The following is a 57,518-nucleotide window of genomic DNA, read 5'->3' on the forward strand; positions in this document are numbered from 1 at the left end:
CCAAAGCCCTGACATTGTGCGTCTGACCGAAGCTTTTGGCAAAACCGGTGCCTATACGGTGGCTGTGACCAATGATGTGACCTCTCCGTTGGCAGTCGCAACAAATGCGACTCTCGACATTCATGCGGGACCGGAGCTCTCGGTTGCTGCGACCAAGACATTTGTGACGTCCATGGTGGCGGGCCTTTGGTTGCTGGCGGAGATGAAAGGCGATGCGGATTTGCTTGGGGCGATCCATGCATTGCCGGAGCATTTGGCGAAAGCGACTCAATGCGACTGGTCTTCGGTGGTGGATGCGGTGGACGGCCGGTCCCTGTTTGCGCTGGGGCGAGGGCCGAGTTGGGCTGTGTCAAATGAGGCCGCTCTGAAGTTCAAGGAAACCTGCCAGATCCATGCCGAGAGCTATTCGACAGCCGAAGTGTTGCACGGGCCGGTTTCGATTGTGGAAAGCGGATTTCCGGTGATTGCCTTCGCTGCGGGCGACGCCGCAGAAGACAGTGTTGCCGAGGTCGCGGATGCCTTGGTTGCCAAAGGCGCCAATGTGTTTGCCACCACCAACAAGGTCAAGCAGGCGGCCACGCTGCCGCATGTGCGCACGGATCATTGGATCACCGATCCGATTGCCGTCATCGTATCGTTTTACGGCATGGTGGAGCAGGTCGCAGCAGCTCGTGGCATCAACCCGGATGCACCGCGCCACCTTAAGAAAGTGACGGAAACCGTATGACATCTGGCATGACGACATTCCGCGGCGGTCCGATCTTTGACGGGGAAGCCTTGCATCAAGGTTGGGCCGCGCAATTTGATGCCGGCCGGCTTGTGGCTATGGGGCCAGAGGCAAGCGTCACTGGCGGTCATGTCGTGGATCTGGCGGGGGATATTCTGTCGCCGGGGTATGTGGATGTGCAGGTCAACGGCGGCGACGGGCTTATGTTGAATGATGCGCCCACAGTGGCAACGTTGGCGCGCATGGCCAAAGCACACCGCAGTCTTGGCTGCCAAACGATCCTGCCGACCCTTATTACCGACACTCCGGAAAAAACGCGCGCCACAATTGCGGCGGCCGTTTCGGCGATCGAACAGGGCGTTGCAGGCATCGGAGGGCTTCACCTTGAGGGGCCACATTTGTCAGTTGCCCGCAAGGGCGCGCATGATGCGGCCTTGATCCGCAAGATGGAAGACGCCGACCTTGCCGAGTTGCTGAGCGCGGCGGACAAGCTGCCGGCGCTGATGGTGACTGTGGCGCCGGAGACGGTGTCTGTTGCTCAGGTTCAGGCTTTGCATGAAGCGGGCATTGTGGTGTCCCTTGGGCACACGGATGCGCCGTTTGACACCTGCATGGATTATTTTGCCGCCGGTGCCACCTGTGCCACCCACCTTTTTAACGCCATGAGCCAGATGGGCAATCGCGAGCCCGGACTGGTGGGCGCGGTTCTTGCGTCGGGATCGGTGTCGGCCGGCCTGATTGCGGATGGGGTGCATGTGCACCCGCAATCGGTGCGCGCGGCATGGGATGCCAAACGCGGCCCGGGGCGGATTTTTCTTGTGAGTGATGCGATGGCCGTTGCCGGCACCGATTTGACGGGCTTTGAGCTTGAGGGGCGGCACATCGCACGGCGCGACGGGCAATTGACGCTTGAGGACGGCACGCTCGCGGGCGCGGATCTGGATCTGACAACTGCGATTCGGGTCATGGTGCGCGATGTCGGCGTGTCCCTTGAGGCCGCATTGCATGCCGCAACAGCTGGCCCAGCATGCGTTGTCGGGCTTGATTCTGTCGGGCGACTCAGAGAGGGCGTGCTTATCTCAGATGTGATCAGACTGGGGGCGGATCTGGAAACAGTTCGCAGCGCCACAGCTTAAGACGTATTTTCTCATCGGCAAAATTTTGCCGGAAAAGTACGGTAAGTTGTTGATAAATAGTTAATTTTTGAGGATTTTGGAGGTTGGTCGCTCTATTTTCGAGGGCGGCGCTTGATGCAGGTCAATGTCGATCCAAGCTATGCCCAATAATTGAGCAGGATACCGTCGAAAGGACGATGTCTTGCACCGCGCCGCTAAGCGTCAATCAAACATTCTCGGATCCCTCGTGGGGTGTCTTGTCTTGCTGCTCTTTGTGGCAAAGCTGGTCATGCCTCAGATGGGTCACGCGGGTGTGGTGGGCGCAATGGCCGATGATTTGATCGTGATCTGTGGCACAGACGGCGCCAAGCTGGTGCGCATTTTGCCGAACGGCGACGCAGAAGAGGTTACCTCGGAGCGCGGTCCAAGCGAGCCGTGCCCGAAGTGTCTGACGTGCGACTGGTGTGTGAGTGTAACCGGCGGCGAAACTCTTGCTGCCGTGGACATGGCGTTCCCGAAACCTGAAATCGGCAATCAGCTCTGGCGCATCCTTGAAGATACGAGCCAAGCGCATTTGCAGCTGATTGTTCCACAAGTCCGTGGCCCCCCATCGCATAAGCCTTTCTCCATCTGGGCATCCCTGTCCCAGACGAAAACCGCTTTGGGCCACACCAAAATTGAGGCCCCGGCATGAGACAAAAAATCTCCATTTTTCAAGCGCTGAGTCGCATGATTGTCTCTTTGATAGTTGCCATCGGCTTTTTGGCCGGATCCGGCGCCAAAGCAGACAGCCTTTCCAGCTTTTTGACCGACCTGACACCTTCGGATTTGTATCCCGAGGCCCAGTCGTTTGGCCCCGTACGGCAGGGCGTTCCGGTAGCGCCTGTTCTGAAGGACGGGGAAACGGTTGCCTGGGCGTTTCTCACATCTGATTTTGTTGGCACCACAGGATATTCGGGCAAGCCGATCCATGTGGTGGCCGCGATTGACAACGACGCCGTGTTGAGCGGTGTGAAGCTGGTCAAACACTCAGAACCAATTGTCCTGATCGGCATTCCCAACGCGCGGATGGTTGAGTTGACCGAAGGCTATGCGGGGCTTGATCTGAAGGCCGAAGCCGCATCGGGCGGTGAGTCCCATGATCTCGACATTATTTCAGGCGCGACGGTCACGATCATGGTGATTGACGACAGCCTTGTGCGGGGTGGCATCAAAGTGGCGCGGGCTCTTGGGCTTGGCGGGTTGTCTCCGGTGCAGACCGGACCCAAACGCGATCTGGATATGGCCGTAGACACGGTTGAAGATTGGGAGACGCTGGCCGGTGACGGCTCGGTGCGCCGATTGACGCTGGATGTGGGGCAGGTGAACACTGCCTTTGAACAAATGGACGACGAGCGCGCGGCCAAACGCCCCGAGAAGGGCGAGCCTGACGACACCTTTATCGACATGCACATGGCTTTGGTGAGTGTGCCGTCGATCGGTCGTACGCTGCTGGGCGACCACGAATATGAGAACCTGGTTGAATGGCTTGACGAGGGCGAGCACGCGATTTTGGTGCTGGGGCGCGGCAAATACTCTTTCAAAGGTTCAGGCTACGTACGTGGCGGGATTTTTGACCGTATCCAGCTTATTCAGGGCGACAACTCTGTGCGCTTCTTTGACAAGATGCACCGCCGCCTTGGCGCCTTGGCGACCGAGGATTCCCCGAGCTTCCGCGAGTTGGACATTTTCAAAATTCCGGCGGACTCAGAGTTTGATCCGACCCTTGGATTCCGGCTGCAATTGCTGGTGCAGCGTTCGGTCGGAGCGTTGGATCGTGTCTTTCTGACATGGGATCTTGGCTACAAGCTGCCGGAACGGTTCATGCTGCCGCTGCCAGTCGCCACAGTTGTGGATGATGCCTCTGACGAGGCGGCTGCCAAAGCGGCGCTGTGGCAACGTATCTGGAAGGATAAGGCGGTCGAGATCGCCGTTCTTTGTGCGATGCTACTGGTGCTGACCGCGACCTTCTTCTTTCAGTTTCAGGCCACATGGAAGCCGCGTCGGTTCTACTGGTTCCGCATCGGTTTTCTTACCATGACGCTATTCTTTATTGGCTGGTACGCCAACGCGCAGCTTTCGGTGGTGAACATCATGGCGCTGGCGGGCAGCCTGCGGGCGGGCTTCACTTGGGATGCCTTCCTGATGGATCCGCTTGTGTTCATCCAGTGGTTCGCCATCGCCGCAGCGCTGCTGTTCTGGGGTCGTGGGGCCTATTGTGGCTGGCTCTGCCCCTTTGGTGCGCTTCAGGAACTGACCAACCAGATCGCGCGCTACTTCAAAGTGCCGCAATGGACCCTGCCATGGGGCCTGCATGAGCGCCTCTGGCCGATCAAATATATGATCTTCCTCGGCCTGTTCGGCGTGTCGCTGGCCTCGATCCAGATGGCGGAGCAACTAGCCGAAGTTGAGCCGTTCAAAACCGCGATCATTCTCAAATTCGTACGGGACTGGCCTTTTGTGGTCTTCGCTCTGCTGCTCCTGCTTGCCGGTCTCTTTGTGGAGCGATTCTACTGTCGCTACCTCTGCCCTCTGGGCGGCGCACTGGCGATCCCGGCCCGCATGCGCATGTTCGACTGGCTGCGCCGCTACAAAGAATGCGGATCGCCGTGCCAGACCTGCGCCAACGAATGTCCCGTACAGGCGATCCACCCTACCGGTGAGATCAACCCAAACGAATGCGTGAACTGTCTTCACTGTCAGGTGCTCTACCAGAGTGAGGACAAATGCCCTGTTGTCATCCGCCAGCTCAAACGGCGGGCGTCAACCGGATCTTCGGAAATCAAAATCCCCAAGAAGGATGCGCCGAAGAACCACCCCAATGCAAAGACGACGTAATTCCAGATGGAGGAAAACATGTCTGAAGAAACCAAAAACAATCTGAATATCACCCGTCGGGGGATGCTGGGAGCGACCGCCACTGGCGCGGTTCTGGCAACCACTGGCGTAGGCGCCTCGTTGCTGGGCGCCAAGCCTGCAGCCGCTGCGACCGCCAGCTGGCACCTGCAGCCGGGTGATCTGGACGAATACTATGGCTTCTGGTCCTCGGGTCAGACCGGTGAATTGCGGATTTTGGGCGTTCCGTCCATGCGTGAATTTATGCGCGTTCCGGTTTTCAACCGTTGCTCGGCTACCGGCTGGGGCCAGACCAATGAATCACTGAAGATTTTGACCGAAGGTCTGACCGATAAAACCAAAGAGTTCCTCGCTGCCAATGGCAAGGAAACCTATGACAATGGCGACCTTCACCACCCGCATATGTCGTTCACCGACGGCACTTATGACGGTCGCTATATCTTTATGAACGACAAGGCCAACACCCGTGTTGCCCGTGTGCGTTGTGACATCATGAAATGCGACAAGATCACCGAGATCCCGAACGCGCATGACATCCACGGTCTGCGTCCGCAGAAATATCCGCGCACCGGTTATGTCTTTGCCAACGGCGAGCACGAAGCACCACTGGTGAACGACGGTAAGATCCTTGACGATCCAAGCCAGTACACCAACATCTACACCGCACTGGACGGTGATACGATGGAAGTGGCGTGGCAGGTGATGGTCACCGGCAACCTTGATAACACCGACTGTGACTATCAGGGCAAATATGCCTTCTCGACCTCGTACAACTCGGAAATGGGTATGAACCTTGCCGAGATGACCGAGAACGAGCTGGACCACGTTGTGGTGTTCAACCTGAAAGAAATCGAAGCGGGTATCGCCGCGGGTGACTATCAGGAACTGAACGGTGTGAAAGTGATCGATGGCCGTAAGGGCTCGAACAAGAAATACACCCGCTACATTCCGATCCCGAACTCGCCGCACGGCATCAATACCGCGCCGGATGGCAAGCACGTTTGTATCGCTGGTAAACTATCCCCGACTGTTTCGGTGATGGATGTGACCAAACTGGACGCGATTTTTGCTGACGAAGCAGAGCCGCGCTCCGCGATCGTTGCGGAACCGCAGCTGGGTCTTGGCCCACTTCACACTGCCTATGATGGCAAAGGCAACTGTTTCACCACCCTGTTCCTGGACAGCCAAGTTGTGAAATGGAACCTCGAAGCAGCCGTCAAACAGTACGCTGGCGAAGACGTGGATCCGATCCTCGAAAAAGTCGACGTGCACTACCAGCCGGGCCACAACTCGACTTCGATGGGTGAAACCAAAGAAGCCGACGGCAAATGGCTGATCTCGATGAACAAGTTCTCTAAGGACCGCTTCCTGAACGTGGGTCCGCTGAAGCCTGAGAACGAACAGTTGATCGATATCTCTGGTGGCGGCATGGATCTGGTCCACGACGGCCCGACCTTTGCTGAGCCGCACGACAGCATCATCGTTCGCCGTGACATTGTGAACCCGGTGAACGCCTATGACCGCAACGACCCGATGTGGGCAGACACCCGCAAGCAGGCCGAGGCAGACGGCGTTGATCTGGATGACTACCAAGAGGAAATCATCCGCGACGGCAACAAGGTCCGCGTTTACATGTCCAGCCAGGCACCGACCTTCTCGATGGAGAAGTTCACTGTCAAACAGGGCGACGAGGTGACGATTATCGTGACCAACCTTGATGACATTGACGATCTGACCCACGGTCTGTGTATGGCCAACTTTGGCGTTGCGATGGAAATCGGGCCGCAGGCGACTGCGTCTGTGACCTTTATTGCGGAACGTCCGGGCGTTCACTGGTACTATTGCCAGTGGTTCTGCCACGCGCTGCACATGGAAATGCGCGGCCGTATGTTCGTTGAACCACGGGACGCGTAAAATGAAACAATGGCCCCTTTCTCTGGCGCTGTGCCTTGCTTCGACCTGCCTCTGGGCGGCGGAGTGGGACGTCCCGCTCAGGGATGGGGCCATTGCTGAAACACTGGCTCAGGCGGCGGATGGTGACACCCTCCGCCTGAGTGCCGGCACTTACAACGAAGCGGTGGTTCTGGATCGCCCGATGACGCTGGACGGACAAGGACATGCGACGCTTGATGCAGGTGGCATCGGCAGCGTGATCACCGTGACCGGCGATGATGTGACCGTGCGCGGTGTGACCGTGATCGGCTCGGGCGACAGTCACGACACCATCGACAGCGGCATTCAGCTCAAGAAATCCGCCTATGCTCCCCAGATTTTGAACAATGTCTCGCTGGGCAACCTTTATGGCATCGACATTCATGGCGCGAAGGACGCGCTGGTCCAAGGCAACCAGATCGAAGGTCGTCTGGATAAACGCGTGAATGATCGTGGCAACGGCGTCTATGTCTGGAATGCCCCGGGCGCGGTGGTGGATGGCAACGACGTGCAATACGGCCGCGATGGCATCTTTGTGAATTCCAGCAAGAAGAACATCTTCAGCAACAACACCTTCCGCGATCTGCGCTTTGCGGTGCATTACATGTATGCAGACCGCTCCGAAGTGCGGGGCAATATCTCGATCAATAACGACCTCGGCTATGCGGTGATGTTCACCTCCAATGTCAAGGTGATGGACAACGTGTCGATCAACGACCGCGAACATGGCGTGATGCTGAACTACGCTAACCGTTCTGTGATCACTGGCAACTACGTGCGGGGTGCCAAGGAAAAATGCACCTTCCTTTATAACGCCAACAAGAACACCTTTGCCGACAACTGGTTCGAAGGCTGCGGGATCGGCATCCATTTCTCTGCAGGCAGCCAGGACAACAAGATTTATGGCAATGCTTTTGTCGGCAACCGCACACAGGTCAAACTGGTTAGCACCAAGTGGCATGAGTGGTCCGAAGACGGGCGCGGCAACTATTGGAGCGACAACGCGGCCTATGATGTGAATGGCGACGGTTTGGGAGATGCGCCGTATCGCCCCAACGACAGCATGGATCATATTCTGTGGCAGCAACCCTCTGCCAAACTTCTGCTTGGATCCCCAGCCGTGCAACTTGTGCGCTGGTCACAATCGGCGTTTCCGGCGCTGCTGCCAGGTGGTGTGATTGACAGTTTCCCTCTTATGAAGCCGGTAAAACCGGCCGCCGCTGGAAAGGTAGCGCATGATGGATGACATTCTGAACATTGAGGGCCTGAGCAAAGATCGTGGCAAGATCCGCGTTTTGCATGAAGTGTCTCTGTCCGTGAAGGCAGGAGAGCGCGTCGCGCTTCTTGGGCACAATGGCGCGGGCAAATCCACGATGATCAAAACGGTGCTGGGTCTTACGCCCGCCACCGGCGGAAGCATCAGCATCGCGGGCCACAAACCCGGCAGCGCAGCCGCGCGCGCCGCAACTGCGTTTCTGCCTGAAGCGGTGAGTTTTCACCCTGCGCTGACAGGGCGTGAACAGCTGGTGCTTTTCGCGCGTCTTTCCGGTGTGAAGCCCGATATCGAGGGCATCATGGCGCGCGTGGGTCTGGCCGATGCACTGGATCGCCGCATCGGGACGTATTCCAAAGGCATGCGCCAACGTCTTGGCCTTGCGCAGGTGCTGTTGGGTAAACCGAAACTGGCGCTTCTGGATGAGCCGACCAGCGGCCTTGACCCGATTTCGCGACAGGATCTTTATGCCATCATCGACGAACTCGCCCACGAAGGCTGCGCGGTCTTGATCGCCAGCCACGCCTTGACCGAAGTGGAAGCGCGCACGGACCGGATCGCGATCATGCGCAAAGGGCATTTGGTGGCCAACGATACACTCGCTGGACTGTCCACGCAGGCCGGGCTGCGCACCCGCTTGCGGATACGGGCGACCGACGGCATGGCGGATCAGATCGCGGCTCAAACCGGCGGGCAGCGCAAAAATGGCGCCTCGGTGGAGATGGAAATCGAAGCCCACGGCAAAATGGAAGCCCTGCGCAACATTGCCGAACTCGGCGACATTGTTGCCGATGTGGACATCACCCCGCCCAAGCTCGAAGACCTTTACCGCCACTTTGCTCAGGAGGGTGTGCAATGACCCGTTTTTTGGCGATCGCAAGCGCCGAGATGCGCATTTTGGCCCGCAATCGCTGGCTGTTTGTGGCGACCCTAATCATGCTTTTGTTCGCGCTGGCGCTGACCTTTGCCGGAAGCGCGCCGACCGGCACGTTGGGCGTGGACATGCTGACGATTTCCGTCACCTCTATGACGACCTTGTCAGTCTATCTTGCGCCGCTTCTGGCCTTGATGATCTCTTTTGATGCGGTGGCTGGCGAAGCCGAACGGGGCAGTTTGGGCCTCCTGCTCAGCTATCCGGCTGGCCGTGGCGAAGTGCTGCTTGGCAAATTCGCCGCCCATCTGGCGGCATTGGCGATTGCCATGATCATCGGTTTTGGGGCCGCAGGGGCCGTGGCCGCTTTCAATGGTGGCGCAAGTGCCGAGAGCGTTGTGGCACTGGTCCGTCTGATCTGCACGTCCATCGTGTTGGGCGGCGTTTTCCTGACGCTGGGCTATTTTGTGTCCTCCATCGCCCGCAGTTCCGCCGCCGCCGCCGGCATGGCCGCTGGAATGTGGCTGATCTTTGTTGTGCTTTATGATCTTGGCCTGCTGGGCGCAGTGGTCATGGATAGCGGCGGCTGGTTTACCCAGACTGTCTTTCCTTGGGTGATGGTCGCCAACCCCGCCGATGCTTTCCGTTTGTGGAACGTCGCCGCGGCCGATGGTGTGGCCATGGCCAGCGGTATGGTCGGCGCCACAAGCGCATTGCCGGTGTGGGCCGCACCTCTGTCCCTGCTTGTGTGGCCGCTGATCGGCTTTGCTTTGGCGCGGTTTGCCTTCCGGAAGGTTGAGCCATGAAACACCTGACACTTGCTTTGATGGCCGCACTTTCGTTGGCGGCTTGCAAGGAAGAGGAAGCCGCCGCCCCGCCGCCGCCAATTGCCCTGACTGAAGAGGCACTGAGCTTCTTTTGCCAGATGAATGTTTCGGAGCATGGCGGACCAAAGGGGCAGATCCATTTGGAAGGTTTTCCTGCGCCGCTGTTTTTTGCGCAGGTGCGGGATTTGGTAGCCTACCTAAAGAGCCCGGAGCGTGACGCCCGCATTGTGGGGGTCTATGTGAGCGATATGGGCACCGCCACGAGTTGGCAAGAACCAGGTGTTGAGAACTGGATCAACGCCGATCAGGCACATTTTGTGATTGATGCGCCGGTTGCCGGTGGCATGGGCGCGCCGGAAATAGTACCCTTTGCCGAACTCGACGACGCGGCGGAGTTTGCCGCGCGCTGGGGCGGTTCCGTTGTGGCTCTTGAAGCCATACCGGATGAGGCCGCGCTGGGCGCAGTCGACTTGAACGCACCATTGGAGACACCGTCATGAGTCATCTCAACCGCCGCCGTTTTCTTGCTGTGTCTGCCTGCGCGGCGGGCATCGCTGCTTCTCCTGTGGCGGCTGCCACCTTTGCCGAATGGCGCGGTGTGGCGCTTGGCGCTCAGGCCAGTATGAAGATTTCCGGCCTGAACCAAGCCGAAGCCGAAGGCATCTTTGCCGAAGTGCAGGCTGAACTGGAACGTCTGGAGTTGATCTTCTCGCTCTATCGCGAAAGCGAACTGACCCTTTTGAATCGCAACGGCATGCTCGCTACGCCCGCGCCGGAATTGCTACAGGTGCTGAGCCTGAGTGATCGGGTGAACAAGGCCAGTCTGGGGGCGTTTGACCCCACCGTACAGGCACTTTGGACTGCGCACGCCGAAGGTGGCGATCTGTCCGCGGCAAAGGCGATGATCGGCTGGTCCAAGGTTGGCTTCAACACCGAGGCCGTGACCCTCGCCAAACCCGGCATGGCGCTTACGCTGAACGGCATCGCACAGGGCACAGTGACGGACCGCATTTCCGCGCTGCTTAAGTCGCACGGCCTGACCAATGTGCTGCTTGATATGGGCGAGATTGCCGCGATGGGTGAACGCGAGGCTGGCCAGCCTTGGCGTGTTGGTGTGATCAACCCGCAGGGGGAAATGCTGCGCAAGCTGACCCTGACGGACCGCGCGATGGCAACCTCCGCAGTTGATGGCTTCCGCCTGCCGGATGGCGCTAGCCATATCCTGCACCCCTTTGGCAACGAGCCGACCCAATCTCTGGTCAGCATCGCAGCCCCCACGGCCGCTTTGGCCGACGCGCTCTCGACCGCTGCCTGCCTGATGCACACCGAAGCCGTGACCGCTATGGTCGCGCAATTTGACGGTGCAGAGGTCATCGCACTTACTTAAGGCCGCTGTCGCAAACAGGCCAGACGCCCCCCACACACACCGCCACGCTTGACAGAGGTGGGGTGAACAAGCTGCCCTGTTCCCAACGGGTTCCTGTGGAGGGCAGCATGAAGGATCGTACCAAAGTTGTGGTCATCGGCGGCGGCATCGCCGGCTGCTCGACGCTCTATCATCTCACGCAGGAGGGCTGGAGCGATGTCATGCTACTGGAGCGTGACGAGCTGACGTCGGGCACCACTTGGCATTCCGCCGCGCAAGTTACCAACTTTGGTATGACGCAGACGATGGTCGGGCTGAAAACCCATTCTATTAATCTCTACGAAGAACTCGCAAACGACCCCGATTATCCGATCAATTATCACCACGGGGATGGCGGTATCCGGCTCGCCAATACCGAAGCACAAATGGACGGCTATCGCCATTTTGCCAGCATGGCGCGCGGGATGGATGTGCATTTCGAAGTTCTCGACGCCGAAGAATGCGCCCGTCGGCATCCGTTGATCTCTACCGACAACCTGCTGGGTGGCCTTTGGGATCCGCTGGATGGGGACATCGACCCCGCGCAGCTCTGTCAGGCGCTGGCCCGCCGCGCGCGCAAGGCGGGTGCCGAGGTGCATCGTCACACACCGGTCACTGCGCTCAAACAGCTCAAAGACGACACATGGGAGGTGACAACGCCCAAAGGCGTCATTCACGCCGACATTGTGGTCAACGCCTGCGGGTATCGCGTGAACGAGGTCGGCGCGATGATGGGTGTGCATCATCCCGTCGCGTCGATGGAGCATCAGTATTTTTTGACCGAAGAAATTCCCGCGATCCGTGATGCAGGCCATCGCATGCCGCTCCTGCGCTGCCCGATCAGCGACTATTACTGCCGTCAGGAAAAGAATGGCCTTCTGCTCGGGTTCTACGAGCAAGATTGCAAGACGTGGGGCATGGACGGCATCGATCCGGGATTTGCGAATGCGCTTTGCCCCGATGATCTGGACCGCGTGACTGATGTGCTCGAAGGGGCCTTTGACCGCATGCCCGCGCTTATGGAGGCGGGCATTCACACGGTGATCAACGGGCCTATAACCTACACTATAGACGGCGCGCCGCTGGTGGGACCAATCCCGGGCAAACGAAACGCTTTCTGCATCATCGGCTTGCGTGCGGGGTTGGGTGAGGGCGGCGGGCACGGCTGGCTCTTGGCGCAGCAGATTGTGCACGGCGAGGCCTGTTACGACACATGGGTCATCGACCCGCGCCGTTTCACGGGACACGACAATGTCGAACTCACGGCGCTCAAGGCCATCGAGGACTATCAGAACGAATTCCGATTCCACTTCCCCCATGAACACCGCCCCGCGGGCCGCCCGATCAAGACCACGCCGCTGACACCGGTGCTGGCCGCCGAAGGCGCGGAGTTTGCCGTGGTAAACGGCTGGGAACGCATGGATTTCATCAAGCCATCGCCTGATTTCACGGAAACCCATGGTTTCGGGTTTACCGAGGTCTTTGACGTCGAAGCTGCCGAAGTCAAAGCTGTGCAATCCGGCGTAGGGCTCAGCGAAATCAATGGCTTCAACCGCTTTGAGATCACCGGCACTGACCGCCACACCTTTATGGATCGCATGATCTGTGGTCGCTTGCCACGCAAAGACGGACGTGTCGGGCTGGCCTATTTGCTCAACCAGCACGGCATGATCAAATCCGAGGCCACCTTGGCGAACCTGCCCGCCAGCGATCGTGGGCCGGACCGTCTTTGGTATGGCTCCGCCGCGGCCAGTGAAGGCCACGACATGGACTGGCTGACCGCGCATCTGCGCCCCGAGGAAGACGTCAGCATCCGCTCTCTGACCAATGAGCAAACCATTCTTCTGCTCGCTGGCCCCAAGGCGCGTGACGTGCTGTCGGCCGTATCAAGGGGCGATTGGTCGGCTAAGGCGTTCCCGTGGCTGTCGGTGCGGGAAGCCTTTGTCGGCATTGCGCCGGCCACCATCATGGCGGTCAGTTTCTCCGGCGAGCTTGCCTATGAAATCCACGTGCCCAACAACCAGCTCTACGGAGCCTACCTTGCTTTGCGAAAAGCGGGCGACGCATTTGGCATGACGCTCTTTGGCGCGCGGGCCATCGAATCTATGCGACTTGAGAAGGGCTACCTGCATTGGAAGGCAGAACTGCTGACGGAGTTTGACCCGTTTGAAACCGGTCTGACGCGGTTTGTGACTATGGAAAAGCCGGAGTTTGTCGGGAAATCCGCATTGGCACGGAGGCAGGCAGAGCCTCCTTCTCAAAAGCTTGTCACGCTTGCATTGGACACAGAAACCGCCCCAGCCCTTGGGGGGGCCTCTGTGATCGAAGCAGATCAAGTCGTCGGCACGGTAACATCCGGTGCTTGGGGGCACCGGACGGGACTCAATCTGGCGATGGCGTTTTTGCGGTCTGATTTGTGTGGTGTGGGAACCGGCGTCAATATTGATGTCTGTGGCGATATCGTTGCCGCAACAGTCATTGAGCCAAGTCCTTATGACGCGGGCCTGACCCATCCTCGGGGGTGAGTTGATCCCATGAGGTGCGCCAAATTAGGGCGGTTGCGGCTTTTGCGGCGGCTTGCTCTTGACTGTTGCCGGATTTCCCGTCCTTTTTGAGCGCAATGTTAGCGCCCAAACAGTTGGGCTGCGGACGAGACTTGGCACAGTCGCTTTGCCGTCGCGATACCGACGCAATACCGACATGATACCGACGGGTCAGGGAGGACCTCATGGCGAAAATCACCAAAGAGCAATTGCGTTCCCGCATGTGGTTCAATGATCCCGAAGATCAGGAAATGACGGCGCTCTATCTGGAACGATACCTGAACTATGGGCTGACCCGTGAGGAGCTTCAGAGCGGCAAACCCATCATCGGGATCGCCCAGACCGGAAGCGACCTAAGCCCTTGTAATCGCCACCACATAGAGTTGACCAAGCGCGTGCGCGACGGTGTGATTGCGGCGGGTGGCACGGTGATCGAAATTCCCGTGCATCCCATACAGGAGACCGGAAAACGGCCCACCGCGATGCTTGACCGCAACCTCGCGTATTTGTCTTTGGTGGAAACTTTGTTCGGCTATCCCATTGATGGCGTTGTATTAAACATCGGCTGCGACAAGACAACGCCCGCTCTTTTGATGGCCGCGGCAACGGTGAATATCCCTGCGATCGCCCTGTCGGTTGGTCCCATGTTGAACGGCTGGTTCCGTGGAGAGCGCACAGGGTCTGGAACAATCGTCTGGAAAGCCCGCGAATTGCACGCCGCCGGCGAAATTGACGACGAAGGGTTCATGGATGTTGTGGCGTCATCGGCCCCATCGGTGGGATACTGCAACACCATGGGAACCGCCACAACGATGAACTCTCTGGCCGAAGCTTTGGGTATGCAACTGCCAGGTTCCGCTGCGATTCCAGCGCCTTACAGAGAACGTGGGCAAATTTCCTATGAGACCGGAAAACGGATCGTCGAGATGGTTTGGGATGATTTACGCCCGTCTGACATCATGACGCGAGAGGCTTTCGAGAATGCGATTGCCATCAATTCGGCGATTGGCGGCTCGACCAACGCACCGATCCATTTGAACGGCATCGCTCGCCACCTCGGCGTGCCCTTGGACAACAACGACTGGCAGGAAATAGGCCACAAAGTTCCGCTGTTGGTGAACCTCCAGCCTGCGGGTGACTATCTTGGTGAGGATTATCATCGCGCGGGTGGTGTTCCGGCTGTGGTTTCGGAACTGATGAAGGCCGACCTGCTGCCGCACCCCGATGCGATCACGGCAAACGGCCTTAGCATGAGGGAAAACTGCGAGACCCGAGAAGTGATGAACACGGATGTCATCAAATCAGCGGATGCGCCTATCGTGGCCGAAGCCGGGTTTGTGAATTTGACCGGCAATCTCTTTGACAGCGCGATTATGAAGACCTCGGTCATATCGGATCAGTTCCGTGCCAAGTACCTGTCAAATCCCGATGATCCCAACGCCTTTGAAGGTCGCGCAGTGGTGTTTGACGGGCCGGAGGACTTTTACGCTCGTATTGATGATCCTGCGGAAAACATTGATGAAAACTGTGTTCTATTTATGCGCGGTGCCGGACCGAAAGGGTATCCCGGCGGGGCGGAAGTTGTGAACATGCGCGCGCCGTCCTACCTTTTGAAGCAGGGGGTCAATGAGTTGCCCTGCGTGGGCGATGGGCGGCAATCGGGCACCTCGGGATCGCCGTCGATATTGAACGCGTCGCCGGAGGCTGCGGATGGCGGCGGTTTGGCGCTTTTGCAGACCGGAGACCGCGTGCGATTTGACTTGAGTAAATGCACGGCCGACATGTTGGTGGATTTTGCCGAGCTGCAAAAACGGGCTGCGGATCTGGTTACTTCGGGGGGCTATGCGGTGCCTGAGAGCCAGTCGCCCTGGCAACAATATTTCCGTGAGATGGTGCAACCGTTTGATCAGGGAATGACCCTGCGCGATGCGCCCCAATACCGTGATATTGCCAGAAAACACAGGCCAAGAAACAACCACTAAGACCGAGCAACTGAAAAAGCATCATAGTTTAGTCGGTTCCTGAACCATTGCTTAACGATTGTGGGGCATTCTTGCTTCATTGAGCTCTGTGTTTCGGAGGCGTCAAATTGGTTTTGCGTGGATTTTTTTGGTGTTTCGCGGCGTTTTCCGCGTGTTTTTTGTTGGTTCCTTTGGCTGGCGCCGCCTCGGCCGAAGTGCGCGAGTTACCTGTAAATGCAGATCGATGCGCGATATTTTTCGCGCTGACCGGGCGTGTGGATGCGGGTTGCAAACAGCCAGATCCCGATGGGTATGGTGCTTTGCGGAAACTGTCGCCGGAGCCCGCGTTTTCCAAGCAGGCTGCGCCTTTGAGGACAATGGCCGAAGAGCAGGGGTATTTTGTCCGGTTCGCCTTCAATTCGGATCAGCTGACGGAAGAATATAGCGCGCATTTGGACCGCTTGGCGCAAGTGCTTGGCAGTGTTGCGCTGCAAAGCAGTTGTCTAAAGCTTGTGGGCCACACCGACAGCGTCGGCGGCTTGGCCTACAATCTAAAGCTGTCGGAGAAACGGGCGTCGCAGGTGGCGGCATATCTTGTCGCCAAGGGGGGGCTTTTGCCGGCGCGCCTTTCAACGGAGGCACGCGGAGAAACAGTCGGTCTTCCCGGGGTTCCGGGTGCACATCCTCTCAATCGGCGTGTCGAAATCCTCGCCAAGTCACAAACTGGCGACGGGTGTTGATATCGTGCGTTTCGCCTTTGGACTTCTCAGTTGGTTTTTGTTTTGCACAATGGGTGTGTCGCAAACCGCCCCAGTCGCACTTGTCATCGGCAATGGTGAGTATGCCCATGTTGCAGACCTAAAAAACGCAACGCGCGATGCGCAGGCGGTTGCCTTGTCTCTACAGCGTGCGGGGTACCAGACGACGCTGATTGCCAACGCGGATCGGGCGGAGATGCTGACGGCCTTGGCGAAGCTGCGGATTGCGGCAGGCGAGGCAAGCCAGATTGTTGTCTATTTTTCTGGCCATGGGGCACAACAGAACGGGCATGGCTATTTGCTGGGGCGGGATGTGCCGCCGCATGGTGTGGATCTGGCGCGCTATGCGGTTTCGCTACAGGTGGTTATGCGTGCAATTTCAGACAAGCCGCGTCAAAAAATCGTTTTTCTTGATGCCTGCCGCACACCGGTGTCGGGATCAATGGCGCCTTTGTCCGGGCCTGCTCTACACTTTCCGGCAGGTACGTTTGTTGCTTTTGCGGCGCAACCGGGGGCGCCTGCATTTGACGGAGTAGGGTCCCTAAGCCCGTTTGCCGACGCTTTGGTCTCGGAAATCGCGGGGCCTACGCAGACACTTGGTGCCGCCATGAGATCAATCCGCCGTCGCGTTGTCGCGTCGACGGGCGGGCAACAGGTGCCATGGAGTATTGACGTTCTTTTGCAAGAGGCGAAGATCGGCCGCGGGGCTGCAACTAGGAAAGCGGCTGAGGCAGGTCTTTCAGGGGGATGAACCGGACCTCGCCGACAAACGCGCTAGCGTGTGTGTTCGCTTGTGGGGTGCCTGACCAAGCATCAAGGGACTCGTCCGCAGCCCAGATGTTGGCAAAAAGGAAGCTCGGCAGAGAGGGCAAGTCGCTTTCTCCTTCGGTCACTTCAAAAACCAACCTGTCTTCGGCGTACCAACGGATGCGATCAGGCAACCATTCAAAAGCGTAGATTCGAGGCGCATCCGCAGCATCAAATCCCAGGTCGATGAACATGTTTTTCAACACGCCATCCACAAACCAGGCAATGTGTAGGCGAGTTGTGTCTTTGCCCAAAAATTCGATGTCAATTTCATCGTGTCGGGTGCCATAATACGCACCGGTATAGGTGAAAAAGCCAGTCACCACACCCTCACCGCGGGCCGGTTTCATCAGGACTTCGTACCGACCGTAGTGTGTGGTGTTTTCTCGCCGGATCGAGGCGCCTGTGAACCGATTGGTTTGGTTGGCTTGAGGCGACAAATTCAGATGCACCCCATTTTCAAAACGCAGTTGCCCTCGGGACCAGTCGGTGTCGAAATGTGGGTGAGAAAACGTGTAGTCTGCCACATGCCATCCAGTGACAGGATGGGATTGGAAGGTATCCGAGAACCCCTCTGCTGCAATTGCTGGCGTGCCAGTGCTCACAATCATCAGTCCCCAGAATGCTGCGAATGCCCGAAACAGCCTCGTCATGACGGCACCGTTTGTTAAGGTTAACGTTTATTAAGATTAATAATCTGTGTTGCTTGGCTCTCAAGGCGGGGCAAGAAAAATCGTCGGTTTTGGTTAATAGCTCGTGCGCCCTGTTTTTTTCCCAAATTCCGCTAAGACATGGGGAAAATTTGCCTTATTAAGACTTGAGCAATGTGGCCGCCCTAAAATCTCCATATAGATTTTGGGATTTTGTGATGCGGTACGAGTTTTCAGTGTGGCGTCGCGCGTTTGGCGCGCTGGCAATGCTATTGGCAGGTACGGCGTGTGTCGGCCCACACGCCACACTCGCCCCAGCGATCGCGCAACCCAATACAAGGCCTGCTCGCAACTTCACTTCGTTTTCCAACGCCTTGCATTGTATGGATCGATTACTGGCGCAGGCGGGCAAAGGATCTGTTTTGATTTCGTCTTCCGGATTTCCCGATGAAACCGACGACATCGACGTCGGCGCCGATGACATGTTGATCAACGCCATCAACCAGATGAATCGTTCCAACTCTCGCTATGTTTTTTTGGATCAGGCCAGAATCTCCGGTTTTGGCCAGTTGGAGATCGTCACCACGCGAAAGAAAGACGAGGTCAAACCGCAATTGTATGTTCGTGGCTCGATCAGCCAGATCGACGATGATCCGTCTGACAATGCCTTAACTTTGGGATACGACAAAGCCGCGGATAAAGGCATTTCCGAGGGATATATTCGAGGCTCTCGAAGTCTTTCGGTTGTGACTGTCGACATGCATCTGGTGGCGTTTCCAAGTCGCCGAATTCTGCCCGGTGCCTCGGTCGCAAATTCTATGGTGGTGACGCAAAAACGGTTTGAGGCGGGCGCCTTTGGCATCATTCAAACTGGAACACTCGGCGCGCCATTGCGGATCGAACGAATCGAAAGCCGTAGTCAGGCCGTGCGAAATCTGATTGAGGTTGGTGCAATTGAACTGCTTGGGCGTCACGCGGGCGTGCCCTACTGGACCTGTCTGGACGGTGCGCCGACAGACGCCAAGGGCAATGAGAAACAGGAACGCCAAACCCGACACCAGTCCGAAGCCGCGCAAATCGCCGAGGCGCAAGATCTCTTGTCGAAAATGGGATTTCTTCAGGCCCACGAAACGGGCGCACTTGATGCGGCCACACGCCGTGCGTTGAGCGCCTTTCAATCGAGAAACCATCTCTTGCCAAACGGCGTTGTGGACTTTGATACGTTGCGTGAACTGCGCCGGCAGACACCGGTGGCGGCCAAACTTCCGAACCCGGAATTGGCTATGCGTCCGGCGACGGAAGTGCAGGCCGCTACAACACGGAAGACACCGCCGAAAAGGGCCGCCGCGCCGTCTGTTGGCGTGGCGCCGGCGCGCGATCCGGAATGTGTGGAGGAAGGTGATTGTGAGGAAGTTTACAAGAACCTCTATCACTTCATCAAGACACTAGGAGACGGTGGATGAAGAAAAGGCCCGCCACAAGGCGGGCCTTTGCGCGTCTTACGAGAGAGAGACGCGATCCGGCACGGTCAGGGACAGTCCCGAGCCAGAATTTCCACACGACGGTTTTGGGAAGAGGCACCCGAAAATCCGGAAAGAGGGCGAGTTTCGCCTTCAGCCAAGACCTCTTTGATTCGAGAGCGATCTCGAAGACCTGAGCGCAGCGCTTCCGCGACAACAGCCGCCCGTTCTTGCGAAATCTGAAGATTGCGTGTCGCCGATCCGGAGGTGTCTGAATGGCCGACCAATCGCAGGCATGCGCCAGTCATAAGCGGCGTTTCGAGAACCTGAATCAGCACTGAAATCTGAAGTCGGGCGTCGTCGTCAAGCTGCGACCCGCCTTTGGGAAAAAATACCGCGCTTTCACGGATTTCGTCATCAAGTAGGCCCTCGGTGAGCTGTTGTGACCTGTCCTCTGCCGCGTCGCACTCCTCGGCGCGGACACCGTATTGTTGATACACGCGTTCGCAAAGCTCCTGGGCCGTCAGGGCCAGAGTGGACGTCGGAAGAAGGCAATAAAAAACAAGCGGTAAGCCCGCGGCGAAATGCGTCTTCATCGAAAATCTCCTTGCCACAAAGGTTAAGAAAAAGAAGCTAACGAAATGTGAACAGGGCGGGAACAAAAAAGGAAAATTATCCAAGTGCATTTACGAAATCTTTGGGGATTGGCGTAAGTCTGAAGCCATATTTTCGAGTTTTTTTGGTTTTGGTGATTTCATGGGCGTAGCTCCCGTTCTCCCTCAGAGGCATACCTGGATTGACGCGCTAAGATTGTTTGCCGGCTTATCTATGGTTGGCCTGCACGCAACCGCAGACCCAATGGGCCAGCCTTTCGCGGATGCGTCTCCACAGGAACGTTTGGGGCCTATGGTCTTGCGCGCGGTCCTATATACGGCGCGGACCGAGCTGTTCCTGATGATTTCGGTTCTGTTGCTTTTGATGGCGTTGGACCACCGCCCGCGCGGGTATGGGACTGTGCTTCAGCAACAGGCGCGCCGGCTGCTTGTCCCTTTTATTTTTTGGACAGCATTCTACGCCGCTTACGGGATATTGAAGGCGCAACAGTATGGCTATTCGGATGCAGAAATAGCGCGCGTTTTGTCCCCTGCTGAGTGGCTAGGTTTTCTTCTTCTGGGGGATGTGAAGTACCATATGCACTTCATTCCAACACTGTTTGCTTTGATATTGTTTTTCCCACTGTTTCGTTTGTCAGAACGGCAGCCGATCTGGGGTCTGCTCATTCTCATTCTTTTGTTGGTCAAACGAAATCTGGATGGCGTGGTTTACCAATACTTTTGGGATACGGACGTTCTGCCATACCTCGCGAGGCTCATAAAAGTAACCACGTATGTGGGCTATGGAATGGCGGCCGGCGCAATTTTGGGGCTTTGGCGCAAGTTTCCGGCCAAGGACCGGATAAGCTGGGTGCCTGTCCTTTTGCTCATCGCCGTTTTTTTGTTTTATTTCAAGGCAATATCGACCGCGCGCGTGGTTGAAACGGGGGCATGGGACTTTGCCTATGAACCTGGATATTGGGCGGATTTTTTGATGCCGGCGCTTGTACTTGCGCTGTGCATGTGTCTCGCCGAAAGGCAATGGCCAGCGTGGATTTCCAAAGTGTCGATGTATTCCTTTGGCATTTACCTGTGCCATCCGATTTTTCTGGATCTTGCCGAAATCACTATACGCGATCTGCCGCTGCCCCCCATGCAGCAAGTTCTGTCGAAGCTCGCCTGGACTTTGCCTGCGACCTGCGGGTTCGTTTTTGCGCTGTCCAAGATGCCGTCGTTGGCTTGGACAATTGGCCTTGGTTCTTTGCCGCGGCTTTTGACGCGCGGCCAAACCCACGCACATTTGGAATAGGAGAGAATGAATGCTGACGAATTGCGAAGATGTGGATCTCATTTCGATCGTAAAGGTTGCTTGTGGTCGCTTGACCGCGGCGGACCTTGTGCCCTTGCAGCAGGCCCTTGGCAGGGTGGTGGACCGCGGCCGCACGTCCGTTTTGATGGACCTTGGTGGGGTGCGTCGGGTTACGCGGTCTGGGTTGGCGGCATTGGTCGAATTGCAGAGTGAGCTAAAACAAGATGTCACCCTGAACTTTTTCGGTGCGCGTCCTCATGTGGCCGGCGAAATTGCGCGCTGCCCCTTGTCGTCTTTGTTAAGCTACCACGAAACTCGTGAGGGTGCCCTTTCGGCGCCAGCTGTCCAGGCAAAACGTCTTGCGGGAATGAAAGCGGTGATTCTTTGCGCCGGAACTGGCACGCGCATGCGGCCTTTGTCCGAGGATTTGCCGAAACCTATGTTGGATATCGCGGGTAAACCCGCGTTGAGCCGCATCATGGATCATTTGGGTCGGTTCGGCGTGCGGGATTTCATCTTGAACCCAGGCTACAAAGCTCCGGAAATTCACGAGGCATTTTCGACAACCGCCCGCCGGTCAATTCAATTTGCCAATGAAGGCGGTTTTGTCGGAGGCGTTTGGCACGCAGATCCTTTTGGGTCAGCCTCCACATTGAAGCGTTTGCAGGACCGTCAAAACGCGTTTGACGAAGATTTTCTTGTCTTTTGTGGTGATGCAATAACCGACATCGACGTTTGCAAGTTGGTCGAAACGCATCGCGCGTCCGGTGCGGAGGTCACAATTGCGGCCACGCATGTTCCGCGTAAGGAAATTTCCAAATATGGGGTTTTGGTGACAAATCCGGCCGGTCGCGTGCTGGAGTTCTGCGAGAAACCAGATCCAGAAGAGGCTCGCTCTACGTTGGTTAGCACCGGGATTTATGTGTTTAGCCCGCGTGCATTGAAAGGGATGGCGCAAAGATCCGGTGCCGATATCGGTGGCGATCTGCTTCCGCGCATTTTGGCGCGAGGGGGCAAGGTCCAGGTGTTTGAAGAACCTTTTGAATGGGCTGATTTGGGAAATACTCGGGACTATTTCCGCACCTTAGAGAAAGTGCTGCGCGGGGACCTTTCCGGAACGACGCCGACGGGCGCGTTGAACCGGGACGGCGTTTGGGTGTCCCCGTCAGCAAAAGTGTCTTCTCGCGCGGTTGTGGTCGGACCCTGTTATGTTGGCCCTGATGCTACCATTGAGGCGGGGGCCCATGTTGAGGGACCCGCCATTGTTGGCGAGGGTGCTGAGATTTGCGCCCGCACAGTTGTTAAGCGCGCGGTCGTGCAGCCGTGGACGCGTGTGAGTTCCGGCACATGGGTCACCGATATGATTGTCAGCAAGGACTGGGCGGTGAGCATTGATCAGCAAGTCGACTTTCCGTCCGATGAATCTCCTTTGGACGGCGTGATATCGGCGGAACGTGTGGAGCAGGAAACCGGTCCCCACCTGTCACAAAGAGGGATGGGATGAAGCGGCTCTGTAGGGGGGCGTTGACCGCGTTGGTCGTTTGCGCGGCGGGCGCGGTTCATTCGGATGAGGACCGTTTTTGGATATTGTGGGAAAAGGTCAAATTTATTGGTCAGCACTGCCCAGACGGGGCCCAATGTTTGGTGGAAAAGACTTACGCAAGCCGCCCACTTGCGACCGACAACACAGCGTTCATCTATCGTCTGTTTGGTGCGACAGAGGGCCGTTCAAACGACGCTTTCCACTTTGGCGAACACCCCGAAGCACCGGTTGTCTGTTCCGGAAATCAGGCCAAACTGACATTGGGCTTTGAACCGGAGGCTTTGCCGCGTTCCGAGAAAATCGAAGTCCTTCGCGGAATCAACGCGCTGCATGTCGACCTAACCGGGCTGAAACCGCCACCGGGTTTTGACGACAATTTTGGTGTGTCACTGCATCAGAGGTTTGTTCAAACGCTGGCGGCTGGCGGTGTGCGCGTCGTGGGCAAAGACGAAGTGGCGCGCATACCAGGACAGCCAATCCTGAACCTCTATTTTTCGTTCACAGATCGGGATCAAGATTGCGAATACGCCTATTCGGTCTTTGCCTCGCTCAGTCAGGACATCCTTTTGGCACGTGACCTTAGGATCAAAGTGCCAGCGGGTGTTTGGTCGTACTCAACAGGGTCCGCCGCGCAGGATCACATAGGCAACGAAGAAGACGCAATTTTACGTATTGGGGAGGCCTTTTTGCGTGATCATCGACAGGTCAATGGTCGCTGAATTCAAGGTCAATGCAAGTTGTAAGGGACAGTCTTTATGACATCATCCTATTTTCGACGGTTTGAAGGTCGCATGCCTCCGACATTTGAGCCTATGTCAAAAAGGCGCGAGCGCGCGTGGCATTTTTGGGCGGGCGCCACGGTGGCTGCCGGTTTGTGGTATTTGGTGTGGCGCTGGGGGGCATCCCTGAACCCGGATGCCATTTGGTTTTCAGTCTCGGTTGCCTTTGCCGAAACCCTGTTTTTTCTGGGCACTTTGCTCTTTTACTTCGACATCTGGCGGGAAAAAGACACGCCGCGGAGGTCGGCGCCTGCGCGACGGACGGATGCCGGTCTAGATGACTCTTCGGAGCCGATTGGGGTGGATGTGTTTGTCACAAGTTTTGATGAAAGCTGTGATGTGGTTGAGCCCTCTCTGGAAGCCGCGCGAGCACTTGATTTGCCCCCGAATGTGGCTTTGCGGATTTATTTGCTGGATGACGGGGATCGTCTGGAAATGGCGGCTTTGGCTCGCCGGCATGACGTGGGGTATCTGCGACGGGAGGATAATGTCGGGTTCAAAGCGGGCAATCTGCGCAACGCGCTGTTTCATTCCAGCGGGGATTTTGTTGTGATCTGCGATGCCGACACGCGTTTGCTGCCGACGTTTCTTATCCACACGTTGGGCTATTTTCACGATCCCAAAGTGGCGTGGGTGCAAACGCCTCATTGGTTTTATGACATTCCTGAGGGTGTCGATTGGGATGTGTGGGCCACACATCGCGGCGGCCTGTGGCGTCGGCTTGCGGCGCCCCTGTTTCGGTGGCTGTCCAGAGGGCATCGAACGGGTACGGATCCGTTTCTATCTGATCCGGCCGTCTTTTTTGACATCATCCAACGCCGCCGCAATCGCAATGGCGCCTCGTTTTGCTGCGGAGCGGGATCCATACACCGGCGAGACGCCATTTTTGATCAAGCCATGAAACGCAAGGCCAAGGAAATCCAAAAGATGACAGAGGGGGCCGCCAAGGCGCGCCTGTCCGCGTTGCCTTGTGTTCCTCTTGAGCCATACCGCTTTCATGTTTCGGAGGATATCTACACGTCCATTTTGCTGCACGGAGATGTGCAAGCGGGGTGGATTTCGGTGTTTCACCCGCAGGTCGAGGCGCGCATGCTGTCCCCTTGGTCCCTTCAGGCGTGGGCCACACAACGATTGAAATATGCGGGCGGCACCTTTGACATTTTGTTGCGCGAAAATCCCGTTTTCAAATCGGGCATGAGATGGCCGGTCAAGTTCCACTATGCCGCGACATTCTGGTCTTATCTGTCTGTGCTTTGGGCACCCATACTCTTGTTGGCGCCGGCAGTGTCTTTGATGTTTGGCATCACCCCTGTTGAGGCATATTCGATTGAATTTTTTGTACACTTTTTGCCAGCCGTCGCTTTTTCCGAAATTGCAATGATGGCGACGTGCAAGGGGTACAATTTGGGGGCGGGGAGAACACTTTCGATGTCTGCGCTGCCGATAAATCTGCGGGCGTTGTCTCTGGTCGCGCGAGGTAAGAGGCCACAGTTTCCAACCACGCCCAAAAAGCCCGGATTTGGGGGCACTTGGCCGGTTGTTTGGCCAAATATTGTCCTGATTGGTGTGATGATTTCGGCCGGCCTTGTGGGCGCCATCCGTACAAAATTAGGGTCCGAGGGTTACAGCGCCTCAATGCTGTGGACCAATTTGTTTTGGCTAATTTGGAATGTTGGACTTTTGACGCAATTGGTTCGGGCCGCTTTCTGGCATCCCGCGCTCGAACTTGCCCAGCCCAAGGTGGGGGCAGAATTGGAGGTTTCAGATGACTATGCAATCACGCCGGTTTAACAACCTAGGCAGCCTCGCCTTTGTCGGCGGGTTGGGCCTCGCAGCTGCCTTTGCTTTGTTTTCCGAAACAAACATGGCGATGATCAAGGCCAGAGATTTCCTTGAACCCATGCAAAGTGCGGGACTTGTGGCGCAACCGGCGCGGGGAATAACTGAAGAAGATCTGGCAGCCGCGCGGGTGGCATGGCGGTATTTTGAGGCGAATGTCCGTCCGGAAACCGGCTTGGTTGACTCTGTATCCGGATTTGCATCGACGACGCTTTGGGATCAGGGATCGCACCTTCTGGCGTTGGTGTCTGCGAATGGAATTGACCTCATTGACGATGCGCAATTTCACGAACGGGTTTCGGCGATGCTTTCTGCGCTGGAGGAGATCCCCCTGTTTGATGGGCGCCTGCCCAATAAGGTCTATGACACAACGACCTTACAGATGGTCACATACGACAACACGCCGTCGCCGGACGGCATCGGATGGTCCGCATTGGATCTCGGGCGGATGTTGATGGCGTTCAGGGTTCTTGAGATGAAGCACCCCGAAACAGGCCCGCGGGTGCGCGCATTGCTGGCGCGTTGGGATCTCGCTGCGATGGCGGATCAGGGCCGGTTGTATGGGGCCGCGCGGGAGGGTGAAGAAATACGGTATTTGCAGGAAGGTCGAATTGGATACGAGCAGTACGGCGCCCGCGCCGCAGCCCTGTGGGGGTTGGATGTTCTCGAAGCCAGCAGCGCGCGAACGATATTGAACTGGACTGAGGTATCTGACGTCGATGTGCCGGTGGATATTCGCCGCGCACAGGATTTCGGCGCGATCACACCAACCCTGAGCGAGCCGTATTTGTTGCAAGCTTTTGAGCTCGGCCTGAATTCTGAAAGCGCGCTTTTGGCAAGCCGAATTTATGAAGCCCAGGAGGCCCGATTTGAAAGGACTGGAGCGATAACGATGGTTTCGGAAGACCACATCGATCAGGCTCCGCACTTTCTTTATGGCTCGGTCTTTAGCAACGGACAGCCATGGGCCGTGGTGTCGGAAGCAGGAGAACAGTTTGATGAACTGCGGGCAGTGAGCCTGAAGGCCGCCTTTGGATGGGACGCCCTTTTTGGCACAGAGTATTCACAAGCGGCGCGGTCACATATGGCGGGATTGGAAGGCCCTGACGGGTGGGCCGCGGGCCGATATGAATCTGATGGCCGCGCCAACACAATTGTCACGCTTAACACCAACGCCGTGGTGTTAGAGGCGGTGCACTATATTGCAAAGGGTCCTCTTGCGGGCCATTGATTTCGTGAATTGAGGGTAAAAAACGCGACGCCTTGGCGTTGCGTTTTTTTGCGGGAGTTCCTTTTCCGTCCGTCCTAAAAATAGCTGCCCAAGCGATACCAAGCGGGCAAGATTGCCGAAGACAGAGTCGTATTCGAAAAGGTCGCTGTGATGGCCGATCGACCGGAGCTATTTTGCAGAAGGTCAGCGCCGTTGAGACCGCCGTTGGGTTCGGTGTCGGAAAGATCAAGCGCGATGTTGACTGTGGCGACCTGTTGACCGTTGGCCAAAACCAGTGATCTGGTCGTGCCCGTGACGTGAGCTGGTACAGAGGACACTGCGGGTGGCAATCCAGCCAGATGTACCAATATCTTGCGGTTTGGATCTACAAGAGCGACTTCATCAAGGGGGACAAACAACGTTGCCTCAAACACTTCGGGAGTCTCTGCCTCCAGTTGAACCAGAGTTGTCTCGGAGGAAAAAGCTTCGTGCAGCGGAAGATTGCGAACGCGTATGACCTTGCCTGAGTCAGGCGCGACCAGATAGGGCGCCTCTGCATAACTCTGTAAAGATTGGATTTTCCGGCGTAGTTGATGTGACTTGGCTTCGAGGTTGGCAACCTCGTTTTGGATCTGGCCTGCCTGGCGGGTGGCTTCGGCTGCCAAATCAAACTCAAGTCCCGCAATAGCTGCGTCCAGTTCACCACGTTCTATCGCGGCACGCAGCGAGAGCACGCGGCGCACCGACGGCGCAGTCAGGCGGGCACGTTCTAACGCTTCGCGATGAGCGAGCTGTGCCCGCAGGTGCAATGCGTTGCGGCCTTGCACAAGTTCTGACACGACAAGGGCATTTTCCTTGTGCCGCAACGCGCAGCGGTTCAGCACGGTCTTGGCGCGTAGTTTGAAATCGTCGTTGCCGGCAATTGCACTTGTGTCGCGATCGGCCGATGTAGAGCCTCGCATGAGACAATCGCGTTCAAGACGGTTGAGCGCAAATTCTTCCTGAAGAAATGTAATCCTGGCTTTCAGTTGTGCGCTGTCAAACAACGCAACACGCTGGCCTTGAACCACGTCTTCTCCTTCCCTCACGAGCACTGCCGCAAGAGGAACATCTGCGGGAACTGTCAGCGGTTGGCGCGTCACGGCCGGGTCAAAATAGCCTTGGTACCGGCGCACATCCGTAAACGTCAGCGCTTCCGAAAAAAGGGCACCGCTGAGAGCGAGCAAGCCAGATGCCGAGACCGCCCATCCCAGCCAAAGCAACCCTTTTGCATGAGGGCGCCGTGGTGCGCGTGGATCAACGGACTGTCGTGTCATCATAGCTCGCCTTGCGTTGCGTTTGTTTGCGAGGGTCGTAGGTCTTGATTGAAACGGTCACATGCCTTGAGGCGTCGGTATCTGCGACGTCCACATCCAGCGAATCACGGATAACTTTGGCCAAAGGCGAGAGACGCTCGCCTTCTACAGAAGTTTTGGCTGCCGCGCGGGCTTTTGCCATCGCGCCACTGGACAGAGCCAGGTGCGGATCCAGTAGGCGCAACTGACAGTGGCCTGCAAAGTGTTTGAACTCAAACGCGATCCGATCCGTTATGTTATCGCCCTCGGAAGTTACGGCGCAAGCAACCGACAGCAGCTCATTGGCAATCATGCAAACGGCACGTCGATTGCCCTCATCCCCGTCGCGGCGAAACTGCGCGCCGAGCCAGGCGTCAAGAGCCTCTTCGCTGTCGAGGTCGCGCTCGGTGACAAACTTGCTCCAGCCAGCGGATTGTCTGGCACGGACTTCGGAGCTGGCCGCGTATTCGATAAGCCGCCCGTTTTGCAGCATCAGAAGTTTGTCACAAGCGTCCAAAAGTTGGCGATTTTCGGTGGCAAACAGGCCAATTCCCCCCAATTTGGTGTCGGCAATGGCGCGATTGGCCAAAGCCCCCAACAGCTTTCCCGAAGCGCCGTCTTCGGGGCGGTCGAATAGATAAAGGCGGGGCCGCAAGGCGAAGGCCCGCGCAAATGCCATAGCCTTGCGTTCAGTGGCAGAGAGGTGCGCGACATCCCCCGCATCCGTGATACGCTCAACCACATCCGAGGTAAAAACCAGAGATTTCAGGATTTTTCGGGCACGTTCAAGGCGCGCGCTGCCTCCAAAGCAGGACAGATTGTTCGCGCCGCCGCCTGGCACATAGTCAGGTTGAGGTGGAACAAGAACGGCGGCGAAATCCTGATCTTTGCCGCTGCGTATCCACAAGTTTGTGCCGTTGAGTGTTACACGCCCCTCTACGTCCAGGTCGGACAGATCGTGGGGAGCGAGAATGGCCTTCATTAAAAGTGTTTTTCCGGAAAATCCGTCTCCGGACAGTCCTATTAGGGCGCCGGGATCGGCCGTAAAGGAAAGGTCGGCGAGTAGCTTTTGTCCGTCTTTTCGGCGCACGGTCAGGTGGCTCACCTGAAGACCGACATCGGGTTCTGCACCTTCGGTGTCGTCTGGCGGAAGAATCGTGATTGAGGCTGCTCTGCCTTCCCGCTCGGGGTCGCTTACGGCCATTTGTCGGGCGAATCCGGCGAAGGCATCAACAGACCAATAGGTCATCAATGCGATTGCGCCTGTTGCGGAGGGGGCCAAAACCTCGCGGGCAACGAGCCAGCTTGCCGCGGCGCATCCGCCGACAAGAGCAAATAGGCCGAGTGCGGTTTGAAACCCTGACAACAGAGACGCGTCGCGAGGGCGTGCATTCGCCAATTCAAGGGCCCTCCTGTCGCGCCCGCCGAGAAATGAGGGCGCTTCTTTCGGGATGAATTCCCACATGGGTTCCAGACGCAGTGATTTGCCGCCGACATAGCACAGAAGCCATGACCCAAAGGCCCCGACCGCGAAGGGGGCCACAAGCAACGGATTAAGCAGGCTGAAAATGAAAGCGGCAAAGACGCCAAGCAGCGCCTTACCCGCGATGTAATTGCGGTCCCTCGCGTATCGAAAGCCGGCAAGGGCGCGGGCATGGCCGACTTCGAAAATGATGATGCCGAGAATTGGCACCAAGGCACACACGGTCAGCAGGGTGGCAACGATTTCCTGCCCTTGAACAGCGACAAGATCAAAGAGAAACACCGTATATAACGCCACAGAAAAAAGACACAGACCACCTCCTAAGGAAAACAATGTGGACAGTAATGATGCCCACAGCGGCGTGGCCCGATCCCGAAACCGGACGGGTGCCGGGTCAGATGCATTCAAAGCGTCAAGCGAAACAGCCGAGGGTTCCCCGGAAGAAGAAATATCTGACATAAACCAATAACCTCAAATTTGAGACCGTTATATGGCACAGGGGTTAAGAAAGGTTTTCTTGCGCTCCGATCTTGGCGTCGCAGACTATTGCTCGGCGCGCGAATCGAGCGGGAATTTCTGAATCTTGGAAATTGCGTGGCGCCAAGCGGTTGAAAAGGTGCGGAAAAAAGATGTCCCTTTTTCGGTTTCAGGTTTTTTAACGCCTTTGCTGTTCCATTAAGACATTCCTTTTGGAGTGTTTTGATGTTGCATTTGTTTGGGTCTTGCAGACGGTCCCCGGTGGCCGGCATTTGTTTGTTTTTTCTTGCGGTCAGCGTTCTGGGCGGCGCGACCTACACTGTTGGCGTGACGGCCAGGCAGGTGTTTCTTGCGCAGGAAGAAGAAGTGATCCCGATCATTGCAGGCAGCGATTTGGATGACATTCCGGCGTTGATGCGGGGAAATCTGCCAAGTGTGACCACCAGCTTGGTCAAAGGCGAGCCCCGCCGTGAAAAACCTCCGCGTCTGTGCGAAATGCCTGAGGACTATTTCGCAACGAAGAACACGATGCCCACTCGTCCTGCTGGATATGACCGGCACAATGGCTATGTTCGCAAGTATCGCACACGGCGCGGTTTTTTGAACGAGAGGGAACTGCGCGCGGCGAAAGTGGCATGGCACTATTTCGAGACGTTTACCCAAGAAACCACAGGGCTTGCCAACTCGGTAGGGAACTACCCGTCCACCACGCTTTGGGATACCGCGTCCTATATGGCGGGACTCGTCGCGGCCTATGAATTGTGCCTGATTGAAAAGCCCGAGTTTGATCGCCGGATCACCCTTCTGCTCACCACCATCAAGTCGTTGGAACTGTTCCGCAAAGAGATGCCGAACAAGGTTTATCACACCAAAACGGGTGCCAAGGTCGACTATACCAACAAGCCCGGTGAAATCGGATTCTCCGCATTGGACATCGGTCGGTTTCTGGTTTGGATGCGGATTTACAAGAACCGCTACCCCTATCTTGCGAACACGATCGACTCGGTGCTTCTGAAGTGGGATTTTCGCAATGTCATTGATGACGAAGGCCTGATGTTCGGCGCCTATGTCGACAAAGAAACAGGCGAGACTGTTTATGCCCAAGAGGGGCGGCTTGGTTATGAAGAATACGCCGCGAAAGGGTTTGCCCTTTGGGGATTCCGGCCGCGGCTGGCCCACCGTGCCGAGCCATTTCTGACCGCGTCCATTTTCGGAGTTCAGGTCCCCTATGACGGGCGTGATCCAAGGGTATTTCACTCGCAAAATTATGTGGTGACGGAATCCTACCTTCAGGACGGATTAGAGCTTGGTTTCGATTTGCCACATGACGACAGTTCGCCTGAGTGGTTGCATTCTGATGGCTGGCGGGCAGAGTTTGCTGACAGGATTTATCAGGTGCAAGAGAACCGGTGGCGGCAGACCGGATTTCTGACGGCGCGTTCCGAGCACAACGTCAAAGGTCCGCCCTATTTCACCTACGACACAATATTTTCTGATGGCTACCCTTGGAACACGGTGACGCCACGGGGAGATTATGTCCCTGACCATTCCGCGGTGGCTGCCAAGGCGGCGCTCGGCCTCTGGGCACTATGGGACACCGAATATACCGACGTGCTCTATGAAGCCATAATCGAGCTCTATGATCCGGAAAACGGTATGTACGAAGGGCTTTACGAGCGGGGCCAGGGGCGGGTGTCAATCTTCACCGCGAATAACAATGGCATCATCCTGACCTCTTTGCTTCACAAAGTGCAGGGGCCCATTTTGACGCCCTATACCGGCGATACCGAAGTTTGGTTCACGGCCTATCGGGACCAAGATACCCGTGTGGTCCGCAAGTATCCCGATCCTCCCCAAGAGGAGGACTGGTTGCCGGCCCTGCGCCACTCTGTTCAAGAAAAGGCAGACTTCTGATGACTATTTCGTTTCGAGTTTTTTCTCTTATTTCCGCACTCCTGATAGGAAGCCATGTAGATGCTCAGGTCAGCTTTGATGCTGCGGAAAATCGAAGTTTCGCCTCCGAAAATGCGATTCTGGATACTGCGATTCCGTTTGCAATAGGTGCCCGAGAGGCACAGCAAGCGCTGCGCGGGTCGTTTGGTTGGCCGAATTTTCAGGAGGGGCTGGTTGAAGGCGTGTATTTTCGCTTTGACCCTGATGGCTATGCGCGGTTTGCACCGACACCCCGATTGGACCGTGACGTGTTCGAGGTCATTTGTCGGCCCCGGACGTATTCTTGCGCGGCCCGTAAGGAAGGGTTCGAAATGTTCCTTACAGAGCGCGGCCAGATCCAGCTGAAGTTGGAAAATGTTGCGGCGGGGGACACGTTTCATGTTGTGGAAGGCGTGTCTGAAATTCAGGTGCCCGAACGCATCGTTCAGCCTTTGGATATGCAGCTAGAAATGCTGCTGGGTTCGGGTGGGGAGCTTTCGGCTCGCAGGGGCGGCAACGAAATTTCCCGTGTGTCCCTCAAGGGGTTTGCGGCTGTATCCTCATATCTGAGGTGGATTGTTGCGCGACAGGATTATTCCGTTTTGCCAAGAGGTTGGCCGGTTCCTAATGGCGCTGATGCGGCAACTACGTCAATGACACAATCGGCCGGCTGGGCCTCCCCGATGCCTCAACCGCAGGCCTTGGCCCCCACCGTGATATCCCAGGCGTCGACGCTCATCGCGCCGGTTGAAACCACAGCGGCAAAATCTGAGGCGGAGGGTTTGCGGGCGGAGATTGACGAGTTGAAGCGGATGATGCTGCAAGACCGTGCCGGCCCGGACCCTGATCCTGTCAGTTTTCCAAGTGCGGGGGAGCAAATGCCTGCGCCTGCTGATAACACATCTGGGCAGGTCGCTGAGTTGCTACAAACCATTGCTGCATTGCAGGCCGATCTTCGCGACCTAAAGCAGCAAGATCTACCGACGCAGGAAAGCGGCTCCGTTTCAGTGCCCACAAAGCAGGAGGCTACGGATGCCATTCCGCTTGCGGAGTCGAACGCAGCAGCCGATCGTTTGCGTTTTCTTATGGATGAGTTGGGTTTGGATATGCAGACGGCCGTGGCCGTTTTGCAGATGTCGCCGTCCGACGACATCCGCGCTCCTGAGATATTGCCAATGCCGACAGAGCGCGCTTTGGAAACGGAAACCGCTGTGGCGGCTACAAACACAATCCTGTACCAAACCGATGTGGTTGATCAGATTTTGGCTGAACTGGAAGCAGACATCGCGCAGCCACAAATGCCAAAGTCCGCTGAGGCCGCGGCTGCTGTGAGCCCGACAATTCAGGAGTATCAACTCCTGTCGCGCTATTTCGCTTCCGCAGCTCTGCCCGCCTTGCGTGATTTTGCGGCCAAACAGTGAAAAGGCTGCCTGCTGAGCGGTGCACGGTGTGTGTGGAAAAGCTTCTGCTATTGCGCACTTTTGCGTGTAAGCGGTTGGCGCAAATGAATTAAGGCACTTGCGCCGGTCGCGCGCCTCTGGATACTTCGGTACAATGATCCGAGACGTGTCACCCTCTATTATGGACTTACGCCGCAAGTTGCGAAAATGGGCCGCGGTTGCTTTGTGCATCGGGCCTTTAGGCCAGCCGGCGCAGGCGGAAGTGACCGTGTTTGCGGCTGCGAGCTTGAAGAATGTATTGGAAGAGATCGGGGAAGCCTTTGAGCAAACCTATGGCGAGCCAGTTGTTCTAAGCGTGGCGGGATCCTCTGTTTTGGCTCGGCAGATCGCTTATGGTGCACCTGCGGATGTTTTTATGCCCGCGAATTCCGCGTGGATGGATGACGTTCTAAAACGGGGGCGCATTCAGGAGGACACGCGCCGCGATATTGTCGGAAACGGTTTGGTGCTTGTGCGTCCTGCGGGCACGGGACCCAAGGATCAAATACCTGATTTGGCTGCGAGTTTCTCGGCTGATGAAAACGGGAAAATTGCGATGGCGCTGGTGGATGCGGTGCCGGCGGGGATCTATGGTAAGACCGCCTTGCAACATCTCGGTGTTTGGGACGGCCTCGCTCCGAGAGTGGTGCAAACCGACAACGTCAGGGCTGCTTTGGCTCTGGTGGCGCTGGGCGAGGTGCCATTGGGCATTGTCTATGCAAGCGACGCATTGAGGGAGCATCGGGTTGAGGTCGTGGTGGAGTTCCCTGCGGCTTTTCACCCGCCGATACTCTATCCGGCGGCGGTTGTTGCAGATGCAAAATCAGACCGCGCGGGCGATTTTGTGATGTTTTTGCAAAGTGAAACCGCGCAAGCCATGTTTGACAAGGCGGGTTTTGCTCCGGTGGAGGTGAACCCATGAACGGGTGGCTCGGACCTGAAGAATGGCAAGCCGTCATGCTTTCGCTCAAGGTGGCATTTTGGGCCGTCGCAGGAGCCTTGCCGTTTGGTATTCTCGCCGCTTATGCTTTGGCGCGGTGGCAATTTTGGGGGCGGGAGTTTTTAAACATTATCATACACTTGCCGTTGGTGTTGCCGCCGGTGGTCACTGGATATTTGTTGCTGTTGAGTTTTGGCACCCAAGGCGCAGTGGGACAGGTATTGCAAAAACTGGGCATCGTCGTCGCATTCCATTGGACAGGTGCCGCGCTTGCAGCTGCGATTATGGCATTTCCTTTGTTTGTGCGGGCGGTCCGGCTTTCCCTTGAGGCGGTCGATCCGAAACTGGAGCAAGCGGCATCCACCCTTGGCGCAAGCGGTGCCCGCGTGTTTCTGACCGTGACCCTGCCGTTGATCGCGCCCGGGATTCTGGCAGGTGCGGTTCTGGCTTTTGCGAAAGCCATGGGAGAATTCGGAGCGACAATCACTTTTGTCTCAAACATCCCAGGACAAACCCGCACGTTGCCGTCAGCCGTTTATGCGTTTTTGCAGGTGCCGGGCGGCGAAGCTTCGGCAATGCGACTGGTGGTCGTGTCCATCATCATCGCTTGTGGGGCGTTAATTGTTTCTGAACTGTTGGCGCGACGCGTTGCAAAGCGGGTGGGACGGCTATGACGCTCTCGGTGCAAATCGCGCAAAAGCTTGACGACTTCGCGCTGGATGTGGCCTTTGAGGTGCCGGACGGATTGACGGTGTTGTTCGGCCCCTCGGGGTCCGGAAAGACCACTGTGATCAATGCAGTGGCCGGATTGAGCCGGCCTTCGCAAGGGCGGATTGAGGCGCAGGGCCGAGTGTTGTTTGACGCAAGCCGCGGGGTCTGCCTGCCGGCGCATCGCCGTGAGATTGGCTATGTGTTTCAGGAGGGGCGCCTGTTCCCGCATATGACGGTGCGCAAGAACCTTTTGTATGGCAGGCAGTTGGCGCGGGACCGGCAGGACGAGATCCGTTTTGACCGCGTCGTCGAAATGCTTGGGCTGGGTCGCCATCTGGATCGCCAGCCTGTGCATCTTTCTGGTGGGGAAAAACAACGGGTTGCCATTGGGCGGGCTTTGCTGGCGCGTCCGAAGATGATCCTTGCGGATGAGCCATTGGCGGCGTTGGACGAGCGGCGCAAGGCGGAAATCCTGCCGTATTTTGAACTTTTGCGGGATGAATTTTCTCTGCCTATTCTGTATGTTAGCCACTCCATCGCAGAAGTGGCGCGATTGGCGACAACTGTGGTGGCGCTGGCACAAGGGCAGGTGTCTCGGGTCGGCGCCGCTGCCGAGGTTCTGGGCGATCCGGCTTTTACACCGGCAGGTGTGCGGGCTGTGGGCGCCATTTTGGATGCGCGGGTAAAGGCGCACCATGCGGACGGGTTGACCGAATTGGACGCGGGCGGTGTCGCATTGTTTTTGCCAAAATTGGTGCAACCCGAAGGGCAAAGCGTCCGTGTCAGGATGGCCGCGCATGATGTAATGCTGTCGCGGGAGGCGCCTAAGGGATTGTCTGCGTTGAATATTATGTGCGGGACGATTGCCGCGATCCGCGCAGGGGAAGGGCCGGGGGCGATTGTGTCGATAGACACGCAAGCGGGTCGCGTTTTGGCACGGATCACACGGCGATCGGTGCAGGCGATGGGCTTGGTCGAGGGGCAGCCGATATATGCAGTGGTCAAATCGGTGGCCGTTGCGCCGGAGGATGTCGGGGCCCGATAGCGGCGATTAACGGTTTGAAAGAAGCGCGAATCCCGTTGGCTGCATCACGTCGGTATAACGTCGGTATTTTGACGGTGCGAGTGCCCGCGTCGGGCAAGTGTAACAGCGCCGTGCGCAGGTGGCCTCGGAAAATCTACGGCAAGTATGATGTGGCTCAGGATATCCGGCCAAAACTGTTCTGCTTCGGCCTTGGCGGCGTGGCAAGGCGCGGCTAAGAAGGGTGTCCCATCGCCAAGAAGGAACGCCCCAAGTGCAGATGAATGAGCAAGTCACCACCCGAATTTCCAGAACCATTGCGACCGAGATCGGCGCATCGGCGTCGCAGGTTGGCGCGGCGGCTGGATTGCTGGACGAAGGGGCGACGGTGCCGTTTGTGGCGCGCTATCGCAAAGAGGTGACGGGCGGGTTGGACGACACGCAGCTTCGGACCTTGGCGGATCGGCTAGGATATCTGCGCGAACTGGAAGCGCGGCGGGAGACCGTTTCTGCGTCGATTTCTGATCAGGGCAAGATGACCGATGATTTGGCCAAAGCGATTTTCGGGGCAGAGACCAAGGCGGCGCTGGAAGACATTTATCTGCCGTATAAACCGAAGCGGCGCACCAAGGCGATGATTGCGCGGGAAAATGGGCTCGGCCCGTTGGCAGATGCGATTTTGGCGGATCGTGGGGCGGAGCCGGAAGTTTTGGCCGCTGGGTATCTGTCGGAGAATGTTGCGGATGTAAAAGCGGCGCTAAATGGCGCGCGCGATATCGTGGCCGAGGGGCTTACGGAGAACGCCGCGCTGCTGGGTGAGTTGCGCACGTTTTTGCAGCGCGAGGCTTTGGTCAGTGCCAAGGTGATCCCCGGACAGGAGCAGGCAGGCGCGAAGTTCTCGGACTATTTTGAGCATTCGGAAGCGTGGTCCAAGGTGCCGAGCCACCGCGCGCTGGCGATGATGCGGGCGAGCAATGAGGGGGTAATCACACTGGACATTGGCCCCGATCCTGAAGGTGGCAAGGAGCGCGCGGAGGCGATGGTGGCAAGTCATTTGAACACCCGCACCGAAGGTGCGGGCGATCAGTGGCTGCGCAAGATGGCCGGTTGGACGTGGCGCGTGAAGCTGAGCCTGACGATGACGGTCGATCTGATGAGCGAGCTGCGGCAGCGGGCGCAGGAAGAAGCCATTCAGGTTTTCGCGCGCAATCTGAAGGATTTGTTGCTGGCGGCACCGGCGGGCGCGAAGGCAACGCTAGGCCTTGATCCCGGTATTCGGACGGGGGTGAAGGCTGCTGTGGTGGATGCGACGGGCAAGGTTCTGGATACGGCGACGCTTTATCCGTTCCAGCCGCGCATGGATGTGCGGGGGTCCGAGGCGGCTTTGCTGGGGCTGATTGCCAAGCACAACATTGAGCTCATTGCGATTGGCAATGGCACCGCAAGTCGGGAGACCGAGAAGCTGGTGAGCGATACGCTGAAGCTTTTGCCCAGGGGAGTGAAAGCCCCGACCAAGGTTGTGGTGAGCGAGGCGGGAGCGTCGGTCTATTCGGCGTCGGAACTGGCGGCGCGGGAGTTCCCCGATCTGGACGTGAGCCTGCGCGGCGCGGTGTCGATTGCACGGCGCTTGCAGGATCCGTTGGCGGAACTTGTGAAGATCGAGCCGAAGTCGATCGGGGTCGGCCAGTATCAGCATGACGTGGATCAGCACCGTTTGGGCAAGTCGCTTGAGGCGGTTGTCGAGGATGCGGTGAACGCGGTGGGTGTGGATCTGAACACGGCCTCGGCGCCTTTGTTGGCGCATGTGTCGGGGCTTGGGCCGTCGCTGGCGGAGGCGATCGTGGCGCACCGCGATGCCAACGGGGCGTTTGACTCGCGCAAAGCGTTGTTGGATGTCTCGCGGTTGGGTCCGTCGGCCTTTGAGCAATGCGCGGGGTTCCTGCGGATTGCCGATGGTGAGGAGCCGCTGGATGCGAGTTCGGTGCACCCTGAGGCCTATGACGTGGCGCGCAAGATCGTGGCAGCCTGTGGACGCGATGTGCGGTCGTTGATGGGCGATGCGGCGGCGCTCAAGCGTGTGCGGGCGGAAGAGTTTGTGTCTGAGCGATTTGGTTTGCCGACTGTGCGCGATATTCTGGGAGAGTTGGAAAAGCCGGGCCGTGACCCGCGTCCAACGTTCAAGACCGCGACGTTTGCCGATGGGGTGGAGCAGATTTCGGACCTGAAGCCCGGCATGGTTCTGGAGGGGACCGTGACCAATGTGGCAGCGTTCGGGGCCTTTGTGGATGTGGGCGTGCATCAGGATGGGTTGGTACATGTGAGCCAGCTGGCGGATCGGTTTGTGAAAGACCCGCATGAGGTGGTGAAGGCCGGCGATGTGGTGAAGGTCACGGTGGTTGAGGTGGATGCGCCGAGAAAGCGGATCGGGTTGTCGATGCGCAAGGATGGCGGGGCGTCAGCCAAACAGGACCGCAATGCGCGTGGCGGGTTTGACCGTGGGAACGGCGGGCCAAAGGGCGGTGCGCCCAAAGGGGGCGGACCGCGTGGGGCTGGGCCGAAGGGCGGGCGGCCTCAGGGTGGCAAGCCGAAGTCGGACAGCGGCAATGGTGCGCTCGGCGCGGCGCTCATGGATGCGATGAAGAAGCGGTGAGGGGTGGGCCCTTCCGTGCCTGCAGCACGTCACTGGGAGTTACGCCAGAAGCGATCCCATGCGGCGCATGGCGAGGGCGTAGCCTTCAACGCCGAAACCCGCGATCACGCCGTCGGCGCGCTGGCTGACGTAGGAGTGGTGCCGGAAGGCTTCGCGTTTGTGCACGTTGGAGATATGCACCTCCAGCACAGGCCCTTCGAAGGTGTGCAGCGCGTCGAGGATCGCCACCGAGGTGTGCGTGTAGGCCGCCGGGTTGATGATGATGCCTGCCGCGTTATCGCGGGCTTCGTGGATCATCTCGACAATCTCGCCTTCGTGGTTGGACTGCATCAGCTTCACAGACAGGCCAAGATCGGCGCCGAGCGCGGTACAAGTGGCTTCAACATGGGCCAGCGTGTCTGAGCCGTAAATCTCCGGCTGGCGCTTGCCCAGAAGGTTCAGGTTCGGGCCGTTCAGGATGTAGATTGTCTTGCTCATGGGCTTGGTCCTGCCGTGTGGTGGTGCCTGTGCCTAGCCGCTTAAGTGCTTGTCGGGCAAGGGTTAGCTTTTGATGTCGCGCAGAATGACGTTGGTCTGTGCCGAACTTACCGCAGGCAGCGCGAAGAGGAAGTCTTCCATAAAGCGGTTGTAGGCTTCGATGTCGGTGCAGCGCACGCGCATGTGGTAGTCCGCCGCGCCGGTGATTGCGAAGCATTCCTGCACCTCCTCGCGGGCCGAAACCGCCTCGATAAAGCGTTTGAGGTGGGCAGGGTCATGGCGTGTGAGGTTCACATGCACGATGGCGTGGAATGTGAGGCCAAGTTTTGCGGGGCGCAGGCGGGCGCCGTAGCCTTCGATCAGACCCGCGTCCTCGAACGCGCGGATGCGGCGCCAGCAGGCGGAGGTGGACATGCCAACATTGTCGGCGAGGTCAGCGTTTGAGGCGCGGCAATCCTGTTGCAGGAGAGCGAGGAGGTGGCGGTCTTTTGAGTCGAGGTTCATTGGTTTCATTTTCCGATTTGGCGTCGATTGATGGCACAGTTTGTCGAAATTGTCCAGTGGATCGCAAAAATTGGCACCATATTCCCCCCTGTGCGTGAGATCATTGTGGATCAGGAGGAGCGCGCGCAATGACCAAAGCCAGCCACGAATTCAAAGGGTATGCCCTATCGGACCGTTATGATCGCACGGAAGGGCGGGTGTTTCTGACCGGTACACAGGCGTTGGCGCGGATCATGTTTGATCAGGCGCGGCGTGATCGTGAAGCAGGGCTGAACACCGCTGGATTTATTTCGGGGTATCGTGGCTCTCCTCTGGGTGGGTTGGATCTGGAATTCTGGCGTGAGCGGAAGCGGGTTTCGGATAACAACATCACCTTTATGCCGGCCGTGAACGAAGACCTTGGCGCGACGGCGGTGCTTGGCGCGCAGCAGTCGGTGCTGGACCCCGATTGCGAGGTCGAGGGCGTGTTCTCCATGTGGTATGGCAAGGGGCCGGGTGTGGACCGTTCGGGCGATGCGCTGAAACATGGCAACGCCTATGGCTCCTCGGAGAAGGGCGGTGTGCTGGTTGTGGCGGGGGATGACCACGGCTGTGTCAGCTCGTCCATGCCGCATCAGTCGGACGTGGCGTTCATGTCGTGGTTCATGCCGACGTTGAACCCCGCGAGCGTGGATGAGTATCAGGCGTTTGGTGAATATGGCATCGCGCTGAGCCGCTTTACCGGCACATGGGTTGGGTTCAAGGCGATTTCGGAGACGGTGGAGTCAGGCCGGTCGGTGGAGATCGTGCCGGACCGCACGTTTGTGGAACCGGATTTTGAGATGCCTGCGGGGGGGCTGCATGTGCGGCCCAGCGATTTGCCGAGTCCAGAGATCGAGACCCGCATCGGGCATAAGTTGCGCGCGGTGGAGGCCTTTGTGGAGGCCAATCCGATTGATGAGCGGGTGTATGACATTCCCGAGGCCAGCTTTGGATTTGTGAGCACCGGCAAGGGGCATCTGGATCTGATGGAGGCGCTGCGGCTGTTGGGGTTGGATGAGGCGGCCTGTCGTCGGCTGGGCATCGATATTTACAAGGTGGGTATGGTCTGGCCGCTGGCGCGGCGGGATGCGCTGGCCTTTGTGAAAGGCAAGACCGAGGTGCTGGTGGTTGAGGAAAAGCGCGGCATCATCGAGAGCCAGTTCAAAGAGTATTTCTATGACTGGCCGGGGGACAAGCCGGAGAAGATGGTGGGTAAGCACCGTGCGGTAGGTGATCCGTTACTGCCGTGGACGGGTGAGTTGAGCCCGTTGCAACTGGTGCCCGTGGTGGCGGAGCGGCTGGATCGCTTGTTCCCTGAGGAGGGATTGTTGGCGAAGGCCAAGGCGCTCACCGAGGAAAAGCCGCCGGTGTTGAATGTCGCGGGCGCAACGAGGACGCCGTATTTCTGTTCGGGGTGTCCGCACAACACCTCGACCAAAGTGCCGAAAGGGTCCAAGGCGCTGTCGGGGATTGGCTGTCACGTGATGGCAAGCTGGATGGATCGCGACACGGGCGGTTACGCGCAGATGGGCGGCGAAGGCGTGCCGGTGGCCGTGGCGCAGAAGTTCAACGGCAAAAAGCACGTGTTCCAGAATTTGGGCGAGGGGACGTGGTATCACTCGGGCTCTCTCGCGATCCGGCAGGCGGTGGCGGCAGAAGCCAACATCACCTTCAAGGTGTTGTTCAACGATGCAGTCGCGATGACCGGCGGGCAGCCGGTGGACGGGCCGGTGTCGGTGCATGGTATCGCGTGGAACGCGCGGGCCGAAGGGGTGGCGCGGATTGCGCTGGTGAGCGACGACATTGGCAAGTTTACCAAAGGGGATTTCCCGCCGGATACGTCTTTCCATGACCGCAAAGATATGGACCCTGTGCAGCGGGAATTGCGCGAGATCGATGGGGTGACGCTGCTGATCTATGAGCAGACCTGTGCCACCGAAAAGCGTCGTCGCCGCAAGCGCGGGACGATGGACGACCCTGACACGTTTGCGTTTATCAATGATCTGGTCTGCGAGGGCTGTGGCGATTGTTCGGTGGAGAGCAATTGTTTGAGCGTCGAGCCGGTGGAAACCGAATTTGGCCGCAAGCGGAAGATCAACCTGAGCACCTGCAACAAAGACTTCTCTTGCCTCAACGGGTTTTGCCCGAGCTTTGTGACCGTGACCGGTGCCAAGCGGCGCAAGAAGGACGGGAGTGACGTGGATTTGCCCGCGTTGCTGGCGGGTGTGCCGTTGCCGCAGGTGCCGTCTTTGGATAAGCCGTTTGATTTGTTGGTGACAGGTGTGGGCGGCACGGGGGTCGTGACCGTCGGTGCGCTGATCACCATGGCGGCGCACTTGGAGGGGTTGGGCTCGTCTGTTCTGGACTTCACCGGCTTTGCGCAGAAGTTCGGCACGGTACTGGGATATGTGCGGCTGGCGTCTTCGCCAGCGGCGGTCAATCAGGTGCGGATCGAACAGGGCGCAGCGGATGCGGTGATTGGCTGTGACGTGGTGGTGAGTTCTGCGCCGAAAGCGAGCGTGCATTATCGCCAGGGGGCGCAGGTGGTTCTGAACACCGCCGCGATGCCGACGGGTGATCTTGTGCTTAACCGCGATGCGGACCTGAAGATCGGCATTCGCGAGCAGGTCATTCGCAAGGCTGTCGGGGCCGCAAACGTGCGGGCGATGGATGCCAACAAGATGGCCGAAAAGCTCATGGGGGACAGCGTGTTTGCCAATGTGATGATGCTGGGCTTTGCTTGGCAAAGGGGGCTTGTACCTGTCTCTGAGGGCGCGTTGAAGCAGGCGATTTTGCTCAATGGCGTGGCGGTGGAGAAGAACGCGCGGGCGTTTGATCTGGGCCGCGTGCTGGCGCATGATCCTGAGGCGATTTCATTTGAGGAGGCTCCGACGGCAGAGACGCTAGACGAGGTGATCGCGCGGCGGGTGGCGTTTTTGACGGACTATCAGGACGCCAAATATGCGGCGCGGTTTGAGGATCGGATTGCGGCCTTGAAGGCGCGGTTACCGGACGATTTGGTGATGGATGCGGCGAAATCGTTGTTCCGCTTGATGGCGTATAAGGATGAATATGAGGTCGCGCGCCTGCACCGCGAGAGCGGGTTTGAGGCGCAATTGCGGGAAGAGTTCGAGGGCGATTTCAAGGTGAACTATCACCTGTCGCCGCCGGCCTTGCCGTTGGGTCGCGATGCGCGGGGGCGGCCGACCAAGGTGGCTATGGGGCCGTGGATGCGGCCTGTGCTCGGGCAGTTGGCCAAGATGAAGGGGCTGCGCGGCGGGATGTTTGATCCGTTCCGGTTTTCGGAAGATCGCAAGCTGGATCGGAACTTGTTAGCGTGGTTTGAAGGTGTGCTGGATCAGGTTGCTGTCGGGTATGACACGGCGACGCAGGAGGCATGTGCGGCTTTGGTGACGGCGCCGCAGGACATTCGCGGCTATGGTCCGGTGCGGGAAAAAGCAGCGGAAGAGGTGCGCGCGAACATGGCGACGCATGAGGCGGCGTTGCGAGGGTGAGTTGGGCGGCGTAGGGTCGCCCCAACAACAATGAGAGGAGCGGGCGCATGTCCAAGATCGAGGCGCGTTTGAAAGAGCTGGGGCTGGAGTTGCCGGCAGCGACGGTCATTCCGGCAGCGGTGCATTTGCCGTTTTCGCTGGTCAATCAGCGGGGCAATCGCCTGTTGATTTCCGGCCATCCGAAGTCAAATGCCGATGGCAGTATTGGCGGGCCTTTCGGGCAACTTGGCATGGATTTGACCACCGATGAGGGTTATCAGGCGGCGCGGGAGATTGCGTTGGCGGTGCTGGCGAATGTGAAAGCTGAGATTGGCGATCTGGACCGGATTGTCGGCTGGACGCGGGTCTTTGGTATGGTGAATTCGGCGCCGGGGTACAGCGAGCAGCATCTGGTGATCAACGGGTTCAGTGATGTGGTGCTTGAGGTGTTTGGTGCCGAAGTGGGGCGGCATGCGCGCTCGGCGATTGGCACGCATGGCTTGCCGATGAATTTCGCGATTGAGGTTGAGGCCGAGGTTGAGCTTCGCGGCTGACGGCGCCAATTAACGGTAAACAAAAATAAAGCCCGGATGGTGATCCATCCGGGCTTTGGAATTCTGTGGTGGCGGTACAGGGACTTGAACCCCGGACACGCGGATTATGATTCCGCTGCTCTAACCAACTGAGCTATACCGCCACGGTGGACGCGATTTAGGCCGTAGGGCGGGCAGGGTCAAGAGAGAAATCGCACCCAAAGGGGCGGAATTTTTTGATTCTGTAAAGGTCGGCAGGAATTGGCGCGCGCGGACGTCAAAAATTTCGGAAAAATTGGAAAGTTATTGTGCTCGGGGTGCCTTTGGCAGGGGTGCCGACTCGGAGGCTGTTACAAAACCATCAACTGACTGTCATTTTAACTTTGAGGAGCCCGCCTAATCAGCCCCCGACACAGTTTGGGGAACGACGTGCTGAGAATCGAGAACTTGACCAAGAGCTTTGGTCCCAATGTGGCGGTGGATGCCGCCAATGTTGCCGTCGACAAACCGGCGATGATTGGAATCATCGGCCGCTCAGGCGCGGGCAAGTCGACCTTGTTGCGGATGCTGAACTGTCTGACGGATGCGACCTCCGGCCGGATCGTGTTTGAGGGCCAGCAGATCAGTGCGCTGAAGGGCGCGGATAAACGCCGCTGGCAGTCCGAATGCGCAATGATTTTCCAGCAGTTCAATCTGGTGCCGCGTCTGGATGTGGTGAGCAATGTGCTGCACGGCACGTTGAACAAGCGCTCGACGCTGGCGACCATGTTCAACCTGTTTCCGCAGGAAGATATCCATCGCGCGATAGACATTCTGGACCGGCTCGGCATTGCCGAGCACGGCCCCAAGCGCGCCGAGGCGCTGTCGGGTGGCCAGCAGCAGCGTGTGGCGATTGCGCGCGCGCTGATGCAGGACCCGAAGATCATTCTGGCGGATGAGCCGATCGCCTCGCTGGACCCGATGAATGCGCAGTTGGTGATGCAATCGTTGCGCGCCATTCACGAGGAAGACGGGCGCATGGTGGTCGCCAACCTGCACACGCTGGACACGGCGCGGCGGTATTGTGACCGCGTGATCGGCATGCGCGACGGGCGCATTGTGTTTGATGGCACGCCCGAGCAGCTGACCACTGGCGTGGCGCGCGACATTTACGGCGCTGATGACAGTTTCAGCGAAGCCGCAACATCCACCGAAATCCAGACGCTTGACCGGCCAAAGACCGCGCAAGTCGTCGCCTGAGTTTCATCACGACCCCCTCGTAAAAATGCGTGGGGCATTTACCAACCGGAGAGAGAAGATGAAAAAACTGATCGCAGCCGTTCTGGCAACCACCGCCCTGACCACACCGGTGATGGCACAGGAAATTTCTGAATTCCGCATCGGCATTCTGGGCGGCGAGAACGCTCAGGACCGTCTGAACAACAACGAGTGCCTGCGCGCCAAAACCGAAGAGCTGCTGGGTGTTGAAACCAAGCTGTTCGCGCCTGCGGATTATAACGGCGTTATTCAGGGCCTGCTGGGCGGCACCATCGACATGGCATGGCTGGGCGCGTCCGGTTACGCGAAAACCTATCTGTCCGATCCGGAAGCGGTTGAGCCGATCCTCGTGAAAGTGAACAACGACGGCGGCTATGGCTACTACTCCATTGGTTTTGCCCGCAAGGACGCAGGCATCGAGAGCCTGGAAGCGATGAAGGGCAAAGTCTTTGGCTTTGGTGACCCGAACTCCACCTCCGGCTTCCTGATCCCGTCCATCGAGATCCCCGAAGCGACCGGCGCGACCATGACCTCTGGCGACTACTTCGGCGAGGTGAAATTCACCGGCGGCCACGAGCAGACCATCGTTGCGGTTTATAACGGTGACATCGACGCCGGCGTGACTTGGGCCGACGGTCTGGGCGAGTGGGAAGACGGCTTCAACTCCGGTGCGTTGCGTCGTGCGGTTGATGCGGGTCTCGTGGACATGAACGAACTGGTCCAGATCTGGCAATCCAAGCCGATCCCTGAAGGTCCGGTTGTTCTGCGCAAGGCGCTGCCGGAAGACACCAAAGTGAAAATGACTGCTCTGATGGCGTCTTTGAAGTCCATGGATGACGAGTGTTTTTATGGTGTGGCAGCGGGTGACGCGAAAGGCTTCATGCCGATCACCCACGAGGCCTATGAGGTCATCGTTGAAGCGCGCAAGCTGAAGTCCAACTGAGACTGGCCGCAAAGATTTGCAGGCCCCGCGGCGGTTCGCGGGGCCTGTTTTTGAAGAGAAGGGGCAGTCATGGCTGAGCTGACGGGATGCGTCACCGACTTTCGCGCTGAATATATGGCGCAGGTGCGGCGCAAGCGGATGATGAACGGCATTATCCTTGTGATTTTCATCGCGCTGATGGTGTCCGGGTTCATGATCGCAGACGACCGCAACGCGGGTGGGTTCTGGGACGGGCTGCACCGGTTGTTTGATTTTCCCAAGGAAGTCTTGGGGGAAGCGTTGGGCAAGCTCAATGAAATGCCCGCGCACTTTGTGAACTTTCTGCCGTCGCTCATCGAGACGATCAACATCGCAGGCGCCTCGACGCTGATTGGGGCGATGTTGGCGATTGTGCTGTCGCTTCTGTCGACACGCGGCATGGCGAAATGGCCGCGCCTGATCGGATTTTTCCGACGCATCATGGATATCATGCGGGCGATGCCGGAGATTGTGATTGCACTCGTTCTGATCTTTGTGATGGGCGGCGGGCCGGTGCCGGCGATGATCGCAATCGCTTTCCATACGGCGGGTGCGCTGGGCAAATTGTTCTCTGAAGTGAACGAAAATGCCTCGCTGAAACCTGTGGAGGGGTTGCAGTCAGTTGGCGCGACGTGGAGTCAGCGCATGTGGCTGGGCGTGATCCCGCAGGTGGCGCCGAACTACTTCAGCTATGCGCTGCTGCGTTTTGAGATCAATATTCGCGCTTCGGCCATCCTCGGCTTTGTGGGCGCTGGCGGCATTGGCTATGAGCTGAAGAACGCGATGAGCTGGGGCAAGGGTCAGTATGACGAGGCGCTGGCGATTTTCATCCTGCTGTTTGCGACGATTGTGATCGTAGATCAGCTGTCGTCGGTGGTGCGCGAGCGCCTGACCCACGGCAAAACCTCCCGTACTTTGGAAAAGGCATCGGCATGAGCATCGCAGCAAACGAAAGCGATTTTCTGAAACTTCAGGCGGATCGCCATTTTTCGCGCAAGAAGCTGGTGAGCTTCGGGTTTCCGACTCTCGCGCTGGTCTACCTGACATACATTTTTATATCGTTCGACATTTTGGGGCTGGCTCAGCGGTTTGAGGTCGACAATGCCCGCGCGCTGGTTGCGGACAGCTACAGCTACAAGACGCATATCGCGCGGGACAATCGCACGGGTGATGTGACGGCGGCCATTGAGGGCGAGCGCAAGGGCACCTATGCGCCCGGCACCGCGCCGGAATGGGTCACGCTGGGTGCGGCCGAGACGGTGATTTATCTGGGTGACGGGCATGTGGTGACGTTCGGGGCCGAGAATTTCGTCAGCTACGACATACCGGGTTACGGGCTGATCACGGCGCAACCGAGTCGCGCCAAGGGCGTGCAGGCGGTGCTGCCGACGGACGATGTGCCCGCGTGGATCAACCTGAGCAAAAACCGCATGGCGATCACCTCGGAGGCGGGCCGTCTGACGGTGACGCGCAACCGTACCGAGGTGTTCCGCTATTTCATGGGCTGGGAGCTTTTCTTCTTCACGCTCGACAGCCCCTATCACGGGCTTGGGTTTGGCGAGGTCATGGCCCGCGCGCTAGGCGGGGAACATGCGGAAATCTGGCAGGACTTCTGGACCAACAAGATGTGGCGCCATCAGGACGTGGCCTGGGCGATTTTTGAAACCATTTTGATGGCCTTCCTCGGCACAATGGGCGCCGCGATTGTGGCCCTGCCGCTGGCCTATATGGCGGCGAAGAATTTCACGCCTTTTGATCTGGTGCGGCAGGTGACACGCCGGTTCTTTGACTTCTTCCGTGGTGTGGATGCGCTGATCTGGACGATCATTCTGTCGCGCGCCTTTGGTCCCGGCCCGCTGACCGGCGCGCTGGCGATCCTGATCACGGACACGGGCAGCTTTGGCAAGATGTTCTCCGAGGCGCTGGAAAACGTCGACCAGAAACAGATCGAGGGCATCCAGTCCACAGGGGCCAAGCCGATGCAGCGCTATCGCTTTGGCGTGATTCCGCAGGTGACGCCGGTGCTTTTAAGCCAGATCCTCTATTATCTGGAAAGCAACACCCGCAGCGCGACCATCATCGGGGCGATCACGGGTGGCGGCATTGGCTTGATGCTGACACAGGCGATCATCACCCAGAAAGACTGGGAAGAGGTGGCTTACTATATCGTGCTGATCATCCTGATGGTGATGGCGATGGACTGGTTCTCCGGCTGGCTGCGGCGCAAGCTGATTTCGGGCGACGAAAGTGGCCGCTGAATCTGTGATAGGCTGAGGCTGGGCGGTGACGCCCGGCTTTTTGGTCTCCAAATACCTCCGCCGGAGGCATAAAATCTTTGCACCAACAGGAGCCTCACATGGCCAATCTTTCAGATGATGCGCCGCTGATCCATTCTGACTGTATCCTGCACGAGGCTACATACGGCCGCTTTGTCGAGATCGGGCAGGGCAGTCGGATCATCAACGCGCATTTCGGGGACTACTCCTATTGTGACCGTATGGCAGAGATCGCGAATGCGGAGATCGGCAAGTTTGCCAATATTGCAGCCTTTAGCCGGATCGGTGCGACGGATCATCCGATGACAACCGCGTCGCTGCATCATTTTCTCTATCGCTCGGCGGACTATTTTGACGATGCAGAGCATGATGCGGCGTTTTTTGCTCACCGCGCCAGCCGCGTGGCGAAGATCGGGCATGACACATGGATCGGGCACGGTGCTATCGTGAAGCCGGAGGTGACTTTGGGACATGGGGCGATTGTGGCGGCAGGCGCGGTCGTCACCAAGGACGTGCCGCCCTATATGATCGTGGCCGGCACACCGGCCACTCCTATGCGGCCACGGTTTTCCCAAACAATTGCCGACAGATTGCTTGATCTGGCGTGGTGGGACTGGAGCCATGATCACTTGCGAGCCGCGTTGTTGGATTTCCGTCATCTGACGGCCGATGCTTTTCTTGAAAAATACGAGCGGTAGAGCCTGCGCTATTGCGTTGGGGTGCGGTCAGCTATCCTTTGGGACATCTCCGGCCTGAGAGCGCTCGTCTGAAAGCGTGAGGGTCACGCGGTCTCCGGCGAACCACGTGGTGCCAAACTCGATCGGGGTTTGGTTGGTGTCGACGTTCACCCCGACAGAGCGCAGGACCGGATCGCCTTCGGTGATGCGCAGATGGAGTGCTTGGGTCGCGGATGCGCGTCGTGCGCTCAGGCGGGTGCTGGCGCGGGTGTAGTCGTGGATGCCGTGTTCTTTGAGTGCGGCTGTTACAGAGCGAAGCCGTCCCAATTGTTCGGTGAGGGCAGGAAAGCGTCCGGCCGGAAAGACGGAACGAAAGACCGCGATTGGTTGGCTGTCGGCGAGGGAAAGGCCGTCATAGACATGGACTTGGGCGCCTTCGGCCAGGCCAAGCGCGCGCGCTTCTCTGGTGTCTGCGGTGCGGGTTTCCAAATGCAGGATTTCCTTGCCAGGCAGGCGGCCTGCCTGCTTGAGGTTGCGGTGGTATCGCACGCGCTTGCCGATGGCGTAGTCGGTTGGCACCTGCGCAACAAAGACGCCCGCGCCGCGACGGGAATGCACCAAGCCGTTGTTGGACATGGATTTTAGCGCGTGTCGCACCGTGTGTCGGTTGACGCCAAATCGCGCGGAAAGTTCTGCCTCGGTGGGCAGTTTTGCGCCCGGTTCATAGCGGCCTTCGGTGATGTCTTCGGTCAGGCTGGCGGCAATGGATTGCCAGATTGGCGTGCGCTTTGCGGTCATGTGGGCCTCGGTGTCATGAAAGTTTCATCGCGGCATGGATTGCGCGACTCGCATCGCGCGGCTAGGATTTGTCTAGTTGTATAGTGAAGTAGACAAATCGACAAGGTGTCTAGATGACCGCAGAAATTCAAAGACGGGCGTGGATGTCGCTGTTGGCGAAGGCGCTGGAAGGGCGACTTTTGGCGCTTTGGGAGGGCTATGGGGCTTCTCCGGAATTCCATTGGCTGCGCGCGCCGGAGATTGGCGCAACCATGGTGCGGGGCCGCTTGGGCGGCACGGGCGCGCCGTTCAACCTTGGTGAAATGACGTTGACGCGCTGTGCGTTGCAATTGGCGTCGGGTGAGGTCGGACACGGCTATGTTCAGGGACGAAGCAAGGACAAGGCGCGGATTGCGGCGCTGGTGGATGCCCTGATGCAGACCGATCAGGCCACGGCAATTCAAGCGGCCATTTTGACGCCTCTCGCGGCCGAGATGGCTGAAATCAAAGAAACACGCGCGGCCAAGGCTGCCGCGACGAAAGTGGATTTCTTTACCATGGTGCGGGGAGAAGATTGATGGATGCTGAAGTTCTGAAGGGCGGATTTGCCGATGCGCCTGTGGATGCGGCGCATGCGTTTCGCGCGGCGATGACGGCGATGGCGCGCCCCGGTACAGTACACACCCTACATGGGGCACAGCCACCCGCACCGCTCAGCGTTGCAGCGGGTACGCTGATCCTGACATTGTGCGATCCGGACACCCCGCTGCATCTGGCTGGAGATTGGGACCGCAAGGAGGTGCGGGCGTGGATTGCGTTCCATGTGGGCGCGCCGCTTGTGACTGCTGAGGCTGCAATGTTCGCGCTTGGTGACTGGGACGCGCTTGCGCCGCTGACGCGGTTTGCGATTGGCACACCAGAGTATCCGGACCGGTCGGCGACGTTGATAGTTGAGGGGGCGACGCCTGAACGTGCGGTCCTGCGTGGACCGGGGATCAAGGACACAGTGGAGATGGGGTTGCCTGAGATTGCGGCCTTTCAGCTGAATGCGACCTTGTTCCCGTTGGGGCTGGATTTCTTTTTCACCAGCGGGGCGCAGGTAGCGGCCTTGCCGCGCACAACAAAAGTGAGCGTGCCTTCGGGCGCGACAAGCGTGGAGGCGGCCTGATGTATGTTGCTGTGAAAGGCGGTGAGCGTGCGATTGACAACGCGCACGCGTGGCTGGCGGAAGAGCGGCGCGGTGATCCGAATGTGGCAGACCTGTCGATCGCGCAGATCCGTGAGCAATTGGCGCTGGCGGTCAATCGCGTGATGGCGGAGGGGTCATTGTATGACCCTGATCTGGCGGCGCTGGCGATCAAGCAGGCGCGCGGGGATTTGATAGAGGCGATCTTTCTGATCCGCGCATATCGAACCACGTTGCCGCGGTTCGGTGCGACTGAGCCTGTGGAAACAGAAGCGATGTCCTGTGACCGCAGGATTTCGGCGACGTTTAAGGATGCGCCAGGGGGGCAGGTTCTGGGGCCGACATTTGATTACACCCACCGTTTGCTTGATTTCGCGCTTGAGGCGGAAGGGGAGAGCCCAAAGGTTGCGCAAGGTGCTGCGCGCAGGGAGCCGACGCCGCATATCACAGAGTTCCTGAACAAAGAGGGGCTGATCCAGACCGAAGAGGTGTCTGATGAAGAGCCCGGAGACCTGACGCGGGAGCCGTTGGAGTTGCCCAGCAACCGACCGTTGCGCCTTCAGGCGTTGACGCGGGGCGATGAGGGGTTTGTGCTGTCGATGGCGTACTCAACCCAGCGCGGTTATGCGCGCAACCACGCCTTTGTCGGCGAGTTGCGTATCGGCAAGGTGGCCGTGGAGATGGAGATCCCCGAGCTGGGATTTGCCATTGAAGTGGGGGAGATCGAGCTAACCGAATGTGAGACTGTGAACCAGTTTCAAGGCAGTAAGACCGAGCCACCGCAGTTCACACGCGGCTATGGGCTGGTTTTTGGACAATCCGAGCGGAAGTCGATTTCAATGGCTTTGGTGGATCGTGCGCTTCGCTGGGAAGAGCTTGGCGAGGACAACCTTGGTGCGCCGGCGCAGGATGAAGAGTTTGTGCTCTATCACTCCGACAACATTCAGGCGACGGGGTTTTTGGAGCACATCAAGCTGCCGCATTACGTCGATTTCCAATCCGAGCTGGAGTTGATCCGAAAGCTGCGCCGAGAGGCGATGGAGACCACCAATCCCGTGCAGGAGGCCGCGGAATGAGCAACTACAATTTCGCCTATCTGGATGAGCAGACCAAGCGCATGATCCGGCGCGCGATCCTGAAGGGGCTCGCTATTCCGGGCTATCAGGTGCCTTTTGCCAGCCGCGAGATGCCGATGCCCTATGGCTGGGGTACAGGGGGCGTGCAGGTGACGGCGGCTACCCTGACGCCAGAAGATACGCTGAAGGTGATCGATCAAGGGGCCGATGACACCACCAATGCCGTGTCGATCCGCAAGTTCTTTGAAAAAACAGCCGGTGTGGCGACCTCTGAGGAGACGGCACAGGCGAGTGTCATTCAAACCCGTCACCGCATTCCGGAAGAAGACCTGCGCGAAGATCAAATCCTTGTCTATCAGGTGCCAATTCCCGAGCCGCTGCGGTTTCTGGAACCGTCCGAGGTGGAGACTCGCAAGATGCACAGCCTTGAGGAATATGGACTGATGCATGTGAAACTTTATGAGGACATCGCCAAACACGGCGCGATTGCCACATCTTATGCCTACCCGGTGAAGGTTGAGGGGCGGTATGTGATGGACCCGAGCCCCATTCCGAAATTCGACAATCCAAAAATGGAAATGGCCGGCATTCAGCTTTTTGGTGCGGGGCGTGAGCAACGGATTTACGCGGTGCCGCCGTATTGCAAAGTGGTGAGCCTCGATTTTGACGACTATCCGTTTGAGGCCAGCAAAGCCGATCATGCCTGTGACATGTGCGGGGCGACGGACAGTTATCTCGATGAGGTGATTATGGATGATGCGGGAGGGCGGTTGTTTGTCTGTTCTGACACGGATTATTGCGCGGGCCGCCGCCGCGCGGGGCATGTGGGCGCGCAGGGCGTGGCCCTTGCGGAGGATGCAGCATGACGCCGCTATTGAAGGTTGAGAATGTCAGCAAGTTTTATGGCAACCGGATTGGCTGCGAGGGCGTGGATTTCGATCTTTATCCCGGTGAGGTCATGGGGATTGTCGGGGAAAGCGGGTCTGGCAAGTCAACACTTCTGAACTGCCTCGCAGGGCATTTGACGCCGGACACCGGCGAAGTGCGCTTTGAAATGCGTGACGGAATGATGCGGGATACGGTCAGCATGAGCGAGCCGGAGCGGCGAATGCTGAGCCGGACGGATTGGGCCTTTGTTCATCAGCACGCGCGGGACGGGTTGCGGATGAATGTCTCCGCTGGCGGCAACGTCGGTGAGCGGCTGATGGCCGTGGGGGCGCGACACTATGGGGATATTCGTGAAGAGGCTGTGGATTGGCTGGGGCGTGTGGAAATCAGTGAGAGTCGCGTGGACGATCGACCATCGCAGTTTTCCGGCGGGATGCAGCAGAGGTTGCAGATCGCGCGCAATCTGGTGACTGGGCCGCGGCTGGTGTTCATGGACGAGCCGACAGGGGGGCTTGATGTGTCTGTTCAGGCGCGGTTGCTGGACCTGTTGCGCGGGTTGGTGCGGAAGATGGGGCTGAGCGCCATTATCGTGACCCACGATCTTGCTGTTGTTCGCCTGTTGGCGGACCGGTTGATGGTGATGAAGGACGGGCAAGTGGTGGAAACCGGCCTGACCGATCAGGTTCTGGATGATCCGCAGCATGCCTATACGCAGTTGCTGGTGAGTTCGGTTCTGCAAGTTTGACAGCGCTGGGGGCTGTCTGCCCCCAGACCCCCGAAGGTATTTTCGGCAAAAGGAAAGTCGAATGATTGAGATTAGAGACCTGAGCAAGACGTTTACGCTGCACAATCAGGGCGGCGTGGTTATTCCGGTGATGCAGGGTGCCGAGTTGACAGTGGCAAAGGGCGAATGCGTGGCGCTGACGGGTGCGTCTGGGGCAGGCAAGTCGACATTGATGCGCATGATCTATGGCAATTATCTGGCCGCAGGCGGATCGATTGTTGTGAATGGTGTGGATGTCGTGCGGGCGGAGCCGCGCGAAATACTGGCGTTGCGGCGCGAGGTGTTGGGCTATGTCAGCCAGTTCCTACGGGTGGTGCCGCGCGTGCCGACCGTTGATGTGGTGGCGGAACCATTGTTGGCGGTGGGGGTGGATGCTCGCGCCGCACGGGCGCGGGCTTGTGATTTGTTGGCGCGGCTCAATATTCCGGAGCGGTTGTGGTCTCTGTCGCCAACGTCGTTTTCTGGCGGGGAGCAACAACGTGTGAACATCGCGCGCGGTTTTGCCCACTGCTATCCGGCAATGTTGCTGGATGAGCCGACAGCGTCGCTCGACGCGACGAACCGTGAGACCGTGTTGAGTCTGATTGAGGAGGCCAAGGCGCGGGGCGCGGCGATTGTGGGGATTTTCCACGATGAAGCAGCGCGCGAGCGTGTTTGTGACCGCGAGATTGACGTGGCGGTCTATACGCCGTCGATGGCGGGGGCAGCGTGATGGGGACGCGCGTGATTGGGGTTGTCGGGCCGTCGGGCGTTGGCAAGGATACGGTGATGGAAGCGATGGCCGAGGCGGATGCGCGTGTGCGACTTGTGCGGCGGGTGATCACGCGGGAGGCGGGGGCAGGCGGCGAGAAGTCGGTGGGAGCCACGGATGCAGAGTTTGATGCGCTGGTGGCCGAAGGTGCGTTTGCGCTTTGGTGGGCGGCGCATGGGTTGCGCTATGGTGTGCCGCGCGCCGCAGTCGAGGATCAGGGCGGGGAAGCGGTTGTTCTGGTGAACCTGTCGCGTGGTGTTCTGGATCAGGCGCGTGCGTGTTTTGACGCATTTTCCGTGCTGTCATTGAGGGCGGAGATCGCCACTCTGGCGCATCGGTTGGCGGCGCGGGGGCGCGAGACGGCGGCAGAAATAGAAGGGCGGTTGGCACAGGCTGACAGCGCTCGGCCCACGGGGGCGGACGTGATTGAAGTCGCAAATGACGGTGCGCTTGCGGATACAGTACAAGTGGCCTTGGCGGCCCTTCAGCCGGAGAGGGTGTGACGATGGATTTCGTGGAACACGCCAGCCTCATCCTCGCCCACAAGGGTCAGGCTGTCGACGACAAAGGGCTTCGGCAGCAGCGGGGTGACATGCGGAGCAAGCGCAGCAATGACCGCCTCGGCGCGTTTTCCCAGACGGCCGGACAAGGTGATGTGAAAGCGGAACTCTTCCATCACGTAGGGGTAGCCCCATTGCGCAAGAAGCGCGTCCTGACGCGTCGTGAGGTTGGATTTGCGGCGCCGCGCCAATTCCGCCTCAGAAGCAGGAGCGCGGAATGCGTCAAGGTCGCGGACAGCTTTGCCGGCCAGATCGGCAAGCGGCGATTGGTCCCCGTCGATGGTCAGCGCAACAAAGCTGCCGATGCGCGAGAGCGCGAGAGCGTCCAGCGTGATCGGGGCAAGCGTTGTGCAGAGGGTGGCAAAAGCCTCACTCAGGCCCGTTGCATTGGTCCCGTCCGCGAGAAAAAACGGCGGTTTGATCGTGCCGTGCAGCCCGTATTTCCGCGGCGTAGCTGTGATGTCGGACACCGCGCAGGGCAAGCCCTCGATACTAGGGTGCGCGACGGTTTTCCCTGTCGCCAGATCCCAGCCAAGCCAAGCCGCGCCGAACTCTGCCAATGGGCCGGGGCGTGGTGTGTAGTAGATGCCGTATCTTCGGAACTGCATTGTGCCTCTTTCAACCTTTTGACTGCGAATGCCAAAAATGCGTGACACTCACATGACACAAGAGATGATCCTTGCAAATGCCACCCTTGTTTTGCCCGATGAGACCGTGACCGGTTCTGTCGTTGTGCGCGACGGGACAATTGTCGACATCGGGCAGGGCGGCAATGTGCCGGTCGGAGCCGAAGATTGCGGCGGCGATTATGTGGCCCCAGGGCTTGTGGAACTACATACCGACAACCTAGAGCGCCATATGCGGCCACGCCCCAAGGTGGATTGGCCGCATCAGGCCGCGATTGTGGCACATGATGCGGAATTGGCGAGCGTTGGCATCACGACGGTATTTGACGCGCTGCGCGTCGGGTCGATCCTGTCTGACCCCAACAAGAAATACGGCAAATATGCGCGGTCGGTGGCCGATGAAATCTTGTCGATGCGGGACAGCGGCGGGCTGCGGATCAGTCACCACATTCACTTGCGGGCAGAGACCTGTTCGGAAAGCCTTGTGGAAGAGTTGGCCGAGTTCGGGCCAGAGGACCGTGTGGGGATTGTGAGCCTGATGGACCATACGCCCGGGCAGCGGCAATTCACGGATCTGGCGAAATTTGAAGCCTATGTTCGTGGCAAATACGCAATGGATGCGGATGGCTTTGATGACTACATGGCGTTTCTTGTCGGACTTCATGACCGATTGGGAGAAGCCCATGAAAAGGCCACCGTGGCGGCCGCAAAACGGTTCGGCGCGGTGTTGGCAAGTCACGACGATACCACCGCCGTGCAGGTGGCAACCTCGGCGGGCTATGGCATCCACTTGGCGGAATTTCCAACCACAGTAGAGGCTGCCAAAGCCAATCATGCTCATGGAATTGCCAATATCATGGGTGGGCCGAACCTCGTGCGGGGCGGCAGCCATTCCGGCAATGTCGCGGCAATGGAGCTGGCACAGTCGGGTCTTCTGGACATCCTGTCGTCAGACTATGTGCCTTCGTCCTTGTTGTTGGGCGCGGTGATGCTGGGGCAGGAATGGGGAGATATGGCCAAGGGATTGCATACGGTGACGGCGGCGCCCGCGAAATACACCAATCTGGACGATCGCGGGCGGCTTGAGGTGGGTTTGCAGGCGGACTTGATCCGGTTCCGTTTGACCGAAGGTGTGCCAGCGTTGCGCGCCGTGTGGCACAAGGGGGTGCGGGCCGCTTAAAGTTTGTCGAATGCGGGTGCGTAGGAGACCGCGAAAGGGGTTTTCAGTGCGTCGGGTGCAAGTTCGCGTGCCATAAAATAGGGGCCTGCGAATTGGTTGGTAAACCCTTTTGCAGCCTCCACCGAATATCCGAAGCGCGTATAGTAGTCGGGGTTGCCGAGCACGAAGCTGGCCTGCCAGCCGTCAAGCTGCGCCTGAGACAGGCCGCGGCGGATGAGTTGGGCACCAATGCCTTGTTTCTGATAGGTGGGCGCCACCGAGACCGGCGCAAGGCCGAGGGTTTTGACGGGGGCGGCCATTGGGGAAAATAGGACATGACCGACGATCTGGTCGTCTAGCACTGCCACAAAGGATATCGCAGCGTCGCCATCTGCACGTAACAGGTCGACGAGGCGGGCTTCGTCGGGTTGGCCGAAGGCCGTTTCGGTGAGGGCGCGGATAGCGTCAATGTCGGAAGGGGTTTCGGAGCGGATCAGCATGGTATCAGGGTAAGCGCGAAGTTTTGCTGTGTCCATTGGCTGAGGCAAAGTGGCGGGCCTAGAGCGCGCTGCTCGTTTCAAAAGAAAAAGCCCCGACGCATGGTCGAGGCTTTCCGAATTCATTTCGCCTGCTAGCTTAGCCGATCGCGGCGGCTTTCACGTCTGCGTCAATGTAGGGCAGGTATTGTTCGAAGTTGTCGGCAAACATGCCCACCAGTTTGGCGGCTTGCGCGTCATAGGCGTCTTTGTCAGCCCAAGTGGAACGCGGATCGAGCAGGCTGTCGTCAACGCCGGGCACAGACACTGGAACTTCAAAGCCGAAGTTGGCGTCTTTGCGGAACTCAACGTGGTTGAGCGAGCCGTCGAGCGCCGCGGTCAGCAGGGCGCGGGTTGCCTTGATCGGCATGCGCGAGCCGGTGCCGTAGGCGCCGCCGGTCCAGCCAGTGTTGACCAGCCAGCAGGTTGTGCCGAATTCAGCGATCTTTTCACGCAACAGCGCGCCATAGACTTCGGGGCGACGCGGCATG

The 57,518-nt window shown here is 58.3% G+C and carries 51 protein-coding genes and 1 tRNA gene (2 of these 52 cut by a window edge); 41 read left to right on the plus strand and 11 right to left on the minus strand.

From position 1 onward, the window contains the following. The 14 genes from BM069_RS14880 to BM069_RS14945 all read left to right on the plus strand — a co-directional run. A protein-coding gene (locus BM069_RS14880) for an SIS domain-containing protein (protein WP_093324851.1) crosses the window boundary here: on the plus strand, positions 1 to 727 show its 3' portion. The gene continues 305 nt to the left of window position 1, outside the view; only the last 727 of its 1,032 coding nucleotides appear in the window; its start codon lies off the left edge, out of view; the stop codon is at positions 725 to 727. Then, complete coding sequence (gene nagA, locus BM069_RS14885; RefSeq protein ID WP_093324853.1) at positions 724 to 1,863, plus strand: N-acetylglucosamine-6-phosphate deacetylase; 1,140 nt, start codon at positions 724 to 726, stop codon at positions 1,861 to 1,863. The genes BM069_RS14880 and nagA overlap by 4 nt, the downstream gene beginning before the upstream one ends. A 226-nt stretch (positions 1,864 to 2,089) precedes the next feature. Further along, on the plus strand, positions 2,090 to 2,536 hold the full coding sequence (locus tag BM069_RS14890; RefSeq protein ID WP_093324854.1) for a DUF2946 family protein: 447 nt from the start codon (positions 2,090 to 2,092) through the stop codon (positions 2,534 to 2,536). Between the two features lie 35 nt (positions 2,537 to 2,571). Next, complete coding sequence (locus tag BM069_RS14895) at positions 2,572 to 4,719, plus strand: NosR/NirI family protein (RefSeq protein WP_093324989.1); 2,148 nt, start codon at positions 2,572 to 2,574, stop codon at positions 4,717 to 4,719. Positions 4,720 to 4,737: 18 nt separating this feature from the next. Next, on the plus strand, positions 4,738 to 6,651 hold the full coding sequence (gene nosZ, locus BM069_RS14900) for a TAT-dependent nitrous-oxide reductase (protein WP_093324987.1): 1,914 nt from the start codon (positions 4,738 to 4,740) through the stop codon (positions 6,649 to 6,651). A 1-nt stretch (position 6,652) separates the two neighbouring features. After that, positions 6,653 to 7,915 (plus strand): nitrous oxide reductase family maturation protein NosD, encoded by a 1,263-nt coding sequence (locus BM069_RS14905; RefSeq protein ID WP_093324856.1) that lies wholly within the window; start codon positions 6,653 to 6,655, stop codon positions 7,913 to 7,915. Beyond that, positions 7,905 to 8,801 (plus strand): ABC transporter ATP-binding protein, encoded by an 897-nt coding sequence (locus BM069_RS14910; protein WP_093324857.1) that lies wholly within the window; start codon positions 7,905 to 7,907, stop codon positions 8,799 to 8,801. The genes BM069_RS14905 and BM069_RS14910 overlap by 11 nt, the downstream gene beginning before the upstream one ends. Further along, entirely contained in the window at positions 8,798 to 9,619 is an 822-nt protein-coding gene (locus tag BM069_RS14915) for an ABC transporter permease (RefSeq protein WP_093324859.1), read from the plus strand. The genes BM069_RS14910 and BM069_RS14915 overlap by 4 nt, the downstream gene beginning before the upstream one ends. Continuing rightward, positions 9,616 to 10,140 carry a nitrous oxide reductase accessory protein NosL gene (locus BM069_RS14920; RefSeq protein ID WP_093324860.1) on the plus strand — a complete coding sequence of 175 codons (525 nt, stop codon included), beginning with the start codon at positions 9,616 to 9,618 and terminating at the stop codon, positions 10,138 to 10,140. Before BM069_RS14915 ends, BM069_RS14920 begins: the two co-directional genes overlap by 4 nt. Beyond that, entirely contained in the window at positions 10,137 to 11,027 is an 891-nt protein-coding gene (locus tag BM069_RS14925) for an FAD:protein FMN transferase (protein ID WP_093324862.1), read from the plus strand. Before BM069_RS14920 ends, BM069_RS14925 begins: the two co-directional genes overlap by 4 nt. Before the next feature lie 107 nt (positions 11,028 to 11,134). Then, complete coding sequence (locus BM069_RS14930) at positions 11,135 to 13,570, plus strand: GcvT family protein (protein WP_093324863.1); 2,436 nt, start codon at positions 11,135 to 11,137, stop codon at positions 13,568 to 13,570. A gap of 203 nt (positions 13,571 to 13,773) precedes the next feature. Further along, positions 13,774 to 15,570, plus strand: a complete 1,797-nt coding sequence (locus BM069_RS14935; RefSeq protein ID WP_093324865.1) for an IlvD/Edd family dehydratase — start codon at positions 13,774 to 13,776, stop codon at positions 15,568 to 15,570. 299 nt (positions 15,571 to 15,869) lie between these two features. Continuing rightward, positions 15,870 to 16,289: an OmpA family protein gene (locus BM069_RS14940; RefSeq protein ID WP_280137039.1), complete on the plus strand. Its 420-nt coding sequence runs from the start codon at positions 15,870 to 15,872 to the stop codon at positions 16,287 to 16,289. Next, positions 16,225 to 17,058, plus strand: coding sequence for a caspase family protein (locus BM069_RS14945; RefSeq protein WP_139216213.1), 834 nt, complete (start codon positions 16,225 to 16,227; stop codon positions 17,056 to 17,058). The genes BM069_RS14940 and BM069_RS14945 overlap by 65 nt, the downstream gene beginning before the upstream one ends. On the opposite strand, the gene BM069_RS14950 is transcribed toward BM069_RS14945, so the two are convergent. Continuing rightward, a complete protein-coding gene (locus BM069_RS14950) occupies positions 17,021 to 17,767 on the minus strand; it encodes a family 16 glycosylhydrolase (protein ID WP_093324868.1) in 747 nt (248 codons plus the stop codon). The genes BM069_RS14945 and BM069_RS14950 overlap by 38 nt on opposite strands. Positions 17,768 to 18,147: 380 nt before the next feature. Here BM069_RS14950 and BM069_RS14955 point away from each other — a divergent pair, with 380 nt between their 5' ends. Further along, positions 18,148 to 19,227: a peptidoglycan-binding domain-containing protein gene (locus BM069_RS14955; protein WP_170846757.1), complete on the plus strand. Its 1,080-nt coding sequence runs from the start codon at positions 18,148 to 18,150 to the stop codon at positions 19,225 to 19,227. A 65-nt stretch (positions 19,228 to 19,292) separates the two neighbouring features. Here BM069_RS14955 and BM069_RS14960 read toward each other — a convergent pair whose 3' ends face one another. Then, on the minus strand, positions 19,293 to 19,820 hold the full coding sequence (locus tag BM069_RS14960) for an OmpA family protein (RefSeq protein ID WP_170846758.1): 528 nt from the start codon (positions 19,818 to 19,820) through the stop codon (positions 19,293 to 19,295). A gap of 160 nt (positions 19,821 to 19,980) precedes the next feature. Here BM069_RS14960 and BM069_RS14965 point away from each other — a divergent pair, with 160 nt between their 5' ends. From BM069_RS14965 to BM069_RS14985, 5 genes are all read left to right on the plus strand, one after another. Further along, on the plus strand, positions 19,981 to 21,126 hold the full coding sequence (locus tag BM069_RS14965) for an acyltransferase (RefSeq protein WP_093324873.1): 1,146 nt from the start codon (positions 19,981 to 19,983) through the stop codon (positions 21,124 to 21,126). Between the two features lie 10 nt (positions 21,127 to 21,136). Continuing rightward, positions 21,137 to 22,630, plus strand: a complete 1,494-nt coding sequence (locus tag BM069_RS14970) for a sugar phosphate nucleotidyltransferase (protein ID WP_093324874.1) — start codon at positions 21,137 to 21,139, stop codon at positions 22,628 to 22,630. Positions 22,631 to 22,770: 140 nt separating this feature from the next. After that, entirely contained in the window at positions 22,771 to 23,388 is a 618-nt protein-coding gene (locus BM069_RS14975; RefSeq protein WP_139216215.1) for a hypothetical protein, read from the plus strand. A gap of 36 nt (positions 23,389 to 23,424) precedes the next feature. After that, positions 23,425 to 25,239 carry a glycosyltransferase family 2 protein gene (locus tag BM069_RS14980; protein ID WP_093324878.1) on the plus strand — a complete coding sequence of 605 codons (1,815 nt, stop codon included), beginning with the start codon at positions 23,425 to 23,427 and terminating at the stop codon, positions 25,237 to 25,239. Next, the gene (locus tag BM069_RS14985) at positions 25,214 to 26,518 is read left to right on the plus strand and encodes a DUF3131 domain-containing protein (RefSeq protein ID WP_093324879.1); all 1,305 of its coding nucleotides are present in this window, start codon (positions 25,214 to 25,216) and stop codon (positions 26,516 to 26,518) included. Before BM069_RS14980 ends, BM069_RS14985 begins: the two co-directional genes overlap by 26 nt. Positions 26,519 to 26,592: 74 nt before the next feature. Here the strand turns inward: BM069_RS14985 and BM069_RS14990 are convergent, their stop codons facing one another. Then, positions 26,593 to 27,813, minus strand: coding sequence for an HlyD family secretion protein (locus tag BM069_RS14990; protein WP_139216216.1), 1,221 nt, complete (start codon positions 27,811 to 27,813; stop codon positions 26,593 to 26,595). Then, on the minus strand, positions 27,794 to 29,596 hold the full coding sequence (locus BM069_RS14995) for an ATP-binding cassette domain-containing protein (RefSeq protein WP_170846760.1): 1,803 nt from the start codon (positions 29,594 to 29,596) through the stop codon (positions 27,794 to 27,796). Before BM069_RS14995 ends, BM069_RS14990 begins: the two co-directional genes overlap by 20 nt. Positions 29,597 to 30,016: 420 nt before the next feature. Between BM069_RS14995 and BM069_RS15000 the strand changes: the two genes are divergently transcribed. The 6 genes from BM069_RS15000 (at position 30,017) to BM069_RS15025 (ending at position 38,484) form a co-directional block, all read left to right on the plus strand. Beyond that, positions 30,017 to 31,705 (plus strand): DUF3131 domain-containing protein, encoded by a 1,689-nt coding sequence (locus BM069_RS15000; RefSeq protein ID WP_093324885.1) that lies wholly within the window; start codon positions 30,017 to 30,019, stop codon positions 31,703 to 31,705. After that, the gene (locus BM069_RS15005; RefSeq protein WP_093324887.1) at positions 31,705 to 33,144 is read left to right on the plus strand and encodes a hypothetical protein; all 1,440 of its coding nucleotides are present in this window, start codon (positions 31,705 to 31,707) and stop codon (positions 33,142 to 33,144) included. Before BM069_RS15000 ends, BM069_RS15005 begins: the two co-directional genes overlap by 1 nt. A gap of 145 nt (positions 33,145 to 33,289) precedes the next feature. Continuing rightward, complete coding sequence (gene modA, locus BM069_RS15010) at positions 33,290 to 34,084, plus strand: molybdate ABC transporter substrate-binding protein (protein ID WP_244503636.1); 795 nt, start codon at positions 33,290 to 33,292, stop codon at positions 34,082 to 34,084. Beyond that, a complete protein-coding gene (modB, locus tag BM069_RS15015; RefSeq protein ID WP_093324891.1) occupies positions 34,081 to 34,776 on the plus strand; it encodes a molybdate ABC transporter permease subunit in 696 nt (231 codons plus the stop codon). Before modA ends, modB begins: the two co-directional genes overlap by 4 nt. Next, the gene (gene modC / locus BM069_RS15020; protein WP_093324893.1) at positions 34,773 to 35,858 is read left to right on the plus strand and encodes a molybdenum ABC transporter ATP-binding protein; all 1,086 of its coding nucleotides are present in this window, start codon (positions 34,773 to 34,775) and stop codon (positions 35,856 to 35,858) included. The genes modB and modC overlap by 4 nt, the downstream gene beginning before the upstream one ends. Positions 35,859 to 36,114: 256 nt before the next feature. Beyond that, positions 36,115 to 38,484, plus strand: coding sequence for a Tex family protein (locus BM069_RS15025; RefSeq protein WP_093324894.1), 2,370 nt, complete (start codon positions 36,115 to 36,117; stop codon positions 38,482 to 38,484). 39 nt (positions 38,485 to 38,523) lie between these two features. Here the strand turns inward: BM069_RS15025 and aroQ are convergent, their stop codons facing one another. Together aroQ and BM069_RS15035 are read right to left on the minus strand one after the other, a co-directional pair. Beyond that, complete coding sequence (aroQ, locus tag BM069_RS15030) at positions 38,524 to 38,961, minus strand: type II 3-dehydroquinate dehydratase (protein WP_093324896.1); 438 nt, start codon at positions 38,959 to 38,961, stop codon at positions 38,524 to 38,526. 63 nt (positions 38,962 to 39,024) lie between these two features. Further along, positions 39,025 to 39,465: an Lrp/AsnC family transcriptional regulator gene (locus BM069_RS15035; RefSeq protein ID WP_093324897.1), complete on the minus strand. Its 441-nt coding sequence runs from the start codon at positions 39,463 to 39,465 to the stop codon at positions 39,025 to 39,027. Positions 39,466 to 39,593: 128 nt separating this feature from the next. Between BM069_RS15035 and BM069_RS15040 the strand changes: the two genes are divergently transcribed. Together BM069_RS15040 and BM069_RS15045 are read left to right on the plus strand one after the other, a co-directional pair. Next, the gene (locus tag BM069_RS15040) at positions 39,594 to 43,001 is read left to right on the plus strand and encodes an indolepyruvate ferredoxin oxidoreductase family protein (protein ID WP_093324899.1); all 3,408 of its coding nucleotides are present in this window, start codon (positions 39,594 to 39,596) and stop codon (positions 42,999 to 43,001) included. 47 nt (positions 43,002 to 43,048) lie between these two features. Next, a complete protein-coding gene (locus BM069_RS15045; RefSeq protein WP_093324900.1) occupies positions 43,049 to 43,534 on the plus strand; it encodes a RidA family protein in 486 nt (161 codons plus the stop codon). Positions 43,535 to 43,600: 66 nt separating this feature from the next. Here BM069_RS15045 and BM069_RS15050 read toward each other — a convergent pair. After that, a tRNA-Met gene (locus BM069_RS15050) sits at positions 43,601 to 43,677 on the minus strand. Positions 43,678 to 43,942: 265 nt separating this feature from the next. Between BM069_RS15050 and phnC the strand changes: the two genes are divergently transcribed. From phnC to BM069_RS15075, 5 genes are all read left to right on the plus strand, one after another. Further along, a complete protein-coding gene (gene phnC / locus BM069_RS15055; protein ID WP_093324992.1) occupies positions 43,943 to 44,752 on the plus strand; it encodes a phosphonate ABC transporter ATP-binding protein in 810 nt (269 codons plus the stop codon). Between the two features lie 58 nt (positions 44,753 to 44,810). Continuing rightward, entirely contained in the window at positions 44,811 to 45,713 is a 903-nt protein-coding gene (gene phnD / locus BM069_RS15060; protein WP_093324901.1) for a phosphonate ABC transporter substrate-binding protein, read from the plus strand. A gap of 69 nt (positions 45,714 to 45,782) precedes the next feature. Continuing rightward, the gene (gene phnE / locus BM069_RS15065) at positions 45,783 to 46,667 is read left to right on the plus strand and encodes a phosphonate ABC transporter, permease protein PhnE (RefSeq protein ID WP_093324903.1); all 885 of its coding nucleotides are present in this window, start codon (positions 45,783 to 45,785) and stop codon (positions 46,665 to 46,667) included. After that, entirely contained in the window at positions 46,664 to 47,989 is a 1,326-nt protein-coding gene (phnE, locus tag BM069_RS15070) for a phosphonate ABC transporter, permease protein PhnE (protein WP_093324904.1), read from the plus strand. Before phnE (BM069_RS15065) ends, phnE (BM069_RS15070) begins: the two co-directional genes overlap by 4 nt. A gap of 98 nt (positions 47,990 to 48,087) precedes the next feature. Continuing rightward, positions 48,088 to 48,705 (plus strand): LbetaH domain-containing protein, encoded by a 618-nt coding sequence (locus BM069_RS15075; protein WP_093324906.1) that lies wholly within the window; start codon positions 48,088 to 48,090, stop codon positions 48,703 to 48,705. 27 nt (positions 48,706 to 48,732) lie between these two features. Here BM069_RS15075 and phnF read toward each other — a convergent pair whose 3' ends face one another. Then, the gene (gene phnF, locus BM069_RS15080; RefSeq protein WP_093324907.1) at positions 48,733 to 49,482 is read right to left on the minus strand and encodes a phosphonate metabolism transcriptional regulator PhnF; all 750 of its coding nucleotides are present in this window, start codon (positions 49,480 to 49,482) and stop codon (positions 48,733 to 48,735) included. A 113-nt stretch (positions 49,483 to 49,595) separates the two neighbouring features. Here phnF and phnG point away from each other — a divergent pair, with 113 nt between their 5' ends. The 7 genes from phnG (at position 49,596) to phnN (ending at position 54,649) form a co-directional block, all read left to right on the plus strand. After that, the gene (gene phnG, locus BM069_RS15085; RefSeq protein WP_093324909.1) at positions 49,596 to 50,039 is read left to right on the plus strand and encodes a phosphonate C-P lyase system protein PhnG; all 444 of its coding nucleotides are present in this window, start codon (positions 49,596 to 49,598) and stop codon (positions 50,037 to 50,039) included. After that, positions 50,039 to 50,629 carry a phosphonate C-P lyase system protein PhnH gene (gene phnH / locus BM069_RS15090; RefSeq protein ID WP_093324910.1) on the plus strand — a complete coding sequence of 197 codons (591 nt, stop codon included), beginning with the start codon at positions 50,039 to 50,041 and terminating at the stop codon, positions 50,627 to 50,629. The genes phnG and phnH overlap by 1 nt, the downstream gene beginning before the upstream one ends. Further along, positions 50,629 to 51,723: a carbon-phosphorus lyase complex subunit gene (locus tag BM069_RS15095; RefSeq protein WP_093324911.1), complete on the plus strand. Its 1,095-nt coding sequence runs from the start codon at positions 50,629 to 50,631 to the stop codon at positions 51,721 to 51,723. The genes phnH and BM069_RS15095 overlap by 1 nt, the downstream gene beginning before the upstream one ends. After that, positions 51,720 to 52,589 carry an alpha-D-ribose 1-methylphosphonate 5-phosphate C-P-lyase PhnJ gene (locus tag BM069_RS15100; RefSeq protein WP_093324913.1) on the plus strand — a complete coding sequence of 290 codons (870 nt, stop codon included), beginning with the start codon at positions 51,720 to 51,722 and terminating at the stop codon, positions 52,587 to 52,589. The genes BM069_RS15095 and BM069_RS15100 overlap by 4 nt, the downstream gene beginning before the upstream one ends. Then, a complete protein-coding gene (gene phnK / locus BM069_RS15105; protein ID WP_093324915.1) occupies positions 52,586 to 53,356 on the plus strand; it encodes a phosphonate C-P lyase system protein PhnK in 771 nt (256 codons plus the stop codon). The genes BM069_RS15100 and phnK overlap by 4 nt, the downstream gene beginning before the upstream one ends. Before the next feature lie 61 nt (positions 53,357 to 53,417). Then, positions 53,418 to 54,107 carry a phosphonate C-P lyase system protein PhnL gene (gene phnL, locus BM069_RS15110; RefSeq protein ID WP_093324917.1) on the plus strand — a complete coding sequence of 230 codons (690 nt, stop codon included), beginning with the start codon at positions 53,418 to 53,420 and terminating at the stop codon, positions 54,105 to 54,107. After that, the gene (phnN, locus tag BM069_RS15115) at positions 54,107 to 54,649 is read left to right on the plus strand and encodes a phosphonate metabolism protein/1,5-bisphosphokinase (PRPP-forming) PhnN (protein ID WP_093324918.1); all 543 of its coding nucleotides are present in this window, start codon (positions 54,107 to 54,109) and stop codon (positions 54,647 to 54,649) included. Before phnL ends, phnN begins: the two co-directional genes overlap by 1 nt. On the opposite strand, the gene BM069_RS15120 is transcribed toward phnN, so the two are convergent. Continuing rightward, entirely contained in the window at positions 54,631 to 55,314 is a 684-nt protein-coding gene (locus BM069_RS15120) for a DUF1045 domain-containing protein (RefSeq protein WP_093324919.1), read from the minus strand. The genes phnN and BM069_RS15120 overlap by 19 nt on opposite strands. 52 nt (positions 55,315 to 55,366) lie before the next feature. On the opposite strand from BM069_RS15120, the gene BM069_RS15125 reads away from it, so the two are divergent. Then, positions 55,367 to 56,512 carry an alpha-D-ribose 1-methylphosphonate 5-triphosphate diphosphatase gene (locus tag BM069_RS15125; RefSeq protein ID WP_093324994.1) on the plus strand — a complete coding sequence of 382 codons (1,146 nt, stop codon included), beginning with the start codon at positions 55,367 to 55,369 and terminating at the stop codon, positions 56,510 to 56,512. Here the strand turns inward: BM069_RS15125 and BM069_RS15130 are convergent. Both BM069_RS15130 and BM069_RS15135 read right to left on the minus strand, forming a co-directional pair. Further along, positions 56,509 to 57,027 (minus strand): GNAT family N-acetyltransferase, encoded by a 519-nt coding sequence (locus BM069_RS15130; RefSeq protein WP_212611548.1) that lies wholly within the window; start codon positions 57,025 to 57,027, stop codon positions 56,509 to 56,511. The two genes, BM069_RS15125 and BM069_RS15130, sit on opposite strands and share 4 nt — an antisense overlap. Before the next feature lie 100 nt (positions 57,028 to 57,127). Further along, positions 57,128 to 57,518, minus strand: partial view of a phosphoenolpyruvate carboxykinase gene (locus BM069_RS15135; RefSeq protein ID WP_093324922.1) — the end only. The gene runs 1,208 nt beyond the window's last position; 391 of the gene's 1,599 nt are visible here — the last part of the coding sequence; the start codon falls outside the window, past its right edge; it ends in the stop codon at positions 57,128 to 57,130.

Source organism: Shimia haliotis, from assembly GCF_900114415.1.
GTDB classification, from domain to species: Bacteria; Pseudomonadota; Alphaproteobacteria; order Rhodobacterales; family Rhodobacteraceae; genus Shimia; species Shimia haliotis.

Excerpts from the sequence above, each read along its gene's own strand:
- BM069_RS15120 (WP_093324919.1), bottom strand. The coding sequence starts at position 55,314 with ATGCAGTTCCGAAGATACGGCATCTACTACACACCACGCCCCGGCCCA.
- phnE (WP_093324903.1), top strand. The coding sequence starts at position 45,783 with ATGGCTGAGCTGACGGGATGCGTCACCGACTTTCGCGCTGAATATATG.
- BM069_RS15025 (WP_093324894.1), top strand. The coding sequence starts at position 36,115 with ATGAATGAGCAAGTCACCACCCGAATTTCCAGAACCATTGCGACCGAG.
- BM069_RS15100 (WP_093324913.1), top strand. The coding sequence starts at position 51,720 with ATGAGCAACTACAATTTCGCCTATCTGGATGAGCAGACCAAGCGCATG.
- phnK (WP_093324915.1), top strand. The coding sequence starts at position 52,586 with ATGACGCCGCTATTGAAGGTTGAGAATGTCAGCAAGTTTTATGGCAAC.
- aroQ (WP_093324896.1), bottom strand. The coding sequence starts at position 38,961 with ATGAGCAAGACAATCTACATCCTGAACGGCCCGAACCTGAACCTTCTG.
- phnG (WP_093324909.1), top strand. The coding sequence starts at position 49,596 with ATGACCGCAGAAATTCAAAGACGGGCGTGGATGTCGCTGTTGGCGAAG.
- BM069_RS14935 (WP_093324865.1), top strand. The coding sequence starts at position 13,774 with ATGGCGAAAATCACCAAAGAGCAATTGCGTTCCCGCATGTGGTTCAAT.
- phnN (WP_093324918.1), top strand. The coding sequence starts at position 54,107 with ATGGGGACGCGCGTGATTGGGGTTGTCGGGCCGTCGGGCGTTGGCAAG.
- BM069_RS14920 (WP_093324860.1), top strand. The coding sequence starts at position 9,616 with ATGAAACACCTGACACTTGCTTTGATGGCCGCACTTTCGTTGGCGGCT.
- BM069_RS15125 (WP_093324994.1), top strand. The coding sequence starts at position 55,367 with ATGACACAAGAGATGATCCTTGCAAATGCCACCCTTGTTTTGCCCGAT.
- BM069_RS14980 (WP_093324878.1), top strand. The coding sequence starts at position 23,425 with ATGACATCATCCTATTTTCGACGGTTTGAAGGTCGCATGCCTCCGACA.
- phnH (WP_093324910.1), top strand. The coding sequence starts at position 50,039 with ATGGATGCTGAAGTTCTGAAGGGCGGATTTGCCGATGCGCCTGTGGAT.
- BM069_RS14915 (WP_093324859.1), top strand. The coding sequence starts at position 8,798 with ATGACCCGTTTTTTGGCGATCGCAAGCGCCGAGATGCGCATTTTGGCC.
- BM069_RS15075 (WP_093324906.1), top strand. The coding sequence starts at position 48,088 with ATGGCCAATCTTTCAGATGATGCGCCGCTGATCCATTCTGACTGTATC.
- BM069_RS15130 (WP_212611548.1), bottom strand. The coding sequence starts at position 57,027 with ATGGACACAGCAAAACTTCGCGCTTACCCTGATACCATGCTGATCCGC.
- BM069_RS14950 (WP_093324868.1), bottom strand. The coding sequence starts at position 17,767 with ATGACGAGGCTGTTTCGGGCATTCGCAGCATTCTGGGGACTGATGATT.
- phnF (WP_093324907.1), bottom strand. The coding sequence starts at position 49,482 with ATGACCGCAAAGCGCACGCCAATCTGGCAATCCATTGCCGCCAGCCTG.
- BM069_RS15040 (WP_093324899.1), top strand. The coding sequence starts at position 39,594 with ATGACCAAAGCCAGCCACGAATTCAAAGGGTATGCCCTATCGGACCGT.
- BM069_RS15005 (WP_093324887.1), top strand. The coding sequence starts at position 31,705 with ATGACTATTTCGTTTCGAGTTTTTTCTCTTATTTCCGCACTCCTGATA.
- BM069_RS15095 (WP_093324911.1), top strand. The coding sequence starts at position 50,629 with ATGTATGTTGCTGTGAAAGGCGGTGAGCGTGCGATTGACAACGCGCAC.
- modB (WP_093324891.1), top strand. The coding sequence starts at position 34,081 with ATGAACGGGTGGCTCGGACCTGAAGAATGGCAAGCCGTCATGCTTTCG.
- phnL (WP_093324917.1), top strand. The coding sequence starts at position 53,418 with ATGATTGAGATTAGAGACCTGAGCAAGACGTTTACGCTGCACAATCAG.
- BM069_RS14960 (WP_170846758.1), bottom strand. The coding sequence starts at position 19,820 with ATGAAGACGCATTTCGCCGCGGGCTTACCGCTTGTTTTTTATTGCCTT.
- BM069_RS14955 (WP_170846757.1), top strand. The coding sequence starts at position 18,148 with ATGGATCGATTACTGGCGCAGGCGGGCAAAGGATCTGTTTTGATTTCG.
- BM069_RS14895 (WP_093324989.1), top strand. The coding sequence starts at position 2,572 with ATGATTGTCTCTTTGATAGTTGCCATCGGCTTTTTGGCCGGATCCGGC.
- BM069_RS15000 (WP_093324885.1), top strand. The coding sequence starts at position 30,017 with ATGTTGCATTTGTTTGGGTCTTGCAGACGGTCCCCGGTGGCCGGCATT.
- BM069_RS14970 (WP_093324874.1), top strand. The coding sequence starts at position 21,137 with ATGCTGACGAATTGCGAAGATGTGGATCTCATTTCGATCGTAAAGGTT.
- BM069_RS14905 (WP_093324856.1), top strand. The coding sequence starts at position 6,653 with ATGAAACAATGGCCCCTTTCTCTGGCGCTGTGCCTTGCTTCGACCTGC.
- BM069_RS15035 (WP_093324897.1), bottom strand. The coding sequence starts at position 39,465 with ATGAACCTCGACTCAAAAGACCGCCACCTCCTCGCTCTCCTGCAACAG.
- BM069_RS14965 (WP_093324873.1), top strand. The coding sequence starts at position 19,981 with ATGGGCGTAGCTCCCGTTCTCCCTCAGAGGCATACCTGGATTGACGCG.
- BM069_RS14985 (WP_093324879.1), top strand. The coding sequence starts at position 25,214 with ATGACTATGCAATCACGCCGGTTTAACAACCTAGGCAGCCTCGCCTTT.
- BM069_RS14930 (WP_093324863.1), top strand. The coding sequence starts at position 11,135 with ATGAAGGATCGTACCAAAGTTGTGGTCATCGGCGGCGGCATCGCCGGC.
- phnD (WP_093324901.1), top strand. The coding sequence starts at position 44,811 with ATGAAAAAACTGATCGCAGCCGTTCTGGCAACCACCGCCCTGACCACA.
- BM069_RS14990 (WP_139216216.1), bottom strand. The coding sequence starts at position 27,813 with ATGACACGACAGTCCGTTGATCCACGCGCACCACGGCGCCCTCATGCA.
- BM069_RS14925 (WP_093324862.1), top strand. The coding sequence starts at position 10,137 with ATGAGTCATCTCAACCGCCGCCGTTTTCTTGCTGTGTCTGCCTGCGCG.
- phnE (WP_093324904.1), top strand. The coding sequence starts at position 46,664 with ATGAGCATCGCAGCAAACGAAAGCGATTTTCTGAAACTTCAGGCGGAT.
- modC (WP_093324893.1), top strand. The coding sequence starts at position 34,773 with ATGACGCTCTCGGTGCAAATCGCGCAAAAGCTTGACGACTTCGCGCTG.
- BM069_RS15045 (WP_093324900.1), top strand. The coding sequence starts at position 43,049 with ATGTCCAAGATCGAGGCGCGTTTGAAAGAGCTGGGGCTGGAGTTGCCG.
- nosZ (WP_093324987.1), top strand. The coding sequence starts at position 4,738 with ATGTCTGAAGAAACCAAAAACAATCTGAATATCACCCGTCGGGGGATG.
- nagA (WP_093324853.1), top strand. The coding sequence starts at position 724 with ATGACATCTGGCATGACGACATTCCGCGGCGGTCCGATCTTTGACGGG.
- BM069_RS14910 (WP_093324857.1), top strand. The coding sequence starts at position 7,905 with ATGATGGATGACATTCTGAACATTGAGGGCCTGAGCAAAGATCGTGGC.